This is a genomic window from Corynebacterium sp. HMSC075F02 (genome assembly GCF_001838335.1).
In the GTDB taxonomy this organism is placed as follows: domain Bacteria; phylum Actinomycetota; class Actinomycetes; order Mycobacteriales; family Mycobacteriaceae; genus Corynebacterium; species Corynebacterium jeikeium_D.
In genome coordinates this window covers 248549-293351 of sequence record NZ_KV836306.1, presented here as the reverse complement: position 1 = coordinate 293351, position 44803 = coordinate 248549, and the positions used below count along the sequence as shown (strand labels likewise).

General features: G+C 58.4%; 46 protein-coding genes and 3 pseudogenes. 43 read left to right on the top strand and 6 right to left on the bottom strand.

Annotation, left to right across the window (positions count from 1 at the left end):
• Positions 1-350 precede the first annotated feature (350 nt).
• From secE to HMPREF2920_RS02380, 10 genes are all read left to right on the top strand, one after another.
• The gene (secE, locus tag HMPREF2920_RS02425; RefSeq protein WP_016422041.1) at positions 351-659 is read left to right on the top strand and encodes a preprotein translocase subunit SecE; all 309 of its coding nucleotides are present in this window, start codon (positions 351-353) and stop codon (positions 657-659) included.
• Between the two features lie 191 nt (positions 660-850).
• The gene (nusG, locus tag HMPREF2920_RS02420) at positions 851-1714 is read left to right on the top strand and encodes a transcription termination/antitermination protein NusG (protein ID WP_016422042.1); all 864 of its coding nucleotides are present in this window, start codon (positions 851-853) and stop codon (positions 1712-1714) included.
• A 338-nt stretch (positions 1715-2052) separates the two neighbouring features.
• Positions 2053-2490, top strand: coding sequence for a 50S ribosomal protein L11 (rplK, locus tag HMPREF2920_RS02415; protein WP_016422043.1), 438 nt, complete (start codon positions 2053-2055; stop codon positions 2488-2490).
• A 101-nt stretch (positions 2491-2591) separates the two neighbouring features.
• The gene (gene rplA, locus HMPREF2920_RS02410; protein ID WP_016422044.1) at positions 2592-3296 is read left to right on the top strand and encodes a 50S ribosomal protein L1; all 705 of its coding nucleotides are present in this window, start codon (positions 2592-2594) and stop codon (positions 3294-3296) included.
• Between the two features lie 253 nt (positions 3297-3549).
• Entirely contained in the window at positions 3550-4182 is a 633-nt protein-coding gene (locus tag HMPREF2920_RS02405; RefSeq protein WP_042388383.1) for a hypothetical protein, read from the top strand.
• Between the two features lie 387 nt (positions 4183-4569).
• Positions 4570-5082, top strand: coding sequence for a 50S ribosomal protein L10 (gene rplJ / locus HMPREF2920_RS02400; protein WP_016422046.1), 513 nt, complete (start codon positions 4570-4572; stop codon positions 5080-5082).
• A 124-nt stretch (positions 5083-5206) separates the two neighbouring features.
• The gene (gene rplL / locus HMPREF2920_RS02395) at positions 5207-5590 is read left to right on the top strand and encodes a 50S ribosomal protein L7/L12 (RefSeq protein WP_016422047.1); all 384 of its coding nucleotides are present in this window, start codon (positions 5207-5209) and stop codon (positions 5588-5590) included.
• A 223-nt stretch (positions 5591-5813) separates the two neighbouring features.
• Positions 5814-6779 (top strand): cell envelope lipid trafficking protein PgfA, encoded by a 966-nt coding sequence (locus tag HMPREF2920_RS02390; RefSeq protein ID WP_042388387.1) that lies wholly within the window; start codon positions 5814-5816, stop codon positions 6777-6779.
• 433 nt (positions 6780-7212) lie between these two features.
• Positions 7213-10701: a DNA-directed RNA polymerase subunit beta gene (locus tag HMPREF2920_RS02385; protein WP_042388391.1), complete on the top strand. Its 3489-nt coding sequence runs from the start codon at positions 7213-7215 to the stop codon at positions 10699-10701.
• A 148-nt stretch (positions 10702-10849) separates the two neighbouring features.
• Positions 10850-14821, top strand: a complete 3972-nt coding sequence (locus HMPREF2920_RS02380; protein ID WP_016422050.1) for a DNA-directed RNA polymerase subunit beta' — start codon at positions 10850-10852, stop codon at positions 14819-14821.
• A gap of 305 nt (positions 14822-15126) precedes the next feature.
• Here the strand turns inward: HMPREF2920_RS02380 and HMPREF2920_RS02375 are convergent, their stop codons facing one another.
• Positions 15127-15774: an SDR family oxidoreductase gene (locus HMPREF2920_RS02375; protein ID WP_016422051.1), complete on the bottom strand. Its 648-nt coding sequence runs from the start codon at positions 15772-15774 to the stop codon at positions 15127-15129.
• A gap of 542 nt (positions 15775-16316) precedes the next feature.
• On the opposite strand from HMPREF2920_RS02375, the gene rpsL reads away from it, so the two are divergent.
• The 17 genes from rpsL (at position 16317) to HMPREF2920_RS02290 (ending at position 29375) form a co-directional block, all read left to right on the top strand.
• A complete protein-coding gene (gene rpsL, locus HMPREF2920_RS02370; protein ID WP_005509887.1) occupies positions 16317-16688 on the top strand; it encodes a 30S ribosomal protein S12 in 372 nt (123 codons plus the stop codon).
• Between the two features lie 3 nt (positions 16689-16691).
• Positions 16692-17162: a 30S ribosomal protein S7 gene (rpsG, locus tag HMPREF2920_RS02365; protein ID WP_016422052.1), complete on the top strand. Its 471-nt coding sequence runs from the start codon at positions 16692-16694 to the stop codon at positions 17160-17162.
• A 299-nt stretch (positions 17163-17461) separates the two neighbouring features.
• Positions 17462-19594 carry an elongation factor G gene (fusA, locus tag HMPREF2920_RS02360; protein WP_016422053.1) on the top strand — a complete coding sequence of 711 codons (2133 nt, stop codon included), beginning with the start codon at positions 17462-17464 and terminating at the stop codon, positions 19592-19594.
• Between the two features lie 502 nt (positions 19595-20096).
• Positions 20097-21287: an elongation factor Tu gene (tuf, locus tag HMPREF2920_RS02355; RefSeq protein ID WP_016422054.1), complete on the top strand. Its 1191-nt coding sequence runs from the start codon at positions 20097-20099 to the stop codon at positions 21285-21287.
• A gap of 671 nt (positions 21288-21958) precedes the next feature.
• Positions 21959-22264, top strand: coding sequence for a 30S ribosomal protein S10 (gene rpsJ / locus HMPREF2920_RS02350; RefSeq protein ID WP_003938093.1), 306 nt, complete (start codon positions 21959-21961; stop codon positions 22262-22264).
• 31 nt (positions 22265-22295) lie between these two features.
• Positions 22296-22952 carry a 50S ribosomal protein L3 gene (rplC, locus tag HMPREF2920_RS02345; RefSeq protein ID WP_005509762.1) on the top strand — a complete coding sequence of 219 codons (657 nt, stop codon included), beginning with the start codon at positions 22296-22298 and terminating at the stop codon, positions 22950-22952.
• A complete protein-coding gene (gene rplD, locus HMPREF2920_RS02340) occupies positions 22949-23596 on the top strand; it encodes a 50S ribosomal protein L4 (protein ID WP_016422055.1) in 648 nt (215 codons plus the stop codon). Before rplC ends, rplD begins: the two co-directional genes overlap by 4 nt.
• Complete coding sequence (rplW, locus tag HMPREF2920_RS02335) at positions 23596-23901, top strand: 50S ribosomal protein L23 (RefSeq protein WP_005509869.1); 306 nt, start codon at positions 23596-23598, stop codon at positions 23899-23901. Before rplD ends, rplW begins: the two co-directional genes overlap by 1 nt.
• Before the next feature lie 37 nt (positions 23902-23938).
• A complete protein-coding gene (rplB, locus tag HMPREF2920_RS02330; RefSeq protein WP_016422056.1) occupies positions 23939-24781 on the top strand; it encodes a 50S ribosomal protein L2 in 843 nt (280 codons plus the stop codon).
• Between the two features lie 14 nt (positions 24782-24795).
• Complete coding sequence (rpsS, locus tag HMPREF2920_RS02325; RefSeq protein ID WP_005509882.1) at positions 24796-25074, top strand: 30S ribosomal protein S19; 279 nt, start codon at positions 24796-24798, stop codon at positions 25072-25074.
• Positions 25075-25077: 3 nt separating this feature from the next.
• Positions 25078-25440 (top strand): 50S ribosomal protein L22, encoded by a 363-nt coding sequence (rplV, locus tag HMPREF2920_RS02320; RefSeq protein WP_005509775.1) that lies wholly within the window; start codon positions 25078-25080, stop codon positions 25438-25440.
• Positions 25440-26180: a 30S ribosomal protein S3 gene (gene rpsC, locus HMPREF2920_RS02315; RefSeq protein WP_016422058.1), complete on the top strand. Its 741-nt coding sequence runs from the start codon at positions 25440-25442 to the stop codon at positions 26178-26180. Before rplV ends, rpsC begins: the two co-directional genes overlap by 1 nt.
• Before the next feature lie 3 nt (positions 26181-26183).
• Entirely contained in the window at positions 26184-26600 is a 417-nt protein-coding gene (gene rplP, locus HMPREF2920_RS02310) for a 50S ribosomal protein L16 (protein WP_016422059.1), read from the top strand.
• Positions 26600-26836, top strand: a complete 237-nt coding sequence (gene rpmC, locus HMPREF2920_RS02305) for a 50S ribosomal protein L29 (protein WP_005509851.1) — start codon at positions 26600-26602, stop codon at positions 26834-26836. Before rplP ends, rpmC begins: the two co-directional genes overlap by 1 nt.
• A complete protein-coding gene (gene rpsQ / locus HMPREF2920_RS02300) occupies positions 26833-27111 on the top strand; it encodes a 30S ribosomal protein S17 (protein ID WP_042388398.1) in 279 nt (92 codons plus the stop codon). Before rpmC ends, rpsQ begins: the two co-directional genes overlap by 4 nt.
• A gap of 201 nt (positions 27112-27312) precedes the next feature.
• Positions 27313-28662: a magnesium transporter gene (gene mgtE, locus HMPREF2920_RS02295; RefSeq protein WP_069359389.1), complete on the top strand. Its 1350-nt coding sequence runs from the start codon at positions 27313-27315 to the stop codon at positions 28660-28662.
• A 53-nt stretch (positions 28663-28715) separates the two neighbouring features.
• Entirely contained in the window at positions 28716-29375 is a 660-nt protein-coding gene (locus tag HMPREF2920_RS02290) for a class I SAM-dependent methyltransferase (RefSeq protein ID WP_083296841.1), read from the top strand.
• Between the two features lie 20 nt (positions 29376-29395).
• Here HMPREF2920_RS02290 and HMPREF2920_RS02285 read toward each other — a convergent pair whose 3' ends face one another.
• Entirely contained in the window at positions 29396-30292 is an 897-nt protein-coding gene (locus HMPREF2920_RS02285; protein ID WP_070601281.1) for a carbohydrate kinase family protein, read from the bottom strand.
• A 31-nt stretch (positions 30293-30323) separates the two neighbouring features.
• Between HMPREF2920_RS02285 and HMPREF2920_RS10570 the strand changes: the two are divergent.
• The 4 genes and pseudogenes from HMPREF2920_RS10570 to HMPREF2920_RS02270 all read left to right on the top strand — a co-directional run.
• Positions 30324-30707 (top strand): annotated as a pseudogene (locus HMPREF2920_RS10570) (glycoside hydrolase family 32 protein); the annotation flags it as partial.
• A pseudogene (locus HMPREF2920_RS02275) lies at positions 30691-31257 on the top strand (PTS transporter subunit EIIC); the annotation flags it as partial. The pseudogenes HMPREF2920_RS10570 and HMPREF2920_RS02275, both read left to right, overlap by 17 nt.
• A 23-nt stretch (positions 31258-31280) precedes the next feature.
• Positions 31281-31508: a hypothetical protein gene (locus HMPREF2920_RS11050; protein ID WP_141698026.1), complete on the top strand. Its 228-nt coding sequence runs from the start codon at positions 31281-31283 to the stop codon at positions 31506-31508.
• Positions 31509-31624: 116 nt separating this feature from the next.
• Complete coding sequence (locus tag HMPREF2920_RS02270) at positions 31625-32452, top strand: formate/nitrite transporter family protein (protein ID WP_246821094.1); 828 nt, start codon at positions 31625-31627, stop codon at positions 32450-32452.
• Between the two features lie 44 nt (positions 32453-32496).
• Here HMPREF2920_RS02270 and HMPREF2920_RS02265 read toward each other — a convergent pair whose 3' ends face one another.
• Positions 32497-33213 (bottom strand): VIT1/CCC1 transporter family protein, encoded by a 717-nt coding sequence (locus HMPREF2920_RS02265; protein WP_070601277.1) that lies wholly within the window; start codon positions 33211-33213, stop codon positions 32497-32499.
• A 132-nt stretch (positions 33214-33345) separates the two neighbouring features.
• Positions 33346-34587, bottom strand: coding sequence for a multidrug effflux MFS transporter (locus tag HMPREF2920_RS02260; RefSeq protein ID WP_070601275.1), 1242 nt, complete (start codon positions 34585-34587; stop codon positions 33346-33348).
• A 281-nt stretch (positions 34588-34868) separates the two neighbouring features.
• Between HMPREF2920_RS02260 and rplN the strand changes: the two genes are divergently transcribed.
• The 10 genes from rplN (at position 34869) to rplO (ending at position 40437) form a co-directional block, all read left to right on the top strand.
• The gene (gene rplN, locus HMPREF2920_RS02255) at positions 34869-35237 is read left to right on the top strand and encodes a 50S ribosomal protein L14 (protein ID WP_016422069.1); all 369 of its coding nucleotides are present in this window, start codon (positions 34869-34871) and stop codon (positions 35235-35237) included.
• On the top strand, positions 35238-35552 hold the full coding sequence (rplX, locus tag HMPREF2920_RS02250) for a 50S ribosomal protein L24 (protein ID WP_005509963.1): 315 nt from the start codon (positions 35238-35240) through the stop codon (positions 35550-35552). It abuts the gene before it with no gap.
• Positions 35553-35554: 2 nt separating this feature from the next.
• Positions 35555-36109 carry a 50S ribosomal protein L5 gene (gene rplE / locus HMPREF2920_RS02245; protein ID WP_005509901.1) on the top strand — a complete coding sequence of 185 codons (555 nt, stop codon included), beginning with the start codon at positions 35555-35557 and terminating at the stop codon, positions 36107-36109.
• 382 nt (positions 36110-36491) lie between these two features.
• Positions 36492-37388 (top strand): GDSL-type esterase/lipase family protein, encoded by an 897-nt coding sequence (locus HMPREF2920_RS02240; RefSeq protein ID WP_049170004.1) that lies wholly within the window; start codon positions 36492-36494, stop codon positions 37386-37388.
• 403 nt (positions 37389-37791) lie between these two features.
• The gene (rpsH, locus tag HMPREF2920_RS02235; protein WP_005509822.1) at positions 37792-38190 is read left to right on the top strand and encodes a 30S ribosomal protein S8; all 399 of its coding nucleotides are present in this window, start codon (positions 37792-37794) and stop codon (positions 38188-38190) included.
• Positions 38191-38205: 15 nt separating this feature from the next.
• Positions 38206-38742: a 50S ribosomal protein L6 gene (gene rplF / locus HMPREF2920_RS02230; RefSeq protein ID WP_005509895.1), complete on the top strand. Its 537-nt coding sequence runs from the start codon at positions 38206-38208 to the stop codon at positions 38740-38742.
• The gene (gene rplR / locus HMPREF2920_RS02225; RefSeq protein ID WP_005510009.1) at positions 38742-39140 is read left to right on the top strand and encodes a 50S ribosomal protein L18; all 399 of its coding nucleotides are present in this window, start codon (positions 38742-38744) and stop codon (positions 39138-39140) included. The genes rplF and rplR overlap by 1 nt, the downstream gene beginning before the upstream one ends.
• Before the next feature lie 34 nt (positions 39141-39174).
• Positions 39175-39792: a 30S ribosomal protein S5 gene (rpsE, locus tag HMPREF2920_RS02220; protein WP_005510059.1), complete on the top strand. Its 618-nt coding sequence runs from the start codon at positions 39175-39177 to the stop codon at positions 39790-39792.
• 5 nt (positions 39793-39797) lie between these two features.
• Positions 39798-39983 (top strand): 50S ribosomal protein L30, encoded by a 186-nt coding sequence (gene rpmD, locus HMPREF2920_RS02215; protein WP_005509843.1) that lies wholly within the window; start codon positions 39798-39800, stop codon positions 39981-39983.
• Positions 39984-39990: 7 nt separating this feature from the next.
• Positions 39991-40437 (top strand): 50S ribosomal protein L15, encoded by a 447-nt coding sequence (gene rplO, locus HMPREF2920_RS02210; protein ID WP_016422071.1) that lies wholly within the window; start codon positions 39991-39993, stop codon positions 40435-40437.
• A gap of 103 nt (positions 40438-40540) precedes the next feature.
• Here rplO and HMPREF2920_RS11045 read toward each other — a convergent pair whose 3' ends face one another.
• Together HMPREF2920_RS11045 and HMPREF2920_RS11040 are read right to left on the bottom strand one after the other, a co-directional pair.
• Positions 40541-41692 carry an aminotransferase class I/II-fold pyridoxal phosphate-dependent enzyme gene (locus HMPREF2920_RS11045; protein WP_370449630.1) on the bottom strand — a complete coding sequence of 384 codons (1152 nt, stop codon included), beginning with the start codon at positions 41690-41692 and terminating at the stop codon, positions 40541-40543.
• Positions 41693-41740: 48 nt separating this feature from the next.
• Positions 41741-42400, bottom strand: a pseudogene (locus HMPREF2920_RS11040) (6-carboxyhexanoate--CoA ligase); the annotation flags it as partial.
• A gap of 355 nt (positions 42401-42755) precedes the next feature.
• Here HMPREF2920_RS11040 and secY point away from each other — a divergent pair.
• Together secY and HMPREF2920_RS02195 are read left to right on the top strand one after the other, a co-directional pair.
• Positions 42756-44087, top strand: a complete 1332-nt coding sequence (secY, locus tag HMPREF2920_RS02200; RefSeq protein ID WP_088611995.1) for a preprotein translocase subunit SecY — start codon at positions 42756-42758, stop codon at positions 44085-44087.
• Complete coding sequence (locus HMPREF2920_RS02195; protein WP_005509947.1) at positions 44087-44638, top strand: adenylate kinase; 552 nt, start codon at positions 44087-44089, stop codon at positions 44636-44638. Before secY ends, HMPREF2920_RS02195 begins: the two co-directional genes overlap by 1 nt.
• Positions 44639-44803: the final 165 nt, after the last annotated feature.

Here is a 44803-nt window from a genome sequence, read left to right as displayed (position 1 = left end):
TATCCATGATGCAATGACCGCCTGACCCTACCGCCCGAAAAATGGCTTGAAAGTGTCATAAACCCATACAGTTTCACATTTGCAGCCCCAAGTTCGCATCCCCGAGCGAGCAGCCCGTGGCTCTTTGGGGTTGTCAGAATCGAATCTCGAAGCCTGCGGTTCCCACGAAGGGCATTTCTTCGATAGTGTGGATTATCGGCTAGAATTTACGCACTGAACCAGACTTGCTCTGCACAGTGGGGGCTTGGATCCGGAGAACATTCCCGGAGTCTGCCCTTGAAGAATTCACGTTTGAGTTTCACTGTGCAGTATCTTTAGGTCTCATATGCACGAAGTAGCGAAGGAGCATCGTGTCTGAGGAAAACCAGACTTTCCAGGCGGCGGCTCGCCCGTCCGGTAAGCGCCAGGCGACGGGCGCGCAGACCACCGTGGCGAAGAAGCCTGCGCGTGAGAAGGAGACCAACGAGCTTTCGACTCGTAATCCTTTGGTTTTCATCAAGCAGGTAGTTGACGAGCTGCGCAAGGTGATTTGGCCGACCGGCCGCCAGATGGTCACCTACAGCATCATCGTGATTCTGTTCCTGATTGCCATGATCGCTCTCGTGTGGGGTGTGGACACGCTGGCCGGTCTGGGTGTCCGATCGGTGTTGGGTAAGTAATCGGTTATACTGTTTCGCAGTGATGCTTTTCATCCCGCCTCCGAGTTCCGGACGGCGGGATTATTCGTTAGCGCAGCTGGTGTCTGGCTGTGCGAAGTGATTGCGGATGGCATATTGGCTCTTAAGACTCTTTAGGCGAAGATGCCAATGTCGCGAACCGTTGATGTAGATACAAGAGGGGTTAGCACGACATGAATGATGGTCAGAATATTTTCTCCGACGCCCAGTCCGCGGATGCTGCCGCAACTGAGCAGGATGCGCAGGGCGCACCGGCTCAGGTAGAAGCTCCGGCCGAGGGTGCAGCCGCAGCCGACGCAGCCGCAGCTGACACTGCTGCAGCAGAAGCAGCGCCGGCAGAGGAGACTGCCGCTGACGCTGAGGTACAGGCAGCTGCTGACGCAGATGCCGAGTACCGTAAGCGCCTGCGCGAGTTCCAGCGTGAGCTCAAGCGTCGTCCGGGCGACTGGTACATCATCCAGTGCTACTCCGGCTACGAGAACAAGGTGAAGACCAACCTGGAAATGCGCGCCCAGACCATGGGTGTCGATGAGCAGATCCACGAGGTCATCGTTCCGGTTGAGGAAGTCGAAGAGCGCAAGGACGACGGCAAGAAGAAGATCGTTAAGCGCAAGCTGCTGCCGGGCTACGTTCTGGTTCGTATGAGCCTGGATGACCCGTCCTGGTCCGTCGTCCGCGACACCCCGGGTGTTACTTCCTTCGTCGGTAGCGAGGGCCAGCCGTCCAAGGTCAAGATTCGCGAGGTCGCTAAGTTCCTCATGCCGAAGGAGACCATCACCGCGGACGCCGCTGAAGAAGCTGCAAATGCCGACGGTGAGCTGGCTGTCGCAGCGGCGCCGCAGGCGGAGAAGAAGGCCGTCGCCATCGACTATGAGGTCGGCGAGTCCGTCACCATCCTGTCCGGTCCGTTCGCATCTGTGGCTGCGACCATCTCCGAGATCGACCCGGACACCGGCCGCATGAAGGCTCTGGTTTCCATCTTCGGCCGTGAGACCCCGGTCGAGCTGGGCATCGATGAGGTCGAGAAGCTGAACTAGGCCCGACCTCAAGCCAGGCGCAGAGCCAAGCGGAGAGCACCGCCAAGCCAAGCGCCGAGCAAGGCACCAGCTAGCTCGCTCGCGCAACCAATCCGGTAACGGATTTTGATGCACGCCATACGCTGCGGTAACGTAGCCAGGCGTGCATTTTTGTGCCTTGAGCACAGATGCGCCAAGTAATTCGTATCCCCGGTGGCTGGCACCAACTCGATGACCAGCGCCAGCGGCCATGATGGTCGAGGGCGCAAGGGTCGTCGTAAAGCGTCGGCATCCGGACGGGGTGAGTCGCCTTTTCATCGGGGCGGCGTGCCCCGGTAACTAGGAAGTAGGTTAATCCGATGGCTCCGAAGAAGAAGCTTTCTGCGATTATTAAGCTGCAGATTCAGGCTGGTCAGGCTAACCCGGCTCCGCCGGTTGGTCCGGCACTGGGTGCTCATGGTGTCAACATCATGGAGTTCTGCAAGGCTTACAACGCAGCAACTGAGAACCAGCGTGGCAACGTTGTCCCGGTTGAAATCTCTGTCTACGAAGACCGCTCCTTCACCTTCGTTCTGAAGACCCCGCCGGCAGCTAAGCTGCTGCTGAAGGCCGCTGGCATCCAGAAGGGCTCTGGCGTTCCGCACACCAACAAGGTCGGTTCCGTGACCTGGGAGCAGTGCAAGGAAATCGCCGAGCTGAAGAAGCCGGACCTGAACGCTAACGACATCGAGATGGGTGCACGCATCATCGCCGGTACCGCTCGTTCTATGGGCATCACCGTCGAGGGCGCTAAGTAAACCGTCAGCGTTTAGCTGCACCTTCATCAAGTGGTAGGGCCAGCTTCGGCCCGCTACACACCACAATCCAACCATTTCACTTAATTGAGATTGGACTTTTCATGAGCAAGAACTCTAAGGCATACCGCGCCGCCGCCGAGAAGATCGACGCCGGCCGCATCTACTCTCCGCTCGAGGCCGCTAACCTGGCCAAGGAGACCTCCTCCAAGAACTACGACGCCACCATCGACGTCGCCATCCGCCTGGGCGTTGACCCGCGCAAGGCTGACCAGCTGGTTCGCGGCACTGTCTCCCTGCCGAACGGTACCGGTAAGACCGTCCGCGTTGTCGTCTTCGCTGCTGGCGAGAACGCCACCAAGGCTGAAGAGGCTGGCGCTGACTTCGTTGGCTCCGAGGAGCTGATCGAGAAGATTCAGGGCGGTTGGACCGACTTCGACGCTGCTATCGCTACCCCGGACCAGATGGCCAAGGTTGGTCGCGTGGCTCGCATCCTCGGCCCGCGTGGTCTGATGCCGAACCCGAAGACCGGCACCGTTACCCCGGATGTCGCTAAGGCTGTCACCGAGATCAAGGGCGGTAAGATTTCCTTCCGCGTTGACAAGGCTGCAAACCTGCAGGCTGTTATCGGTAAGGCTTCCTTCGACGCTGAGAAGCTGGCCGAGAACTACGGTGCGCTTATCGACGAGCTGATGCGCCTCAAGCCGTCCGCTGCTAAGGGTAAGTACCTGAAGAAGATCACCGTCTCCGCCACCAACGGCCCGGGCATCCCGGTTGACACCAGTGTGATCAAGGACTACACCGCCTAAATCAGCATCAGCCGATAGGCGAGTGTGCTCTTCACGAGTCACTCGAGAGTGACTCTGAGCAAAGCTCTTTAAAACCGCCGCCGCGCGCACTTTCCAGAGTGTGTGAGGTGGCGGTTTTGCATTGGCATAAGGGGTATCGATAGCGCGGTGGGGGCTTGGGCGCGGTAGACGTCGTAAAGCGAATTGCTAATCCAAACAACTAATCCAGGCGAAATGGACTCACAGCCAAAGTTTGTTGCTTAAAATCGCGACTATGACGTTAATTTTGGAACCCGAAGAAGGGCTGGAGGCGCTCGGCGAGATTAATCGCCTGGCGCAGCTCGACGACGGTTCCGGAATTATTGAATCGCAGCTCATCTCGTATCTCGACTCGTTGGGCGACGACGCCTATGACATGCCCTGCCTGCGCATCGCGGGACAGACTCTGCTGGGCGAGGTACTGACGGGGCTAGGGGAGGACGAGCGCGTAGCTGAGGTCCTTCGCCGCAATATCCAGGACTCTGTGGTGCTTCCGGGGATGAGTGAGGAGGAAGCTCTGCAAGCTCGGGCGGCGCAGGTCGTGGTCGTGCGGCTGTTGCGCATCATCGCGCGGATGGAGGCCGTCGAGCTGCGCAATGTCGTGGCGCAGCAGTGCCTGGCATCGCAGATCCCGCCGGTTGTGCGCGTGGCACTGACACTCACCGTGGATATTCTCGACGCCGCCAGATTGGACGCACATCCCGACGACATGGTGCGCGTGGTGCTCGACTACGCCGACCAAGTGCTCTGGCTTGCCGACGACAACCTGAATGCGTACTTTGCCGAGCTCGAGATGATTGTCCAGCAACGTGAGAAGGACCTGGAGTTCGGCCGCTTCGGAGAGCCAGGTGCGGCGCGGTTTGGATAGGCGATTTGGTTAATTGCCAGGGTCTGGTATAAAGTTTCTTCACGAAGTTTGACCGGCTTCCAATCGGTACCAACATCGAGTTGGGAAGATGGAGGTTGGTACTCAAGTTTCACCGAAGACCGTCGGTCATTCGCTTTGAAAGAAGCGGATTGAAGGTTTCATTGTAGGAATACAGTGAGCGGCCCACGCAGGAGGACTTGGAAGCGCTTGCGCAGTTTGACTTCACCTGCTGGCCTTGGGGTTGGCGGAGTTGAAGTGGAACACGCCACAAGAATTGTGCGCCCCATCCTTGTGCGAGGATTGGGGCGTTTGTTGTATTTGCGCAAAAGAATCCTTCACTTGGCCGAGCGGAAAATTGCAAAGACCAGGAAGGAGGCGAGAGTACACATGGCAGCAAATGCTGAGAAGATTGCAGCTGTTGCAGCGCTGAAGCAGGACGTTGAAGAGTCCAACGCTATCGTGCTGACTGAGTACCGCGGCCTGTCCGTTGCGGAAATCACGGAACTGCGTCGCGCCCTCGGTGCTGATGTTAAGTACTCCGTCGCCAAGAACACCATGATCAAGATCGCTGCCGACGAGGCAGGGATTGAGGGTCTTGATGAGCACCTGAACGGCCCGACTGCAGTCGCCTTCATCAAGGGCGAGGCTGTGGATGCGGCTAAGGCGATTAAGAAGTTCGCCGGTGACAACAAGAACCTCGTGATCAAGGGCGGCTACATGGACGGTGCTGCAATGGATGCAGCACAGTTCGAGGCTCTTGCGGATATGGATAACCGTGAGACCACGCTGGCAAAGCTGGCTGGTGCCTTCAACGGCGTTCTGGCGAACGTCGCTGGCCTGCTCGACGCTCCGACCTCCTCGGTTGCCCGCCTTGCTGCGGCACTCGAGGAAAAGAAGTAATCCCGAGCGGCTCGCGATCTACGCGAACTAAATCACGCGAAAAACTTTTCAATATCACTTTGACGGCTTCGACCCCAGGGATCTCTGAGGGGAGCGGCCGCACCACACTCATAGGAGAATATCCATGGCTAAGTACACCACTGAGGAACTGCTCGAGGCTTTCAAGGAAATGACCCTCGTTGAGCTCACCGAGTTCAAGAAGGCTTTCGAGGAAGAGTTCGACGTCACCGCTGCTGCTCCGGTTGCAGTTGCTGCTGCAGGCGCTGCTGGCGGCGAGGCTGCTGCTGAGGAGAAGGACGAGTTCGACGTCGTCCTCGAGGACGCTGGCGCTAAGAAGATCGGCGTTATTAAGGCTGTCCGTGAGATCGTCTCCGGCCTGGGCCTGAAGGAGGCTAAGGAGATGGTTGAGTCCGCTCCGAAGGCTATCCTGGAGGGTGCTTCCAAGGACGACGCTGAGGCTGCTAAGGCTAAGCTGGAAGAGGCTGGCGCAAAGGTTGCCCTCAAGTAATTCAATTACTTGCCTCGGCCCCGGTAGTGGCCTAAAGCTACCAATTCTGACCGCCAGTTCTGGGCTTCGTGCCCGGGGTTGGCGGTTCTTTTGTATCTGGGGCCTTTGCTAACCCACCTGACCCGGGCAAAACCTCACTAATCTCACCCGTCACAGGGAGTTGAGGCAAAAACCAGCCCACTCATTGTCTTGATTACCCTTATTGGCCTGTAAAGTATCTAACATGCTCTCACGGCCGAGAATTTTGTCTATCCTTCTGTTGGGTCTAGGCACCGCACTGCTTGCTGCTGGCATTTTGCTGCCCAAAGTGCTCAATGTTGATCCCAAAATGCCGCTTGACCTGCCGCCGGTGTCGTATACCCTGCGGGCGGAAGACGGCGTATCCACCAGGATTAACGAAGAGGGCAAGCGGGAGGAAGTGCACTCGCCGCTGCAGCGACAGCTCCATGGCGTGCTCATCGAACCCGCGGATGCGGACAAGGTTTCGCTCCGTGTCGGTGTGACTGAAATGCGTGAGCTTCCCCCTGAGGTCATAGGCACCGACCCGCTGACGGAGCTTATCGAGGCCAATATCTGGACAGTTACCATCGACCGCCTCACTGGCGAGGCGCTGGCTCCTGCGACGCTTGTCGACCGCATGGCAGGCGTTCCACGGTCAGTGGCTTTCGAGGGGAACTGGGTGAAGCTTCCGGCCGACACGGAGGAAAAGGAATACCTGATCTTTGATGATCTCCTCCACGATTCCTTGCCGGCAAAGTTTGTCGGGGAAGAGGAGCGCGGCGGTAACCGTGTCCTGCATTTCCGTCAGGACATTGAGAAGACGAATCTCGCCCAGAAGTACCGTTCTTACGTCTCTCAGCTAACCCAGGATGACAAGTCCGGCTTCCTCCAGTACCAGGGCACCCGTGATTTGTGGGTTGAGCCCAAGTCTGGCTCGGTCATCGATATGGCCGAGGACATCCACCTTTGGTGGGAGACCCGCGATGGCGAGCCGATCATGGACTACCTGCGCTTCAACGGCAAGATGGACGAAGGCCTTTCCAATCAGCTTCTCTTTGGCGCAATACAGAATTTCCAGCGCCCAGCTCTAGAGCCGTGGTCAATCGGCCTCATTGCGTCCGGTTCGATTCTGGTATTCATCGCAATCGTGGGTATCGTGCGTCCTTCGACCCGTCGTAAAACAGAGTAACGCTTTACGACGGCCATAGCGCCCAGGCCTCATCGTTATATCGGTAACGGGTGAATGCGACACGCCCGATTTGTCAAGTTGTACTAGACAACTGCCAGTTTTTGATATAGGCTAAATCGTTGCGCTGGAATTAGTGTATCTGTCGCCAGCTCTTTTATAGTTTGCGCTCGGAGCGCGGGGCTATTATGTAGCACCGTTTTTCGTGCATCTAGCTGTTAAAGGAGTTGCTGCGACGCCGCCGTTAGGGCTCGGGGGCTCGCCTTTAAAGGCTGGTCTTGGAGGCCAAGTGGCGGGGGAATCACTTTCGTGTGTGACCAAAGGTTAGACGCAAAGTATCCCGGTGCGCAACAGAAATAATTCCTGCAACTTGAATCGCGTATAAACCAAGCGGGCGGAGCGCACCACCGGTTGCCGGTGTGCTCCACCGCGTGAGGTGCTGGAAGGACGCATCTTGGCAGTCTCCCGCCAGACCAAGGCAGTAACCGGTATTCCCGGAGCTTCGAAGAGGTACTCGTTTGCAAAGATTCAGGAGCCGATTGCGGTTCCTGGTCTGCTCGACCTGCAGCGTGAGTCTTTCGCATGGCTCATTGGCACGCCTGAGTGGCGTGCTCGTCGCCAGGAGGAGCTCGGAGAAGACGCTCGGGTTACCAGCGGTCTCGAAGATATTCTAGAAGAGCTCTCTCCGATCGAGGACTACTCCCAGAAGATGTCCCTGACGCTGTCGGACCCATGGTTCGACTCCGTCAAGAACACCGTGGATGAGTCCAAGGATAAGGACATCAACTACTCGGCTCCCCTCTACGTCACCGCGGAGTTCACCAACCGCGAGACCGGTGAGATCAAGAGCCAGACCGTCTTCATCGGTGACTTCCCGATGATGACGGACAAGGGTACGTTCATCGTCAACGGAACTGAGCGTGTCGTTGTTTCTCAGCTGGTGCGCTCTCCGGGCGTCTACTTCGATGAGACCATCGACAAGTCCACCGAGCGCCCGCTGCACTCGGTGAAGATTATTCCGTCGCGCGGTGCGTGGCTGGAGTTCGACGTCGACAAGCGGGACACCGTCGGCGTTCGTATTGACCGTAAGCGTCGCCAGCCGGTCACGGTTCTGCTGAAGGCTTTCGGCTGGACCACCGAGGAGATCAAGGAGCGCTTCGGCTTCTCTGAGATCATGATGGCCACCCTGGAGAAGGACGGTGTTGCAAACACCGACGAGGCCCTGCTGGAGATTTACCGCAAGCAGCGCCCGGGTGAGCCGCCGACGCGCGAGTCCGCGCTGGCTCTGCTGGAGAACAACTTCTTCAAACCGAAGCGCTACGACCTGGCTAAGGTCGGTCGCTACAAGGTCAACCGCAAGCTGGGCCTGGGCGCTGATGCCTCCGGCGAGATGGTTCTGACCGAGCAGGATATTGCTACCACCATCGAATACCTCGTGCGTCTGCACGACGGCGAGAATGTTATGACCTCGCCGGAAGGCGTCGAAATCCCGGTTGAGACCGACGATATCGACCACTTCGGTAACCGTCGTCTGCGTACCGTAGGCGAGCTGATTCAGAACCAGGTCCGCGTGGGTCTGTCCCGCATGGAACGCGTGGTTCGTGAGCGCATGACCACTCAGGACGTGGAGTCGATCCAGCCGACCACCCTGATTAACGTGCGCCCGGTTTCCGCGGCTATCCGTGAGTTCTTCGGTACTTCCCAGCTGTCCCAGTTCATGGACCAGAACAACTCGCTGTCGGGCCTGACCCACAAGCGTCGTCTGTCCGCACTGGGCCCGGGTGGTCTGACCCGTGACCGTGCTGGCCTTGAGGTTCGAGACGTTCACCCGTCCCACTACGGTCGCATGTGTCCAATTGAGACCCCAGAGGGTCCGAACATTGGCCTGATTGGTTCGCTGTCCTGCTACGCACGCGTGAACCCGTTCGGTTTCATTGAGACTCCGTACCGTCGCGTCCGCGATGGTGTCATCACCGACGAGGTCGACTACCTCACCGCTGATGAGGAAGACCGCTACGTCGTCGCGCAGGCCAACACCCCGATCGACGAGAACGGCCACTTCGTTCAGGAGACCCTGTCTGTTCGTAAGAAGGGTGGTGACGTCGAGTCCGTCCGCGCCGATGAGGTCGACTACCTCGATGTTTCCCCGCGTCAGATGGTCTCCGTGGCTACCGCCATGATTCCGTTCCTCGAGCACGACGACGCTAACCGTGCCCTGATGGGTGCGAACATGCAGCGTCAGGCTGTGCCGCTGCTGCGTTCGGAGGCTCCGTTCGTCGGTACCGGTATGGAGCAGCGTGCTGCTTACGACGCCGGCGATGTCATTGTCGCTTCGGCCACCGGTGTGGTCGAGACGGTGTCGGCAGACTTCATCACCATCATGGACGATGAGGGCCAGCGCCACACCTACCTGCTGCGCAAGTTCGAACGCACCAACCAGGGCACCTGCTACAACCAGAAGCCACTGGTTGACGAAGGCCAGCGTGTTGAGGCCGGCCAGGTCATCGCTGATGGTCCGGGTACCGACAACGGTGAGATGGCACTTGGTAAGAACCTGCTCGTGGCATTCATGCCGTGGGAAGGACACAACTACGAGGACGCCATCATCCTGAACCAGCGCATGGTTGAGGAGGACATCCTGACCTCGATTCACATCGAGGAGCATGAGATTGATGCCCGCGACACCAAGCTGGGTCCGGAGGAAATCACCCGTGACATCCCGAACGCATCCGAGGAGATGCTGAAGGATCTGGATGACCGCGGTATCGTCCGCATCGGTGCCGACGTTCGCGACGGTGACATCCTGGTCGCTAAGACCACGCCGAAGGGCGAGACTGAGCTGACTCCGGAGGAGCGCCTGCTGCGCGCTATCTTCGGCGAGAAGTCCCGCGAGGTCCGTGACACCTCCATGCGTGTTCCGCACGGTGAGTCCGGCAAGGTCATCGGCGTCCGCGTCTTCTCCCGTGAAGACGATGACGACCTGGCACCGGGTGTCAACGAGATGGTCCGCGTCTACGTTGCGCAGAAGCGCAAGATTCAGGACGGCGACAAGATGGCAGGTCGCCACGGTAACAAGGGTGTTATCGGCAAGATCCTGCCGCAGGAGGATATGCCGTTCCTGCCGGACGGCACCCCGGTCGACATCATTCTGAACACCCACGGTGTTCCGCGTCGTATGAACATCGGCCAGGTCCTCGAGGTTCACCTCGGCTGGCTGGCGAAGGCCGGCTGGAGCATTGAGGGCGACCCGGATTGGGCTAAGCGTCTTCCGGCTGACCTGCACGACGTTCCGTCCGACTCCCTGGTCGCAACCCCAGTGTTCGACGGTGCTGAGAACGAGGAGCTCGCTGGTCTGCTCGCGTCGTCCCGCCCGAACCGTGACGGCGAGGTGCTGGTCAACGCTGACGGTAAGGCCACGCTGTTCGACGGCCGCTCTGGCGAGAAGTTCCCGTTCCCGGTTTCGGTGGGCTACATGTACATGCTGAAGCTGCACCACCTGGTCGACGAGAAGATTCACGCTCGTTCCACCGGTCCGTACTCCATGATTACCCAGCAGCCGCTGGGTGGTAAGGCTCAGTTCGGTGGTCAGCGCTTCGGTGAGATGGAGGTGTGGGCAATGCAGGCATACGGCGCTGCCTACACCCTGCAGGAGCTGCTCACTATCAAGTCCGATGACGTGGTTGGCCGCGTCAAGGTCTACGAGGCAATCGTGAAGGGCGACAACATTCCGGATCCGGGTATTCCGGAGTCGTTCAAGGTGCTTCTGAAGGAACTGCAGTCGCTCTGCCTGAACGTTGAGGTCCTTTCGGCCGACGGCGTTCCGGTTGAGTTGGGCTCCTCCGACGATGAGGAACTCGACCACGCGACCGCTTCCCTCGGCATTAACCTGTCCCGCGACGAGCGTTCTGACGCTGACTCCGCATAGTTTCTCGCTTAACGACGAAACATTGCGTGAGTATCAGGGTCGGGAAGCCCTAACTCGCGAATAACCCAACACAGACGACAACGTACAAAAACCTCCGCAGAGAATTTGGTTTCCGCATTACTTCGATGCGGAGGGAAAGGGAAAACAGGTGCTCGACGTCAACAACTTTGACGAGCTCCGGATTGGGCTCGCTACCGCCGACGACATCCGCCGCTGGTCTCGCGGTGAGGTCAAGAAGCCCGAGACGATTAACTACCGTACGCTGAAGCCGGAAAAGGATGGCCTTTTCTGTGAGCGTATCTTCGGCCCGACCCGTGACTGGGAGTGTGCTTGTGGTAAGTACAAGCGCGTTCGCTTCAAGGGCATCATCTGTGAACGCTGTGGCGTTGAGGTGACCAAGTCGAAGGTTCGCCGTGAGCGCATGGGCCACATTGAGCTGGCCGCTCCGGTCACTCACATCTGGTACTTCAAGGGTGTGCCGTCTCGCCTCGGCTACCTGCTCGATTTGGCTCCGAAGGATTTGGAAAAGATCATCTACTTCGCTGCCAACATCATCACTTCTGTGGATGAAGAGGCTCGCCACAACGACCAGGAAACCCTCGAAGCAGACATGCTCGTGGACAAGAAGCTGGTTGAGGACGACCGCGACCAGGAGCTGGCCGAACGCGCCCAGACCCTGGAAGAGGATCTGGCTGAGCTCGAGGCAGCCGGTGCCAAGGCTGACGCCCGCAAGAAGGTTCAGTCTGCAGCCGAGCGCGAGATGCGCCACATCCGTGAGCGCGCCCAGCGCGAGCTGGATCGTCTCGATGAGATTTGGAACACCTTCATCAAGCTCGAGCCGAAGCAGATGATTATCGACGAGGGTATTTACACCGAGCTCGTCGACCGCTACGAGGACTACTTCACCGGTGGTATGGGTGCTGAGGCTATTCAGACCCTGATCCGCAACTTCGACCTGGCCAAGGAGGCCGAGGAGCTGCGCGAGATTATTCGCGACGGCAAGGGTCAGAAGAAGATGCGCGCCCTCAAGCGCCTGAAGGTTGTCACTGCATTCCTGCAGTCCGGCAACGACCCAGCCGCTATGGTGCTCGACTGCATCCCGGTGATTCCGCCGGAGCTGCGCCCGATGGTGCAGCTCGACGGTGGCCGCTTTGCGACCTCGGACTTGAACGACCTCTACCGTCGTGTCATCAACCGCAACAACCGCCTGAAGCGCATGATCGACCTCGGCGCTCCGGAGATCATCGTCAACAACGAGAAGCGCATGCTTCAGGAATCCGTTGACGCACTGTTCGACAATGGACGTCGCGGCCGCCCGGTCACTGGTCCGGGTAACCGCCCGCTGAAGTCCCTGAGCGACCTGCTCAAGGGTAAGCAGGGTCGTTTCCGTCAGAACCTGCTGGGTAAGCGTGTTGACTACTCCGGCCGTTCGGTTATTATCGTCGGCCCGCAGCTGAAGCTGCACCAGTGTGGTCTGCCGAAGCTGATGGCACTTGAGCTGTTCAAGCCGTTCGTGATGAAGGAGCTCGTGGCCAAGAGCTACGCGCAGAACATCAAGAGCGCGAAGCGCATGGTTGAGCGTCAGCGCCCAGAGGTGTGGGACGTCCTCGAAGATGTCATTACCGGACACCCGGTCCTGCTGAACCGTGCACCTACGCTGCACCGCCTGGGTATTCAGGCTTTCGAGCCGGTCCTGGTTGAGGGTAAGGCAATTCAGCTGCACCCACTGGCATGTGAGGCTTTCAACGCCGACTTCGACGGTGACCAGATGGCAGTCCACCTGCCGCTGTCCGCTGAAGCACAGGCCGAGGCTCGCGTCCTGATGCTGTCCTCGAACAACATTCTGTCGCCGGCTTCCGGTAAGCCGCTGGCTATGCCGCGTCTGGATATGGTCACTGGCCTGTACTTCCTGACGCTGGAGAAGCCGGAGCTGCCGGGTGGCCACCAGGATGCCACCGAGGACGCACCGGAGCAGGGTATTTACACCAGCCCGGCCGAGGCCATCATGGCTTACGACCGCGGTGCAATTGGTCTGCAGAGCCCGATTAAGGTGCGCATCAGCCACCTGCGTCCGCCGGCCGAGATTGAGGCCGAGCAGTTCCCAGACGGTTGGAACAAGGGCGATACCTGGCTGGCTTCGACCACGCTGGGCCGCGTTATGTTCAACGACCTGCTGCCGTGGAACTACCCATACGTCGAAGGCGTTATGGCTAAGAAGCCGCAGGCTGCGATCATCAACGACTTGGCTGCCAAGTACCCGATGATCACGGTCGCTCAGACCGTCGACAAGCTCAAGGATGCTGGCTTCTACTGGGCTACCCGTTCTGGTGTCACCATTGCTATGTCTGACGTGCTGGTTCTCCCGAACAAGCGGGAGATCCTAAACGGCTACGAAGAGAAGGCCGCCACGGTGGAGAAGAAGTTCCGCCGCGGTAAGCTCTCGGCTGCTGAGCGTCACGAGTCGCTGGTTAACCTGTGGAAGGCTGCGACGGCTGAGGTCGGTGAAAAGGTCGAGGCTCTGTACCCGGATGACAATCCGATTCCGATGATCGTGAAGTCGGGTGCTGCCGGTAACATGGGCCAGATTCACTCGCTGGCCGGCATGAAGGGTATGGTTACGAACCCGCGTGGTGAATACATCACCCGTCCGATTAAGACCTCCTTCCGCGAAGGCCTGTCGGTTCTCGAGTACTTCAACAACTCGCACGGTTCCCGTAAGGGTCTGGCCGATACCGCGCTTCGTACCGCTGACTCGGGTTACCTGACCCGTCGTCTGGTCGACGTTGCGCAGGACGTCATCGTTCGCGAAGAGGACTGTGGCACCCACGATGGTGTCATTGTCGAGATCGGCGAGGATGTTCTGGACGCAGCCGGCAACCCGACCGGCGAGATCCGTCGTGCGAAGTATGTCGAGACCGCCGCGATTGCTCGTGTGCTGGCAGCCGATGTCACCGACGCTGAGGGCAATGTCCTTATCGCGGCTGACACCGACCTGAACGACGACCACATCACCCTGGCTCTCAGCCACGGTGTCAAGGAAGTCAAGGTCCGCTCGGTTCTGACCTGTTCCACCGCAACCGGTGTCTGTGCCAAGTGTTACGGTCGCTCGATGGCAACCGGCAAGCTGGTCGACATCGGAGAGGCTGTCGGTATTGTTGCTGCGCAGTCCATTGGTGAGCCGGGTACCCAGCTGACCATGCGTACGTTCCACCAGGGTGGTGTCGGTGGCGACATTACCGGTGGTCTGCCGCGTGTCCAGGAGCTGTTTGAGGCCCGCGTGCCGAAGAACAAGGCTCCGCTGGTCCGCGAAAACGGTCGCGTGCGCCTGGAGGAGGACGAGCACTTCTACACGCTCACCCTCATCCCGGATGCCAACAGCGAAGACGAGGTTGTTTACGACAAGCTGTCCAAGCGTCAGGGCCTGGCTGAAATCACTGTCGATGGCCGTCGTCGCGCCATCCGCGATGGTGACCATGTGGTCAAGGGTCAGCAGCTGCTCAAGGGCGCTGCCGATCCGCACGAGGTCCTCGAGGTTCTGGGCCGCCGAGGCGTCCAGCGCCACCTCATCGAGGAAGTCCAGTCGGTCTACCGTGATCAGGGTGTGGCCATTCACGACAAGCACATCGAGGTTATCGTCAGCCAGATGCTGCGCCGCGTGATTGTGTCTAAGCCAGGTGACTCCGAACTGCTGCCAGGTGCACTGGTCGAGCGCTCCACGGTCATGGCGAAGAACCGCGAGATTGTCGCCTCCGGTGGCAGCGTCATCGAAGGCCGTCGCGTGCTGATGGGTATTACCAAGGCATCGCTGGCCACCGAGTCCTGGCTGTCCGCCGCCTCCTTCCAGGAGACGACGCGCGTGCTTACCGACGCCGCTATCAACAAGCGCTCGGATAAGCTCATCGGCCTGAAGGAGAACGTGATCATCGGTAAGCTGATCCCGGCTGGTACGGGTATCTCGCGCTACCGCAACATCACGGTTGAGCCGACTGAGGAAGCTGCCCGCCAGGCAGCCGCCCCGTTCGCTTCCTTCGGCGAGGGCTTCTACGGTGCCGAGGACACCTACGGCATCGATCAGGTCGGTTCCGCAGTTCCGCTGGATGACATCGGAACCTTCGAGTAGAAATCAATAGCTTTGCGGCAGCGGCTGGGGGGAGCGGGAGAATTCCCTCGGTCACTGTCTGGCAAAGCACCTCGCCTGACAGTTGGGGCTTCGTGCGCTAACTGTTAGGTGGCAACCGGAAAAATCCTCCGGCACAGTTGTGGCTTACTAGCGGGTTGCTAGTTCGTCACGGTCGTGCCGGAGGATTTTTCTTTGTCGAGGCAACCCAACTGGAAAACTCGGCTGGAGACTGAAGAAAGGCGATAGGAACAGAGGCAAGGGGCAGGGGAGGAAGGGCCTAGGGGTTCCGTCCCGACCTCCCTCCTCTACATCTTGAGAGCCTCTGCAATCGGGGTGTTGCCCTCGTTGAAGTTAATCATGCGACCAACGGTAGCCTCGTTGAACACGGCCTGCGCGATGACATTGGCAACGGTCGCGCGAGCGACCTCGCCTGCCTTGTCCGCCGTGGTGTCGATGGAATCCTGGCCCTCGTTGAGCGTGAGCGCACTCGGGCCGAGAATGGTCCATTCCAGGTTTGAAGCGCGCAGCGCTTCGTCGGCTGCAGCCTTGGACTCGGCATAGGCAAAGAAGCTGTGATCCTCTGGAACGCCATGGTCGTGGCCCGCACCAAAGTAAGAGACCATCACGTAGCGCTTAACGCCAGCCTGCTCGGCTGCGGCAATCGAAGTAATAGCTGCGTCGCGGTCGATCGCGTACGTCCGTTCTGGTGAACCTCCACCAGCGCCGGCGGACCAAATCACAGCGTCGTGCGCGCTGAGAAGGTCCGCAAACTGTTCGGTCGAGAGACTGGCGATGTCGTAAACGGCTGGTGTGGCGCCGAGAGCCTCGATATCCGGAACCTGGTCGGGGTTGCGTATAACAGACGTGACCTCGTAGCCATCGTCGATAAGTAGGGGAGTAGAGATTTGGGCCACCTTGCCGTGGCCGCCAATGACAATAACCTTTTTAGACATGTCCCCACCTATACGCTGCCAGTACACTGCTGGCAATGAAGAAGGCATTCGCCTGTGGTGAACATGGCGATTAAGTTTCTCCAGCGCTGATGCAGGACAGTACTATGGGCAAACCGAACGGACGGCAGAATTGGCCGAGTTATCAATTCAAACCGGCATAGTAACGTCTGCGTCTTTTGGGGCGAGGCGCGCCGTGCTGAACACCCAAAAATTTGATCACCAAGCCCACAAGCGCTCAAAGTGCTTGAAATTTATAGGCCATTACCAGGGTGTTTGGACTAAACCCGCAGCTCGCGTACTGTTATACAACGATCCCAGAAAAGAATTGGGAACTTGAGACATTACCCAGTAGGCCAGCGAGAGCGGCTGACTGGGTTTCGCACGTTCAAAATCCCTCCATTTCTTGCGTTCAACCGATGGGCTCACCACTGGATGAGTAATAACTTTTCTTGTGATGCATTCACACGGAAGGTGGTTACTCCGCTGCGGTTGGCATCGGTCGTGAGAATGTCCAGCGAGGATTGAAAACAGAAAGAGGCTTCATGCCCACTATTCAGCAGCTGGTCCGCAAGGGCCGCCATGACAAGAAGGCTAAGGTTGCAACCGCAGCTCTGAAGGGTTCCCCTCAGCGCCGCGGCGTTTGCACCCGTGTTTACACCACCACCCCGAAGAAGCCGAACTCGGCTCTTCGTAAGGTCGCTCGTGTTCGTCTGACCTCTGGTATCGAGGTTTCGGCTTACATTCCGGGTGAGGGCCACAACCTGCAGGAGCACTCCATGGTGCTCGTTCGCGGTGGTCGTGTTAAGGACCTCCCGGGTGTCCGCTACAAGATCGTCCGTGGTTCCCTCGACACCCAGGGTGTCAAGGACCGCAAGCAGGCTCGTTCCCGCTACGGCGCAAAGAAGGAGAAGTAAGCCATGCCACGTAAGGGCCCAGTACAGAAGCGTCCTGTCGTCAACGACCCGGTCTACGGCTCCCCTCTGGTGTCGCAGCTGGTCAACAAGGTTCTGATCGACGGTAAGAAGTCGACTGCAGAGCGCATCGTCTACGGTGCACTTGAGCTGTGCGAAGAGAAGACCGGTACTGATCCGGTGCTGACTCTGAAGCGCGCAATCGAGAACGTCAAGCCGGCTCTTGAGGTTCGTTCCCGCCGTGTTGGTGGCGCCACCTACCAGGTCCCGGTCGAGGTTCGTCCGGGCCGTGGCACCACGCTGGCACTGCGCTGGCTGCTGATGTTCTCCCGTCAGCGCCGTGAGAACACCATGACCGAGCGTCTCGCTAACGAGATTCTCGATGCATCCAACGGCCTGGGTGCATCCGTCAAGCGTCGTGAGGACACTCACAAGATGGCGGAAGCAAACCGCGCATTCGCTCACTACCGCTGGTAATCGCTTATCGACGGAGGCCGCGAGTGGTCACCGTCGTAGAGCAGCTGCCGGTATGTCAACGGCGCGCGTCGGTCGCGGTCCACAGATCTTTAAGGGTCACTCAATAGGGGCCAGCCCGGCGCTTACACCCGATGTCTTGCGTAGAATTTACGCAATAGGTGTACGTCACGGCGCGACTTCGCGCCAAGACGGTGGCATTATAGATAAAGCAAACCCGACCGACGGCGGATTTGACGGCCAATTGCAATCCCGTAATTGAGTCTCACCGCCAAACCGATTTGAAACGAGTGGGGAATCAAGTGGCTGAAGGTGCACTTCCCGTTAAGAAGGACCTCCACAAGGTCCGCAACATCGGCATCATGGCGCACATCGATGCTGGTAAGACGACTACGACTGAGCGCATCCTGTACTACACGGGTATTAACCGCAAGGTCGGCGAGACTCACGATGGTGGCGCTACCACCGACTGGATGGAGCAGGAGAAGGAGCGCGGTATCACCATTACCTCCGCTGCTGTGACCTGTTTCTGGAACGACAACCAGATCAACATCATCGATACCCCGGGCCACGTCGACTTCACCGTTGAGGTTGAGCGTTCCCTGCGTGTGCTCGACGGTGCCGTCGCAGTCTTCGACGGTAAGGAAGGTGTCGAGCCGCAGTCTGAGCAGGTTTGGCGTCAGGCTCAGAAGTACGATGTCCCGCGTATTTGCTTCGTCAACAAGATGGACAAGCTGGGCGCTGACTTCTACTACACCGTTGGCACCATCGTTGACCGCCTCGGTGCTAAGCCGTTGGTTATGCAGCTGCCGATTGGCGCTGAGGATGACTTCGACGGCGTTGTTGACCTGCTGGAGATGAAGGCCCTCATGTGGCCGGGCAAGGTTGAGATCGGTACTCCTGCGCAGGTCGAGGAGATTCCGGCGGACATGGTCGACAAGGCTAACGAGTACCGTGAGAAGCTCATTGAGACCGTCGCTGAGTCCGACGAGGAGCTCATGGAGAAGTACTTCGGTGGCGAAGAGCTGACCATGGACGAGATCAAGGGCGCCATCCGCAAGATGGTTATCAACTCTGAGGTCTACCCGGTCTACTGTGGTACCGCGTACAAGAACAAGGGTGTTGAGCCGCTGCTCGACGCTGTCATTGACTTCCTGCCGAATCCGCTGGACATCGGTGAGGTTCACGGCCACCAGATGGGCGACGAGGACGTCGATATGGTCCGTAAGCCGTCTAAGGATGAGCCGTTCTCCGCTCTCGCATTCAAGATTGCTGCTCACCCGTTCTTCGGCAAGCTGACCTTCGTCCGCGTTTACTCCGGTCGTGTGGAGCCTGGCCAGCAGGTCCTGAACTCCACCAAGGACAAGAAGGAGCGCGTCGGTAAGCTGTTCCAGATGCACGCCAACAAGGAGAACCCTGTTGACGAGGCAGTGGCAGGTAACATCTACGCCTTCATTGGTCTGAAGGACACCACCACCGGTGACACCCTGTGTGCACAGGATGCTCCGATCGTTCTGGAGTCCATGTCCTTCCCGGATCCGGTTATCTCCGTTGCTATTGAGCCAAAGTCCAAGGCTGACCAGGAGAAGCTGGGTACCGCTATTCAGCGTCTGGCTGAAGAGGACCCGACCTTCACCGTTCACCTGGATGAGGAAACCGGCCAGACCGTTATCGGCGGTATGGGCGAGCTCCACCTCGACGTCCTGGTTGACCGCATGAAGCGCGAGTTCAAGGTCGAAGCAAACATCGGTAACCCGCAGGTTGCTTACCGCGAGACCATCCGCAAGCCGGTCGAGAAGTTCGAGTACACCCACAAGAAGCAGACCGGTGGTTCGGGTCAGTTCGCCCGCGTCATCATTGCTCTGGAGCCGTACTCCCCGTCCGCTGAAGAGGTGGAAGAAGGCGAGTCCACAACTTACCTCTTCGCAAACGAGGTCACCGGTGGCCGCGTTCCGAAGGAGTACATCCCGTCTGTCGACGCTGGTATCCAGGATGCAATGCAGTACGGTACCCTCGCCGGCTACCCGCTGGTGAACATCAAGGCAACCCTGCTCGACGGTGCTTACCACGAGGTTGACTCCTCCGAAATGGCCTTCAAGATCGCTGGTCAGCAGGCTCTGAAGGAAGCTGTTCAGAAGGCTAAGCCGGTCCTGCTCGAGCCGATGATGGCCGTTGAGGTCATTACTCCGGAAGAGTACATGGGTGAGGTCATCGGTGACATCAACTCCCGTCGTGGCCAGGTCAACTCCATGGAAGACCGCACCGGCGTCAAGGCTGTCAAGGCTCTGGTTCCGCTGTCCGAGATGTTCGGCTACGTTGGTGACCTGCGTTCCAAGACCCAGGGTCGCGCTAACTACACCATGATCTTCGACTCCTACGCTGAGGTTCCGTCCTCCGTGGCCGAGGAGATCATTGCAGCTCGTACCGGCGCTTAAATCACGCCGGTAGGGTGGGGCACTCAATCAGAGTTGACCCCATCCCTGCACGCACTGCACTGTCACTCTTTTAGAGAACGCAGTGCGAGGGTCTGCAGCTTTAGTAGATTCCCTCTAGCTTTGACTGTGCTGAGACATCGTCAGACTGTTGGCGTGTGTTAGCACAGGCAAGCTCTAGGGGGTAGCTGCTCGCAATTCATATCGTTGGCCGATTTTAGATCGCAGCTCAAATATCTAGCATTTATGCAGGTAAATGACGATGTGAGTTGCTGGCCGTTACCCACCCTTAACTAGGGGGTTGGTCTGGTTTGGAAAACTCCAGTATCCTGCCCTAGTATCGAGTAACTGGCACAGTGAAAGAATAGTGCTCTTTTGCGCGCGCACGTTCCGAAGTCGGAAGCGAACAGCTTCAAGGCTTCTGATGCTTGTGAAGGCGGATTGAGTGACCACAAAATTGTGGCTGCGAGAGTCGTGGCCACCTAGACCTCCAGGAGGACTAAAAGTGGCAAAGGCGAAGTTCGAGCGTACGAAGCCGCACGTCAACATCGGTACCATTGGTCACGTTGACCACGGTAAGACCACCACTACCGCCGCTATCACCAAGGTTCTGGCTGACAAGTTCCCGGACCTGAACGAGTCGTTCGCTTACGATGCCATCGATAAGGCACCGGAAGAGAAGGAACGTGGCATTACCATCAACGTTTCCCACGTTGAGTACCAGACGGAGAAGCGCCACTACGCTCACGTCGATGCCCCGGGCCACGCCGACTACATCAAGAACATGATTACCGGTGCTGCTCAGATGGACGGCGCAATCCTGGTTGTCGCTGCTACTGACGGCCCGATGCCGCAGACTCGCGAGCACGTTCTGCTGGCTCGCCAGGTTGGCGTTCCGTACATCCTCGTTGCGCTGAACAAGTGCGACATGGTCGACGACGAAGAGATCATCGAGCTCGTCGAGATGGAGGTCCGCGAGCTGCTGGCTGAGCAGGACTACGACGAGGAAGCTCCGATCGTCCACATCTCCGCTCTGAAGGCTCTTGAGGGCGAAGAGAAGTGGGTCAACTCCATCGTCGAGCTGATGGAAGCTTGCGACGAGAACATCCCGGATCCGGTTCGCGAGACCGACAAGCCGTTCCTGATGCCGATTGAGGACATCTTCACCATTACCGGTCGCGGCACCGTTGCTACCGGTCGTGTTGAGCGCGGCGTTCTGAACGTTAACGACGAGGTCGAGATTCTGGGCATCAAGGAGAAGTCCCAGAAGACCACCGTTACCGGTATCGAGATGTTCCGCAAGCTGCTGGATTCCGCTGAGGCTGGCGACAACTGTGGTCTGCTGCTCCGCGGTACCAAGCGTGAGGACATCGAGCGCGGTCAGATCGTTGCTAAGCCGGGCGCTTACACCCCGCACACCGAGTTCGAGGGTTCCGTCTACATCCTGTCTAAGGATGAGGGCGGCCGTCACACCCCGTTCTTCGACAACTACCGTCCGCAGTTCTACTTCCGCACCACCGACGTCACCGGCGTCGTTTCCCTGCCGGAAGGTGTCGAGATGGTCATGCCGGGCGACAACGTTGACATGTCTGTCAAGCTGATCCAGCCGGTCGCAATGGACGAGGGCCTGCGCTTCGCTATCCGCGAGGGTGGCCGCACCGTCGGCGCTGGCCGCGTTACCAAGATCGTTAAGTAAGGTTTCTCCCCATAGGGGAAGTGCTTTAACTTAAGTCTTAGAAGAATCCCGACTCCGCGTAAGCGGAAGTCGGGATTTTTTGTATCTGTACATACCCGACACTAGACGGGGTGGGGGCGACGCAATAGCCGTCGTCAAGCCGACTGTGCCGTAATGGGTGTGATGTACGTTGCACTTTGGAATCGTGATTTTACATTCGTAGCCCGGACGTGCTTTAATACGGAGGTTGCTTTAACAAAGGCGTTCGCGCCAATTGTTGTATCAGGCCCAGCTGGGAACCAGTACGAAATTGGACATAGCGCCTATGGTAAGGCGAGCATGACCACGTAGGGAAGTTTCTTCCCGATCGTGCCTCACGGAGAAAAACGGGCGACACGCCCGACCGCGGGGGTCGGAGGTGGCATGGCAAATTAACAGCGGCAGTAGGCAAATGAAGAGCCCCACGAGGGGGACTTGTTTTCCACTGGGATTTGAGTGCAAGGCGTTATTCGTCCGCTCGGGTCATGGCCATAAGTTAATTTGCCATGACGATCGAAGACGAAATCGCTTTGAAGTAATGCACAACCCAGTTTTAATTTCTGGCGCTGGCCATAGTTGCTGACGGCGTCGAGAAACATTGACAGGGTCGACGCCCCTTTAATTGGGGCGCGCCGACCGAGGAGAGGACAAGCGTGGCCGGACAGAAGATCCGCATCAGGCTCAAGGCCTACGACCACGAGGCTATCGACGCTTCTGCGCGAAAGATCGTGGAGACCGTTACCCGTACGGGTGCACGCGTCGTTGGCCCGGTGCCGTTGCCAACCGAAAAGAACGTTTACTGCGTTATCCGTTCGCCGCACAAGTACAAGGACTCGCGCGAGCACTTCGAGATGCGCACTCACAAGCGTCTGATCGACATTCTCGATCCAACGCCGAAGACCGTCGATGCACTTATGCGCATTGACCTTCCGGCAAGTGTCGATGTGAACATTCAGTGATCCTGGACTTTTGGTAGCGGAGACAAGATAAATGAGTGAAAACGAGATCAAGGGCATCCTGGGCACGAAGCTCGGTATGACTCAGATCTTCGACGAGGAGAACCGCGTTGTTCCGGTTACCGTCGTTGAGGCTGGGCCGTGCGTAGTGACTCAGGTGCGCACTAAGGAAACCGACGGCTACGACGCCGTCCAGATTGCATACGGCGAAATTGACCCGCGTAAGGTCAACAAGCCGGAGGCCGGCCACTTCAAGAAGGCCGGTGTGACCCCGCGTCGCCACAGCGTTGAGATTCGCACCCCGGACGCTTCCTCTTACGAGGTCGGCCAGTCCGTTGGTGTCGACATTTTCGGCGAAATTGAGTACGTCGACGTCACTGGTACCTCTAAGGGCCACGGCTTCGCCGGTGGTATGAAGCGCCACGGCTTTGCTGGCCAGGGTGCCGCTCACGGTAACCAGGCTGCTCACCGTCGTGTTGGTGGCATTGGCGCTTGCGCCACGCCAGGACGCGTCTTCAAGGGCAAGCGCATGGCAGGCCGCATGGGTAACGACCGGGTCACGACCCAGAACCTGAAGATCCAGAAGGTTGACGCTGACGCGAACCTGCTGCTCATCAAGGGCGCAGTTCCGGGTGCACGCGGCGGCCTGCTGGTTGTTAAGACTGCCACGAAGGGTGGTGCTCACGCATGACCAACCTCAAGCTAGACGTACACACCGCTGAAGGCGGCGTGAACGGTTCGGTTGAGCTTCCTGCTTCCGTGTTCGACGCGGAGGTGTCCATCGCCCTGATGCACCAGGTTGTTGTCGCGCAGCGTGCAGCAGCTCGCCAGGGCACCCACAAGGTCAAGACCCGCGGTGAGGTTCGCGGCGGTGGCCGCAAGCCGTGGCGCCAGAAGGGTACCGGTCGCGCTCGTCAGGGTTCGATCCGTGCTCCGCACTGGACCGGCGGTGGCGTTGTCCACGGCCCGGTGCCTCGCGATTACAGCCAGCGCACCCCGAAGAAGATGATTGCAGCTGCTCTGCGCGGCGCACTCTCTGACCGTGCTCGCCACGACCGCATCCACGTTGTCGAGGAACTGGTCCCAGGCCAGACCCCGTCCACCAAGGCAGCTCGTACTTTTGTCGAGCGTCTGACTGAGCGCCGCAACGTGCTCGTCGTTCTGCCGCGCGAGGACGTCAACTCGTGGAAGTCGGTTCGTAACCTGCCAGGTGTCCACATCCTGTCTGAGGATCAGCTGAACACCTACGATGTTCTGAAGGCCGATGACGTCATCTTCGCCGTTCAGGCACTCAATGACTTCATCACTCGCACCGCCGGTAAGGAGGAGAAGTAATGGCTACCATCGCAGATCCCCGCGACATCATTGTTGCACCGGTAGTGTCTGAGAAGTCCTACGGACTCATGGAGCAGGGCGTTTACACGTTCCTGGTCCACACCGACGCTAACAAGACCCAGATCAAGATCGCGGTCCAGGAGATTTTCGGTGCCAAGGTCGCTTCCGTCAACACCCTCAACCGTGAGGGCAAGCGCAAGCGTTCCCGCACCGGCTACGGCAAGCGCAAGAACACCAAGCGCGCCTACGTGACTCTCGCGGCCGGCAGCGATCCCATCGACATCTTCGGCGGTTCGGCAGCTTAGCCGCTAGCCGACGAGGAAGTTAAGGAAGAGCAAAAGTATGGCTATTCGTAAGTACAAGCCGACTACGCCGGGTCGCCGCCAGAGCTCCGTCTCCGAGTTCAGCGAGATTACTCGCTCGACTCCTGAGAAGTCTCTGCTGCGCCCGCTGTCGAAGACTGGTGGCCGTAACGTTCACGGTCACATCACCACTCGCCACAAGGGTGGCGGACACAAGCGCCAGTACCGTGTCATCGACTTCCGTCGTAATGACAAGGACGGCATTCCGGCAAAGGTCGCTCACATCGAGTACGACCCGAACCGTACCGCCAACATCGCACTGCTGCACTATGCAGACGGTGAGAAGCGCTACATCATCGCTCCGAAGAACCTGAAGCAGGGTGCCATCGTTGAGTCCGGCGCTAATGCCGACATCAAGGTTGGTAACAACCTGCCGCTGCGCAACATCCCGACCGGTTCCACTATTCACTGCGTGGAGCTCAAGCCAGGCGCTGGTGCACAGCTGGCACGTTCTGCTGGTGCTTCTATTCAGCTTCTCGGTAAGGAAGGCAAGTACGCAGTTCTGCGTATGCCGTCCTCTGAGATCCGTCGCGTCGACGCACGTTGCCGTGCAACCGTCGGTGAGGTCGGAAACCAGGATCAGATCAACATCCGTTGGGGCAAGGCCGGCCGTATGCGCTGGAAGGGCTGGCGCCCGACTGTCCGCGGTGTTGTCATGAACCCGGTCGACCACCCGCACGGTGGTGGTGAGGGTAAGACCTCCGGTGGTCGCCACCCGGTTTCCCCGTGGGGCCAGAAGGAAGGCCGCACCCGTAAGCCGAACCGTCCAAGCGACCAGCTGATCGTTCGTCGCCGTCGTACCAACAAGAATAAGAAGCGCTAAGGAGGGAACTGAGAATGCCACGCAGCCTTAAGAAGGGCCCGTTCGTCGATGAGCACCTCCTCGCGAAGGTCGATGCACAGAACGAGAAGGGCACCAAGCAGGTCATTAAGACCTGGTCTCGCCGCTCCACGATTCTCCCCGATTTCATCGGCCACACCTTCGCCGTTCACGACGGTCGCAAGCACGTGCCGGTGTTCGTGGATGACTCTATGGTCGGCCACAAGCTGGGCGAATTCGCCCCGACCAAGACCTTCAAGGGTCACGTCAAGGATGACAAGAAGGGACGTCGATAAGCCATGAGCAACGACATTACTTCTGCACGCGCAACTGCGCGCTTCGTCCGCGTTACTCCGATGAAGGCACGTCGCGTCCTGGACACCGTTCGCGGTAAGTCCGTCGACGAGGCACTGAACATCCTGGAGTACGCTCCGCAGGGTGCTGCTGATCCGGTCGCCAAGGTTGTTGCGTCTGCAGCTGCAAACGCTGAGAACAACTTCGGCCTGGACCGTCGTACTCTGGTCATCTCCGAGGCTTACGCCAACGAGGGACCGACCATGAAGCGCTTCCGCCCGCGTGCGCAGGGCCGTGCTTTCCACGTCCGCAAGCGCACCAGCCACATCACCGTGGTCGTCGAGAGCCAGAAGGAAGGTGACCGATAGTGGGACAGAAGATCCATCCACACGGTCTTCGCCTCGGTATTTCCAGCGACTGGAAGTCCCGCTGGTACGCCGACAAGCAGTACGCTGACTACCTGGCCGAGGACATCAAGATCCGCGATCTGCTGTCCACCGGTCTTGAGCGCGCCGGCATCTCCGATGTCGTTATCGAGCGCACCCGTGACCGCGTGCGTGTGGACATCCACACGGCACGCCCGGGCATTGTTATCGGTCGTCGTGGCTCCGAGGCTGACCGCATCCGCGGCCAGCTCGAGAAGCTCACCGGCAAGCAGGTTCAGCTGAACATCCTCGAGGTCAAGAACATTGACGCGGATGCGAAGCTGGTCGCTCAGTCCATCGCTGAGCAGCTCGCCAACCGTGTCGCTTTCCGTCGTGCAATGCGCAAGGCTATCCAGTCTGCAATGCGTCAGCCGCACGTCAAGGGCATCAAGGTTGTCTGCTCCGGTCGTCTCGGCGGTGCCGAGATGGGCCGCACCGAGCGCTACCACGAGGGTCGCGTTCCGCTGCACACCCTGCGTGCGGAGATCGACTACGGCACCCACGAGGCTCACACCACCTTCGGCCGCATTGGCGTCAAGGTGTGGATCTACAAGGGTGACGTGATCGGTGGCCGTCGCGAGTCCGAGATCAACGCCGGCAACGACCGCCAGCGTCGCGGCAACGACCGTCCGCGTCGTGGTGGCAAGCGTCGTCAGCGTGCATCTGAGAAGAAGGAGGGCTAATTCATGCTCATCCCGAAGCGCGTTAAGTTCCGTCGCCAGCACCGCCCGACCCGTTCTGGTATGTCCAAGGGCGGCAACAAGGTGACTTTCGGTGACTACGGTCTCCAGGCTCTCGAGCCGGCCTACATCACCAACCGTCAGATTGAGGCAGCGCGTATTGCTATCAACCGCCACGTCAAGCGTGGTGGTAAGGTCTGGATCCAGATTTTCCCGGACCGTCCGCTGACCCAGAAGCCACTGGGTGTTCGTATGGGTTCCGGTAAGGGCCCGGTCGAGAAGTGGGTAGCAAACGTCAAGCCGGGTCGCATCATGTTCGAGATGTCCTACCCGGACGAGGCAACTGCTGTCGAGGCACTGAAGCGCGCAGGCGCTAAGCTGCCGATTAAGACCCGAATCGTTCGGAAGGAGGATCAGTACTGATGTCGAACGGCATTCCCGCCCACGAGCTTCGCTCGCTGGATAACGATGACCTGGTTGCCAAGCTCAAGGAGTCTAAGGAGGAGCTGTTCAACCTCCGTTTCCAGAGCGCTACCGGTCAGCTGACCAACAACCGCCGTCTCCGCACTGTCCGCAAGGATATTGCTCGCATTTACACCGTTATGCGTGAGCGCGAGCTCGGCCTGTCTGCTGCACCAACCGATGGTGATGCAGCATGAGTGAGGAAAACATGAACACCACCGAGGCTGGCGCACGCAAGGTGCGCACCGGTTACGTCGTGTCCGACAAGATGCAGAAGACCATCGTCGTCGAGCTCGAGGACCGCAAGCAGCACGCCCTGTACGGCAAGATCATGCGCACGAACTCTAAGGTCAAGGCGCATGACGAGAACGAAGAGGCTGGCGTGGGCGACCGCGTCCGCATCGAAGAGTGCCGTCCGCTCTCCAAGGACAAGCACTACCGCCTGATCGAGATCATCGAGAAGGCTAAGTAAGACCCGTCAGCTGAGCAATCAGCTTGGGCTTTACGACGAGAACCCCGCCGCGGGAAACACGAAAGTGTTTTCTGTGGCGGGGTTTTGTTTTTTTAGAAAGCCATGTTCCTTCGTATTTCTAGTCCTCTCAGTCCAGGTTTGATGGGTTTTTATCTCTGATAGCATTGGCCAGGATTTGTGCTTTGTGAGGGGAGAAGTTCGGTGACTACTGACGTGACCAGGATTGATGATCGAGATCTCGAGTCCGCGCTTCGCTCACATGACGTGGCTACGCTGTCGCGGCTCTTAACTGATATTGAGCCCAAGGCTGCCGCTCGAAAGATGCGCCGCCTCAGCCATGGGGAACGTGCGCTGTTCTACCGCACACTGCCGAAAGACACGGCGGTTGAAACCTTCGATGAGCTGAACTCGGCTCTGCAGGCGCACCTGATTGACAGTCTCCGTGATCCTGAAGTCACCGCAGTTTTCGCGGAGATGGAACCGGACGATCGAGCAGAGCTGCTCGACGAGCTTCCTGCGTCTGTCGCTGCAAAACTGCTTGCCGATCTGCCGGATGACGAGCGAGAGCTAACCAACATCGTCCTCGGTTACCCCGATGGTTCCATTGGGCGTCGGATGAGCCCGGAGCTGGTGTCGCTTCACGACGATATGACGGTGGGGGAGGCTCTGGAGACCGTCTACAAGCATCTGGATGATGCCGAATCCATCTACACGCTGCCGGTGTCGAACCGGAACCGTCGGCTGGTGGGCGTGGTTAGCCTTCGTGAACTGATGCGCGCCAGCAGTGATATCCATGTTGCGGCGATTTTGCGGAAGGCCGATTACGCAGAGGCGACCGAATCCGAAGAGAAGGTAGCCCGCATGTGCGCTGATCGTAAGCGCCTAGCTCTGCCGATTGTCGACAGCGAGCAGCGTGTTATCGGTCTGCTCACGGTCGACGACGCCCTCCGGATTCTGGAAGAGGCAGACTCCGAGGACCAAGCTCGTATTTCCGGTTCTGAGCCTCTGCGCTTGCCCTATCTCGCGACGCCCATTTTCGAGATTGTTCGCTCTCGTGTGGTGTGGCTGCTCGTGCTTGCTATCGGTGCAACATTGACCGTGCAAGTCCTGGAAACTTTCGAAGAGACTCTTTCTCAGATGGTGGTTCTCTCGGTATTTGTGCCGCTGCTGATCGGTACAGGTGGCAATACCGGTAACCAGGCAGCAACCACGATTACGCGTGCGTTGGCGCTGGGGGATGTCCAACCCCGCGATATATTCAAAGTCATTCTCCGCGAGGTGAGAGTCGGTGCCTTCCTCGGTTTATTGCTTGGTACTCTCGGCCTGCTATTGGCTGGCTTGGTTTACGGCTGGGACATCGGCCTAGTGATTGGCCTGACGCTGCTGGGTATTTGTACTCTCGCGGCAACTGTCGGTGGCATCATGCCGCTAATCGGTAAGAAGTTCGGCATCGACCCAGCCGTCTTCGCTAACCCGTTCATTACCACTCTTGTCGATGCCTCCGGTCTGATCATCTACTTCCTGATCGCTAAGTCAGTATTGGGAATCTAGTCCCGTCGCGCAGGGGACGTCGGCGGTATAGAAAAGAGATCAACTACGCCATAATGGTGGCCATGAGCAATGGCACCCACAATCACCGCACTTGGAAAGAAATTATCGCTGCCGATCCGCAGCATTCTCGTCGTTACGCCAACCGCTGGCGGGGATTCGTGCGCGAGGGCCGCGATATTGACGGCGAGGCTCGGTTGGTGGATGCAATGGCGCCACGCCACGCTCGAATCCTGGATGCCGGCTGTGGGCAGGGGCGCGTCGGCGGTTACCTGGCGAAGGCTAGTCATCGAGTCGTCGGTGTCGACGTCGACCCCTATCTCATCGACGAGGCAAAGCGACAGTTCCCGGACGCGACGTGGTTGGTAGGGGACTTGGCGCAGCTGCCGCACGTGCTTGACGACGGGCTGGAGAACACACCCCACGATGACACGGCATCCGCCTTCGACGTCATCATTTGCCCCGGCAATGTGCTGACTTTCGTAGCGGCAGAAGACCGCGCGAAGGTACTGCAGGGCTTCGCGGAGGTGCTGAATCCGGAGAGCGGTCGTGCCATTATCGGCTTCGGCGCTGGCCGTGGTTGGGACTTTGCCGATTTTGAAACCACTGCGCAGGAGGCTGGGCTCACCGTGATTCAGCGTTATTCCACGTGGGATCTTCGTCCCTTTGACAAAGAGTCTCAGTTCCTGGTTGCAGTGCTTGAGCGAGCTAAATAGAGCGGGCTAAGCAGCGCGGACTAGGAATCTTTAGCCAGGAGTTCTTCGACTTCGGTTTTCGTCGGCGGCTGCGCTCCCTTGCGGGACACAGTGATGGCAGCCGCGGCGGCCGCATAGTGCAGAATCTCGCGCCACTGATCTGGTGATACGGAAGTCAGGTCAGCTGCCGTCAGACCTCGTTCCTCAATTTGCGCCAAAAGTGCGCCCATAATTGTGTCCCCAGCACCGATGGTGTCAACGACATTCGCGTTGACGGCTGGGACATCGATGCGGTTTCCGTCGGCAAGCAAAGTGAGCCCATCGCCACCTCGGGTGATGACGGCGGCCGGAACTTTAGTCAGCGCCTCTTCGCCAAGGAACTCGACTTCCTCGTCCGAGAGCTTCAACAAATTGACGTAGGGGAGCAAGCTCATGAGGAATTCGCGGTGTGCATCCGTTGCGTAAATGGGGCGAATATTTGGATCCGAAGCGACCAGGGTGCCATTGGCCGCGAACTGTTTGAGCAATTCCGCGTACCGGCTGGCACCTGGTTCTAGCGCCAGTGACAGGGTGCCGAAGCATGCGATATTCGCATCGATGTGCTTCGGCTCCACCAACGGGGTGGCCGTGCCGTCGGTGTAAAAGGTGTACGTTGCAGAGCGATCGTCGTGGATGGTGGTTACCGCCAGAATGGTCGGCTCTGGGCCACGCTGAACGTAAGAGGTGTCGACCCCTTCGTTTTCCAAGTGCTTGACCAGCTCATTTCCGAAACCATCTGTGGACAGGCGGGACTGGAAAATAACATCCGCACCGAGGCGAGAGGCCGTAACCGCGACGTTGTAGGGGCCTCCGCCTAGCGCCGGCACGTGGTTATTGAGGCTGCCAGGAGATACCGGAACGAGGTCAACCAGACCTTCGCCGCAAACACAAATAGCCATGACTTCAATAATATCGGGGGGGGGGAGGGGTATGACCTATCGGTCGAATTACCATCTGTCACCGCCACAGGGCCGACTGAATGACCCGAATGGCCTTTTCGTGGACGGCGAGACACTGCATGTGTTCTACCAGCATGATCCATGCTTTCCACATGCGCCGAAGAGAACTGGGTGGGGACATGCGTCCGCGTCGCTCACGACAGCCGAGCGGTGGCGTCATCACCCCGATGCGCTGTATCCAGGCATGCCCTATGACAAGCATGGTTGTTATTCTGGCAGCGCGGTTGTTGATGGCGATGATGTGTGGCTCTTCTATACCGGCAATCTGAAGGCAGACGGTCGCCGCATTCCGTCGCAGAATCGGGTGCGCGCGCTTGACGCCTCCGCCCCAGAGGGTGGGATTCATCTTGCCGATTCTGGTTATCTCATGGATTCTCGCAACGATTGAGAAGTTCTTCCATAAGCGTCTCAAGGGCACTGTCGACTTCATGCTGACACCACTGTTGACGTTGCTCATCACTGGTTTCATCACCTTTGCCGCCATTGGTCCAGTACTGCGCACTGCAGGTGAATGGCTGGGTATTGGTCTTGCAAATCTGTACGAATTCGCGGGACCTGTGGGTGGCTTCTTGTTCGGCTTGGTCTACTCGCCAATTGTCATCACTGGTCTGCACCAGTCCTTCTCACCAATCGAGTACATGCTGTGGGACCAGGGCGGCTCGTTCATTTTCGCGACGGCATCGATGGCCAATATTGTCCAAGGTGGTGCCGCGCTGGCAGTGTACTTCCTGGCCAAGAGTGAGAAGCTTAAAGGTCTGGCTGGCGCCTCCGGTATGTCGGCGCTATTCGGTATTACCGAGCCGGCCATCTTCGGTGTGAACCTACGTTTGCGCTGGCCGTTTTACATCGGCATGGGTGCTTCGGCCATTGCCTCGACGATGATTGCCATCTTCGATGTTAAGGCGACGAAGTTCAGCAGGGTGATACTTTGGCTGAGTTCGATATCGACGCAATCAAGGCTGCTGGATACCCGGTAACTACGCCTGTCGTTATTTCCAACTCGAAGAAGACCGGCCCTGTGCTGCCGGCTGAAGGCTTCCGCGATGGCCAGCCAATTTCGTTTGGGGCACCGCTTTTGACGGTCGACCCAAAGATTAAGGACGAGCCGAAGTCAGAAACTGCTGCTGCACCTGCTGGTACCGGAGAAAAGAAGTAAATCTGCCTCTCTTCGACGGTGAATCGCAGTTCCTGGTTGCAGCGCCTAAGGGGGGTAGGGCGCTGTGACCGTCGTAAAGCGGTTGCGATTCCGCGTCAGCCTGTCGTTATTCTTTTATGCGAATAACTGCAATTAACGGCACGCAGGGAAAGGCTTCGGCGGTGACGCTATACGAAACGCTGGATACGGCTGGCGACAAGAAACAGGAACTGTTGACGCAGGACTACGGACGATTTGCCGTGCGAGCGGTCCTGGCGGGTATGTACCTGACGCTCGGGACGGCCTTTGCAGCGGTCGCTGGACAAGTGGCAGAGGGCGTCGCGCCGGGGACTGGGGGACTGGTTTTTGCGTGCCTGTTCGGGCTTGGGCTGTTCGCCATTGTGGTGCTCGGTGCGGAGCTTGCGACCGGCAGCATGATGTTTGTGTCCTGGTCCACCGCACGCGGACGCATGGCGTGGGGAGTGGCCTTTCGAATGGTGGCCGTCGCTACGTTCTACAACTTCATCGGTGCGGCGATTGTGGCGCTGGTGCTCAGCCAGAGCGCCAAGCTCGGTGGGATCGATGACACACATCTGATTTCCACCTTGACTGAGGGGAAGCTGGCCAAGCCGTTCTTCGGCGCTTTCGTAGAGGCGATGGGTGCGAATTTCGTGGTCAATATGGCTGTCCTAGGTGCACTTCAAGCCAAAGAAATCATTTCGAAGTTCGTTGTGATTCTGCCGATTATTGCAGTGTTCGTTGGGCTTGGACTCGAGCACGTGATTGCGAACTTCTCGTTGTTTTCCTTGGCCTTTTTCGCTGATCCGCATCCTACAGGCTTCGATGGTCTGCACATTACTGTTAACTGGGTGGCCGTGTGGCTAGGTAACTTCGTAGGTGGTGGCCTTGGGATCGGCGCGGTCTACGCCTGGTTGAACCAGACGAAGACCAGCTATGTTGACTAGGTTTTGAGCTTCGCCGCGCCCTAACCGGGCACCTATCTGACGGTCTATCCGACAGCCTGCCCGAAGAGCAGACCGACGAAGTAGGAAACAATCAAACCGAGCGCACCACCAATTACCAGGCGCAGAGCAGCCTTGCCGGAGTGCGTGGAGCTGAGCTTGGCGCTGATGTAGCCGGTTAGAGCCAGAGTCACGATGGTGACAACAGTGACTGCGATTGCGCCAGAAGTGGGGCCGGTGAAAACCAGTGCCGCAATCATCGGCAGGATGGCGCCGAGTAGGAACGACAGTGCCGAAGAACCGGCAGCAGCCCAGGGGTTGGTAAGTTCCTCACCGTCAATGCCCAATTCCAGCTTTAGGTGAGCCGCCAGCGGATCGCTTTGTGCGATGCCGTGGGCAGCATCTTCGGCGATATGTTCTGGGATGCCGTAGCCAGAGAGAATGCCCACGAGCTCTTTATGCTCTTCATCTGGAAAGTCTTTAAGCTCGGCCTTTTCTTTGGCAATCAGTGCCCGCTCAGTATCGCGCTGGGTTGAAACCGAGACGTATTCACCCAGGGCCATCGAGATAGCCCCAGCGATAACGGCCGCGGCGCCAGCAGTCAGAATGGCTTCGCGAGAGGAACCTGCTGCAATCACGCTGAGCAAGATTAGAGCAGTGGAGACGATACCGTCGTTGGCTCCGAGGACTCCGGCGCGAAGCCAGTTGAGCTTCGCCGACTCAGATGCCTTATGTGGTTCATGAGGATGTGCATGCGTGGTCATGGCAGGACCTTTCTCCCATGTCAGCCCCATGCCTACGGGTGGTACGAGGCCTCACCATCGATTTAATGCCGATTCGGGCACATTCTCAACCAGTGAAGTGAAACGCGGGGAGTCCTCTCGCGCGCGTAGCTCTTATGGAAGTCGGTGTGAGCGTTTGTGGAGGTCGGCGCGCGTCAATGTCAACACCGCGGTCAGTGCAATCAATGCACAGGTCAACATCGAAATAGCCATCGAGAGGGGAAGATTGGAACCAAGCCCCACCAACGGGGAAACCGTGGCGGCCGCGAGGAACTGTGTGAAGCCCATGAGACCGGAACCTGAGCCAATTCCGATATCTCGAACCTCCTCAATTCCGAGTGCCGTGGCATTGGCGAAGATTAGCGGCATCATCGGTACCGTAATGAACAGCAACAGCCAAGTAGTGAAGAAGGTAATCCCGACGAGGGCATTAATAATCAGGCCTATCGACGCCACGAGCATGACCGTAAGGGCAACTAAAATGCCTTTGCGGGGATGAAGCCGGTTGATCATCTTGCCGTTGAGGATTGACACAAATGTCAACATCGCTGCATTGGATGCGAACACGAGAGAAAACTGAGTAGGGGTTAGCCCCAGCAGCTCCTGGAAGATAAAGGGTGACGCAGCGATATAGGAAAACATCACCGAGAAGCCACCAGCGAAAGCCAACAAGTAGCCGACAAATACTGGCCGCCGCAGCAGCCTGCCAATATTGGGCAGGAGATTGCGCAGAGCGCCTGTGGAGCGTCGCTCAGGCGGCAGGGTTTCCGGAACCATCAGGATCACAATCGCGACCATCGCGACGTTGATGGCTGCGAGAAACCAGAACACGCTGCGCCAGCCGAATGCGGGGCCTAGAAAACCGCCCACAAGGGGAGCGATTGCCGGGGCGATGGAGGAAATGCCCATCAGCGTGGAGAAAGCTCTCGCTGATGCCTTGCCCGTCAAGAGGTCTGGTACTACAGAACGAGCCAGAACAACTGTGGAGCCACCAGCTAACCCCTGGAACAGGCGCATTGCAATAAGCGTGCCAATATTCGGTGCTACTGCACAGAGGATTGACGAGCTCAAGAACACCAAAGTGGCAATGAGAAGCAGCTTCTTGCGGCCCAAACTATCGGAGAGAGCGCCAATGACGAGCTGTCCAGCAGCCATGCCAATCATGAAGGTTGTCAGCGTGAGCTGAACCATCGACTCGGTCGTGGAGAACTCGCGTGCAATCTCCACGAAGGATGCCAGATATGTATCTGCGCCGAACGGGGCGGCGGCGGATAATAAGGCCAAGCCGGCAAGTAGCGATACCGGCAGCGTCTGTGCTGGCTGTGTCTGAGCGCTCCCGGAATGTTGATTTGTCACTGTCTCAGTATAGGGTTGCCGCACAAGGCATAAACCATGTTGGGGGCATGAAACTAAGGGATTTTGTTGTCCCGCACGAACGTGCCATAATACACAGGTTGCGCGAAGCGACTGCGTGCTGCTCTCAACGGTCTAGAACCGTAGTAAGCACGAGGTCAAAGCGATAGGAAAGCTACCTCTAGCAGGTGCTTCCGTCGTAAAGCGTAAACGCAAGACATAAAGACCGCGTGCGTTTAGGACGGAAATCTGACGCACAATGCAACCAGGTCAGGAGAAACGCAGTGATTCAGCAGGAATCCCGTCTGCGCGTTGCCGACAACACTGGTGCACGTGAAATTCTGTGCATCCGCGTTCTCGGTGGCTCGACCCGACGCTTCGCTGGCATTGGCGACACCATTGTCGCAACTGTCAAGGAAGCTACTCCGGGCGGCAACGTCAAGGCAGGCGAAATTGTTAAGGCAGTTATCGTCCGTGCGAAGAAGGAGACCCGTCGTCCGGATGGCTCCTACATCTCGTTCGACGAGAATGCAGCTGTCATCATCAAGGCCGACGGTGAGCCAAAGGGCACCCGTATTTTCGGCCCGGTCGCGCGTGAGCTGCGTGACAAGAAGTTCATGAAGATTGTCTCGCTCGCACCGGAGGTGATTTAAGTGAAGATCCGTAAGGGCGATACCGTGCTGGTTATCTCCGGTCCGGACAAGGGTGCTCAGGGCAAGGTCATCGAGGCCTACCCGAAGCGCGACAAGGTCCTGGTCGAGGGCGTTAACCGTATCAAGAAGCACGTTGCAAACTCCGCTGCGGAGCGCGGCGCTTCCTCGGGTGGCATTGTCACTCAGGAAGCTCCGATTCACGTGTCGAACGTCATGCTGGTCGACGAAGATGGTACCCCGACTCGCGTCGGTTACCGCTTCGATGAGGACGGCAAGAAGGTTCGCATCTCCCGCCGTACCGGGAAGGACATCTAAGCATGAGCGAAAATTACACCCCTCGTCTGAAGGCCCGTTACCGCGATGAGATTCGCGGCAAGATGCAGGAAGAGTTCTCCTACGAGAACGTCATGCAGATTCCGGGCGTCACCAAGGTCGTCGTCAACATGGGCGTCGGCGCTGCTGCTCAGGACAAGAAGCAGATCAACGGTGCTATCAACGACCTGACTCTGATCACCGGTCAGAAGCCGGAGACCCGTCGTGCTCGCAAGTCGATCGCTAACTTCAAGCTTCGTGAAGGCGACGCCATCGGCGCTCGCGTCACCCTGCGTGGCGACCGTATGTGGGAGTTCCTGGATCGTCTGCTGACCGTGGCTCTGCCGCGAATCCGCGACTTCCGCGGTCTGTCTGATCAGCAGTTCGATGGTCACGGTAACTACACCTTCGGCCTGTCTGAGCAGACCATGTTCTACGAGATCGACGTTGACAAGATCGATCGCCCGCGCGGTATGGACATCACCGTCGTGACCACCGCTACCAACAACGAGGAAGGCCGCGCGCTGCTGCGCGAGCTGGGCTTCCCGTTCAAGAAGTAGTTTTGCCTCTTCGGTAGCTTTTGCCTAAAGCTCCGGATGCCGCTTGGCCTCCGGGGCTTTTTGCTGCTCTGTTAACTGCTTATGTTCGTGGGGGAGTGAGGTCGCTGTGCGGGGCCTGCGTAAAAGTTACCAGTGTTGCTGGTGGGAAAGTTGACCCTTTTTGGGGGTTGGAAATTAGTAAAGCCACAAGGTTTCTCAGTTGAAAGTTAGGCGTTTGTGATGATTTCGTTGTAAACTGCCATTCGTCATAGTGACGGCCGCCAAAATGCATTGTGGTCGTTATCAATTTGGGCAAGACTTAAGTGACTTCAGCTTCTGTGTGATTGAGCCAGTGGTTCTACACAGAGCGGTTCTTAAGTTAAAACGCAAAGGGATTAACTACATGAAGAACTTCTCCGTGGCCGTCCGCTCGGCTGCTATTGCAACTGTTGCGGCTCTGGGTCTGAGCTTGGGTGCAGGTGCTGCCAACGCACAGCCGGCACTGCCGGAAATGCCGAACATTCCGATTCCGGGTATCGGCGACACCGGCCCGAAGGGCGTCAAGCAAATCGTTACCTTCGGTGACTCCTTCACCGCTAATGCCGGTAAGGGCGGCCCGCGTGGACTGGCGCCGGGACAGAACGCACTGGTCGCTAACTGCGCTACCGACATGGAAAACTGGCCGAAGATTGCAGCTTCGAAGCTGAACAAGTCCCTGGGTGACTGGTCCTGTAACGGTCTTGGCGGCTTCCCGGGTCAGCTCCTCGCATACCTGGAGGCTTCCATCCAGTACGGCGACATCGGAGAGGGCACCGAGAAGGTTGTCCTGATGTACGGCGGCATGGACTGGGTCCAGTGGGTTGACGTGGCAGGCGAGCTTGTCGCAAAGCCGGATCCCCAGGCTCCATCCGCGTTCAAGCAGACGCTGCGTCAGTTCACTGACCGCGTCCACCAGGTTGCCCCGGGCGCTCAGGTCGTCCTGGCGTCGTACCCTGAGTACGCCACTGATGATCAGCTGTGCCTGGTGAACACCTCGGACCAGACCTTCCCGATCCCGGCACCGGGTGCCAGCGAGATCCAGGGTGCATTCCGTGACAGCATTCGCTCCGCATCTCACCACGTAGGTGCCGGCTTCATTGACGTCTACGAGGCAACCCTCGGCCACGGTACCTGCAACCCGAACCCGGATGAGCGCTTCGTCGCCGGTTTCGCAGACCCGGTGATGGGTCCGATGACCAACCATCCGACGGTGGCTGGTGAAAAGGCAATGGGTAACATCATCGCCGACCAGCTCTACTAATTTCCTCTAGCCGGCGCCATGTCGGCTAGGAATTGAGTTCCACTGTTAATTGGTGGGGCTTCACGCCGCGAGCGGACTAACGTCCGTCTGCGGCGTTTTTGCATTTCGGCCTGTATTTGTTAGTATCACCAGGTCTGCCCTCTATAAGAGGTGCGGCAGTAAAAATGTAAGAACTTTGCTGTAGGCCCCTCGCCTCGCATCGTCTCTGGCGTCACCTGGGTGGCGAGCTGACTCGGCTATTGAACCGAGTTGGCGAACAGTAGCCCTTAAATCGCCGGAATCACGATATTGGAAATCGCTCCAACTTAAGCTTTTGCCGTGTGACAGTTGCTGTTTGCGCGGTCATTGGAGTTAGCCACGAGGTGGGAAGGAACCGCAGCGAGAAAGGAAGCGGTCACTAACCATGACCATGACTGACCCAATCGCCGACATGCTGTCGCGCGTGCGCAACGCTAACAACGCGTACCACGACTCTGTCTCGATGCCGTCGTCCAAGCTGAAGGCTAACATCGCCGAAATCCTCAAGTCTGAGGGTTACATTGCGGACTACGCAGTCGAGGATGCCAAGGTCGGCAAGACCCTGACCCTGAACCTGAAGTACGGTCCGTCCCGCGAGCGTTCGATCGCTGGCGTGCGTCGCGTCTCCAAGCCGGGTCTGCGTGTTTACGCAAAGTCCACTAACCTGCCGAAGGTCCTCGGCGGCCTGGGCGTGGCTATCATCTCCACGTCTCAGGGCCTGCTGACTGACCGTCAGGCTTACGAGAAGAAGGTTGGCGGGGAAGTCCTCGCTTACGTCTGGTAAAGGGGGAACTACACAATGTCTCGTATTGGTAAGAACCCTGTCGTTGTCCCGGCAAACGTTACTGCCCAGGTCAACGGCCAGGACGTTTCCGTCAAGGGCCCGAAGGGCGAGCTGTCTGTCTCTATCCCGGCTCCAATTACCGTTGAGCTGAAGGACAATGAGATTGTGGTCAACCGCCCGGATGACCACCGCAAGAGCCGCTCCCTGCACGGCCTGTCCCGTTCGCTGATTAACAATATGGTTGTCGGTGTGACCGAGGGCTACACCATCAAGATGGAAATCTTCGGTGTCGGTTACCGTGTCGCCAAGAAGGGCAAGGACCTCGAGTTCTCCCTGGGCTACTCGCACCCAGTCCTGATCGAAGCACCGGAAGGTATCACCTTCGACGTCGACGGCACCACCAAGCTGTCGATTACAGGTATTGATAAGCAGCAGGTCGGACAGCTCGCAGCTAACATCCGTCGTCTGCGTAAGGATGATCCTTACAAGGGCAAGGGCATTCGTTACGATGGCGAGCAGATCCGTCGCAAGATCGGAAAGACGGGTAAGTAATGAGCAACACCAACGAAAAGCGCCTCCCGGTAGGCAAGGACATCTCGACTCGTCGTCGTGTCGCCCGCGCCCGCCGTCACGCACGCTTGCGCAAGAACGTCCGCGGCACCTCCGAGGCACCGCGCCTCGTCGTGCACCGCTCTTCCCGCCACATCACCGCTCAGGTTATCGACGACTCCATCGGTCGTACCCTGGCAGCTGCTTCCACTCTGGACGCAGATCTCCGTGGCTTCGAGGGCGACAAGAAGGCCAAGAGCGCCAAGGTCGGCGAGTTGATTGCTGCTCGCGCTAAGGATGCTGGCATCGAGAAGGTCGTTTTCGACCGCGGTGGCTACCAGTACCACGGTCGCGTTGCTGCTCTGGCCGAGGCTGCCCGTGAAGGTGGTCTGAAGTTCTAATGCGCACTTACAAGTCCAACGGAAGGAATGCGTGATGTCGGAACGCGATAAGCGCGAAGGCGGACGTAACTCCGCTGACAACAAGAACAACAACCGTCGTGGTGGCCGCGGTAACGACCGTCGCCAGCAGGACGAGCGTTCGCAGTACATCGAGCGCGTAGTAACTATCAACCGAGTTTCCAAGGTCGTCAAGGGTGGTCGTCGCTTCAGCTTCACCGCTCTGGTCATCGTCGGTGACGGCGAGGGCATGGTCGGCGTCGGCTACGGCAAGGCCAAGGAAGTACCGGCAGCTATCCAGAAGGGTGCTGAAGAGGCTCGTAAGAACTTCTTCCGCGTCCCGATGATTGCTGGCACCATTACCCACCCGGTTCAGGGTGAGACCGCTGCTGGCATCGTCCTGCTGCGCCCGGCTGCTCCGGGTACCGGTCTGATTGCCGGCGGCGCTGTCCGCCCGGTTCTCGAGTGCGCCGGTGTTCAGGATGTTCTGTCCAAGTCGCTGGGTACCAACAACTCCATCAACGTTGTTCACGCAACCGTTGATGCCCTCAAGCAGCTGGTTCGCCCTGAAGAGGTCGCCGCACGTCGTGGCAAGTCCCTCGAAGAGGTCACCCCAGCACGTATGCTGCGCGCACGCGCAGGTCAGGGAGCGTGATTTCCATGGCACTGAAGATTACCCAGGTCCGTGGTACCGCTGGTACCAAGCAGAACCAGAAGGATTCGCTGCGCACCCTCGGCCTGAAGCGCATCAACGATTCCGCCGTTCGCCCGGATACTCCGGCTGTGCGCGGTCTCGTGAACGTTGTGCGTCACCTGGTCGAGGTTGAAGAAGTAGCGGGGGAGTAGGTAAACCATGAGCGAACCAATTAAGCTCCACGACTTGGCCCCGGCTCCGGGTGCTAAGAAGAAGAAGACTCGCGTCGGCCGTGGTGAGGCTTCCAAGGGTAAGACCGCTGGTCGCGGCACCAAGGGCACCAAGGCCCGCAAGCAGGTTTCGGCAGCATTCGAGGGTGGCCAGATGCCACTTCACATGCGTCTGCCGAAGTTGAAGGGCTTCAAGAACCCGGCGAAGGTCACCTTCCAGGTGGTCAACGTTTCGGATCTGGAGCGTCTGTTCCCGAACGGTGGCGACGTCACCATCGCCGACCTGGTTGCAAAGGGCGCTGTCCGCGCTAACCAGCCGGTGAAGGTCCTCGGCGACGGCGACATCAACGTCTCCGTCAACGTCACCGCAACCAAGTTCTCGGGCTCCGCAAAGTCCAAGATCGAGGCTGCAGGCGGCTCTGTCACTGAGGCCTAAAGCATTTAAGCTTTAACAAAAGAGCTCTTAACCCAAGTGGTTAAGAGCTCTTTTTGTATTGAGGGGGAGGAAAGGGGAGGGGAGGGCAGCGCAAACCGCCCGCTTACAGCAGGCCGGTGTGGCGCAGAGCCTGCTCCAGTCGGTCGATGTCAGCGTCCGTATGGAGCGCGGTAATGGTCAATCGCAACATTGCCTCACCACGGGGAACCGTCGGGTAGCGAATCGCAGGTATGTACACGCCTAGCTCCGCCAACCGTGCTGAGGCGTCCATCGCTTCGGCCTCGTCGCCAACGGGCAGTGGGATGATTGCAGATGCGGGGTCTGACTGTGCGTCAACCAGGGAGCGGACGCGCGCAATATTACGCTGCAATCGCTTGACGACGTCCCCAGCCTCCAACTGCTTCAACGCGGCGCGGATAGCTGCGACGGAACCGGGGTTCATCGACGTTGAGTACACGAAGCTACGGGCTTGATTGCGTAGCAGGTCGCCAACTGGTGCGGAGCAGAGAACGTATCCTCCTTCGACACCGAGAGCCTTGCTCGCGGTGCCGACCACAATGTCCGGGTGAATGCCCAGGTGCGCTGCGGTGCCACGGCCTTGCTCTCCGATAACGCCGACGCCGTGGGCGTCGTCAAGCATCAACCATGCGTTGTGACGGCGACAGGTGCGCTCGAGTGCGGGGCCGTCGATGACCTCGCCTGACATAGAGAACACGGAGTCGGAGATGACAAGCTTGTGGCGGGCGCTCGATGCTGCGAGGAGACGGTCGAGTGCCTGGTAGTCAGCATGTGGAAAGACCGTGACGTTAGCTCGGGCATTGCGGCACCCGTCGATGATGGAAGCATGGTTGGCGGCGTCGGAGAAGATTTCCACGTCGGCGGTGGCGATGGCAGCGATGGTTGAGTGGTTCGCCTGGTAGCCAGTCGCAAAGAGAACGGCATCGTCGAAACCGAAGAACTGCGCCAGTTCATTCTCAAGTGCGCTGTGGATGCTAGTGCCGGTGGTCAGGCGAGAGCCGCCGGACCCGGTGCCGAAATGTCCAATTGCCTCGGTGGCAGCTGAGATGAGTTCAGGGTGCGTGGACAGGCCGAGGTAGTCCGAAGAAGAAAACAGTAGATAGTCGGTTCCGTCAATTCGGCTGTGTGGCAGTTGTCCGGTTTCGAAAGTGCGCAGTGTGCGGGCAAGCCCTTCAGCGGCCCAGGCCGAGTTCCTTTGGGCGGCGATTGCTGAGAGGTCGCTGTTGGGGGCGGTCACGTCCGGCGAGGAACTGGCGTCAGCTGGGAGCTCGACGTAGACCGGCGCGTTCTCCAGGTAATCGATTAGCTCGGGGATATCGGTGCCGGGTTCAACGATGAAGATGCGAGTACCAAGAGTGCTGCCGTGGTCCTTGATATTGGGGATACGGTGAAAGATTCCGTCCAGCGCCAGATATCCCCGCGTGTAAAAGGGGTCATCGGAGAGGCAGATTTCTGCGACGATACCCGGGGCGCTGTGAACCTTAGATGCGAGGATGAGCGCCTCGTGAAAATGATCCTTGGTGCAGTCCTTACTGGGGTGCGAGATGGCATCAAAAGTGGAAACCCGTACACCACGGGCAGGATTTGGGTCGAGCCGTTCACCGGAGGAGGCATCGATGAGAGCGGCACCGCGGAGACCTGTGAGTGAATAGGCCATTTCGACGGCGATGTCGGCTGCTTGTATGCCTGCAGCGTGTAGGCGTTGAGCAATGAGATTGCGTGCGTCCTCAGGGCTGGGGTTCGACTCTAGAAAGGGAGTCAACGCGGACACGGTGCCGATAGTCGACTCTTCAACCTTGTCCACAGTGATGTGAATTGTGTCGGCTCGACCCTTGTCGTGGTGAAGTGCACGGCTAGTCATTGCAGAAGCCAGCTGAGGTAGTTCGACGGCCGGTGCAAGACGCTCAGCGCCAGAGATATGGCAGCCATCGGCGCTGGATCGCATGCGGATGCTGTAGGTACTCACAGAGCAAAACTTTAACACTGTTCAAGTTTTGTCTGGGATAATTGGGTGAGGCACAGTGAGGGGGCGTGGGCTCAGAGGGGAGGGGGCGCTGGGATCGTCGTCAAGCGAAAAGAGGTGATTGGCGGGGCGCTGTACTAACGGTGATATGGAGGTGTATTGCGACGATGTGGAGAAACGCTGGTAGACTCACTACGTCAAATACTGTCAATTAAAGGTTTGAGGAATACGTCATCCGCGTTGCTTAACTAAAACGGGAGACTACTGGCGGATAAGCGGGTAAGTCTTTCGGGAAAAGCGTGGGAGAAGCGGATTTCTTGACCTCGGGAGGATGCACGTGGCTTCCGGTCTCATTGCGGCGTTGCGCGATCCCGATTTGCGTAAGAAGATCTTCTTCACTCTGACGATGATCATTCTGTACCGAATCGGCTCGCAGATTCCAACCCCTGGTATCGACTACCAGTTGGTCAACGCGCAGCTCGAGCAGATTTCGAAAGATCAGTCCAGCGTTTACTCGCTGATTAACCTGTTCTCAGGTGGCGCTCTGCTGCAGATGGCGATTTTCGGCATCGGCATTATGCCGTACATTACGGCCTCGATTATCGTCCAGCTGCTCACGGTGGTGATTCCACACTTCGAGCAGTTGAAGAAGGAAGGGCAGTCGGGTCAGACAAAGATGACCCAGTACACCCGCTACCTCACAGTGGCGTTGGCGTTGCTGCAGTCTGCAGGCATTGTGGCCATGGCAGACCGAGGTGCCCTGCTGGGTGGCTCGCAGTCGCTGCTGGTTAAGGATGCGGGTGTCTTTGACCTCGTGGTGATGGTCGTTGTGATGACCTCCGGTGCCGTGCTGGTCATGTGGATGGGTGAGCTCATCACTGACCGAGGCGTCGGCAACGGTATGTCGCTGCTGATTTTCTCCGGTATCGCCGCTGGTATGCCGGCGCAGGGAGCGAACATTCTGCGCTCCACCACCGGTGTCGTGTTCGCCACCGTGATTGTTGCCGTGCTGATTCTCATCATCGGCGTTATTTTCATTGAGCAGGGACAGCGCCGTATTCCGGTGCAGTACGCAAAGCGCATGGTTGGTCGTCGCCAGTACGGCGGATCTTCCACCTACCTGCCGCTGAAGGTGAACCAGGCCGGTGTTATCCCTGTCATCTTCGCGTCCTCTCTGATTTACGTGCCGGTTCTGATTACCCAGATTGTTCAGTCCGGTCAGTCGAATCCGAACATGGACAACTGGTGGCAGCGCAATGTCATTCAGTACCTGCTGGCGCCGTCCAGTTGGCAGTACATTCTGCTGTTCTTCCTGATGATCATCTTCTTCTCCTTCTTCTACACCTCCGTGCAGTACGACCCGCACGAGCAGGCGGAGAACATGAAGAAATACGGTGGATTCATTCCGGGCTTCCGCCCGGGACGTCCGACTGCTGAATACCTGTCCTACGTCCTGATTCGCCTGCTGACTGTCGGCTCGCTGTACCTGGCGCTGATTGCTGTTCTGCCAAATGTCGCTCTTGATATGGGGCTTGGCGACGCGAACTCCGGTACAGGCGGTATGTTTGGAGGTACAGCCCTGCTGATTCTGGTCAGTGTTGCGCTGACGACGGTCAAGCAGGTTGAAAGCCAAATGATGCAACGTAACTACGAAGGGTTCTTGAAGTAATGCGACTCGTACTTGTAGGTCCTCCCGGTGCAGGCAAGGGCACTCAGGCAGCTATCCTCTCGGAGAAGCTCGGTGTCCCGCACATCTCCACCGGTGACCTGTTTCGCGCAAACATCGGTGAAGGCACTCCGCTCGGCATTGAGGCGAAGTCCTACATCGACGCCGGCAACCTTGTTCCGGACGACGTGACTGTGCGTATGGTCGAGTCCCGTCTGAATGAGGACGACGCTGCCAAGGGGTTCCTGTTGGATGGCTTCCCACGCACTGTTGGTCAGGCAGAAGAGCTGAAGCGTCTGCTGTCCAACCTCGGCACTGAGCTGGATGCGGTCGTACAGTTCGACGTTTCTGAGGATGTCGTCGTCGAGCGCATGCTGGCCCGTGGTCGCGCAGACGACACTGAAGAGGTCATCCGCAACCGCATGCATGTGTACACCAATGAGACCGCTCCTTTGCTGGATTACTACTCGGAGAAGATCATCAAGATTGCCGCTGAGGGATCCGTTGAGGAGATTAACGAGCGCACGATGGCTGAGCTGGAGAAGCTGAACTAGGCTCCTGGCACACCGGGTAACTAGACGCTCTAGCTTTTTCGCTGGCTGGGGCCGATGGGTTTGCCGGTTGTAGATGGTTGTTGAAGCCGCCCTTTCGAACCGTTGAGGTTTGGAAGGGCGGCTTTTGTGTGTGGCTGTTGGGGCTGGGGTGGGGCGGGGGGGGGG

Coding starts and splice junctions, on each gene's coding strand:
- rpsS (WP_005509882.1), top strand. CDS start 24,796: ATGCCACGCAGCCTTAAGAAGGGCCCGTTCGTCGATGAGCACCTCCTC.
- rplK (WP_016422043.1), top strand. CDS start 2,053: ATGGCTCCGAAGAAGAAGCTTTCTGCGATTATTAAGCTGCAGATTCAG.
- rpsH (WP_005509822.1), top strand. CDS start 37,792: ATGACCATGACTGACCCAATCGCCGACATGCTGTCGCGCGTGCGCAAC.
- rplE (WP_005509901.1), top strand. CDS start 35,555: ATGAGCGAAAATTACACCCCTCGTCTGAAGGCCCGTTACCGCGATGAG.
- HMPREF2920_RS02290 (WP_083296841.1), top strand. CDS start 28,716: ATGGTGGCCATGAGCAATGGCACCCACAATCACCGCACTTGGAAAGAA.
- HMPREF2920_RS02375 (WP_016422051.1), bottom strand. CDS start 15,774: ATGTCTAAAAAGGTTATTGTCATTGGCGGCCACGGCAAGGTGGCCCAA.
- rplF (WP_005509895.1), top strand. CDS start 38,206: ATGTCTCGTATTGGTAAGAACCCTGTCGTTGTCCCGGCAAACGTTACT.
- HMPREF2920_RS02270 (WP_246821094.1), top strand. CDS start 31,625: ATGCGAATAACTGCAATTAACGGCACGCAGGGAAAGGCTTCGGCGGTG.
- rplA (WP_016422044.1), top strand. CDS start 2,592: ATGAGCAAGAACTCTAAGGCATACCGCGCCGCCGCCGAGAAGATCGAC.
- rpsQ (WP_042388398.1), top strand. CDS start 26,833: ATGAGTGAGGAAAACATGAACACCACCGAGGCTGGCGCACGCAAGGTG.
- HMPREF2920_RS02195 (WP_005509947.1), top strand. CDS start 44,087: ATGCGACTCGTACTTGTAGGTCCTCCCGGTGCAGGCAAGGGCACTCAG.
- rplD (WP_016422055.1), top strand. CDS start 22,949: ATGACCAACCTCAAGCTAGACGTACACACCGCTGAAGGCGGCGTGAAC.
- HMPREF2920_RS02390 (WP_042388387.1), top strand. CDS start 5,814: ATGCTCTCACGGCCGAGAATTTTGTCTATCCTTCTGTTGGGTCTAGGC.
- rpsG (WP_016422052.1), top strand. CDS start 16,692: ATGCCACGTAAGGGCCCAGTACAGAAGCGTCCTGTCGTCAACGACCCG.
- HMPREF2920_RS02265 (WP_070601277.1), bottom strand. CDS start 33,213: ATGACCACGCATGCACATCCTCATGAACCACATAAGGCATCTGAGTCG.
- rplP (WP_016422059.1), top strand. CDS start 26,184: ATGCTCATCCCGAAGCGCGTTAAGTTCCGTCGCCAGCACCGCCCGACC.
- HMPREF2920_RS02405 (WP_042388383.1), top strand. CDS start 3,550: ATGACGTTAATTTTGGAACCCGAAGAAGGGCTGGAGGCGCTCGGCGAG.
- nusG (WP_016422042.1), top strand. CDS start 851: ATGAATGATGGTCAGAATATTTTCTCCGACGCCCAGTCCGCGGATGCT.
- rplJ (WP_016422046.1), top strand. CDS start 4,570: ATGGCAGCAAATGCTGAGAAGATTGCAGCTGTTGCAGCGCTGAAGCAG.
- rpsE (WP_005510059.1), top strand. CDS start 39,175: ATGTCGGAACGCGATAAGCGCGAAGGCGGACGTAACTCCGCTGACAAC.
- HMPREF2920_RS02240 (WP_049170004.1), top strand. CDS start 36,492: ATGAAGAACTTCTCCGTGGCCGTCCGCTCGGCTGCTATTGCAACTGTT.
- rplL (WP_016422047.1), top strand. CDS start 5,207: ATGGCTAAGTACACCACTGAGGAACTGCTCGAGGCTTTCAAGGAAATG.
- rpmD (WP_005509843.1), top strand. CDS start 39,798: ATGGCACTGAAGATTACCCAGGTCCGTGGTACCGCTGGTACCAAGCAG.
- rpmC (WP_005509851.1), top strand. CDS start 26,600: ATGTCGAACGGCATTCCCGCCCACGAGCTTCGCTCGCTGGATAACGAT.
- rplW (WP_005509869.1), top strand. CDS start 23,596: ATGGCTACCATCGCAGATCCCCGCGACATCATTGTTGCACCGGTAGTG.
- rplC (WP_005509762.1), top strand. CDS start 22,296: ATGAGTGAAAACGAGATCAAGGGCATCCTGGGCACGAAGCTCGGTATG.
- rpsL (WP_005509887.1), top strand. CDS start 16,317: ATGCCCACTATTCAGCAGCTGGTCCGCAAGGGCCGCCATGACAAGAAG.
- rplO (WP_016422071.1), top strand. CDS start 39,991: ATGAGCGAACCAATTAAGCTCCACGACTTGGCCCCGGCTCCGGGTGCT.
- HMPREF2920_RS02285 (WP_070601281.1), bottom strand. CDS start 30,292: ATGGCTATTTGTGTTTGCGGCGAAGGTCTGGTTGACCTCGTTCCGGTA.
- rplB (WP_016422056.1), top strand. CDS start 23,939: ATGGCTATTCGTAAGTACAAGCCGACTACGCCGGGTCGCCGCCAGAGC.
- rplR (WP_005510009.1), top strand. CDS start 38,742: ATGAGCAACACCAACGAAAAGCGCCTCCCGGTAGGCAAGGACATCTCG.
- rplV (WP_005509775.1), top strand. CDS start 25,078: ATGAGCAACGACATTACTTCTGCACGCGCAACTGCGCGCTTCGTCCGC.